Genomic DNA, 56369 nt, shown 5'->3' with positions numbered 1-56369 from the left:
AACTGCAGGTCCAGCAGTTCCTGCAGCACCGCCTGGGCTTCCTGGCGCAGTTTTGCCGCCTGCGCGTCGGACCAGGGAGAAACCTCGGGACCGGCTGGCTCACTGGCAGGCTTGCTGGCGACCGGAGAGCCGGGGGGCGGTGTAGCGGCTGCCGGGGCCTCCGCGGCGGGGCCTGTCTCTGCGACCTGCTGCGGCAGCCAGAACACCACCAGCACCGCCAGCGCGGCCAGTGCCGCCAGCGCCGGCAGCACCCAGTTGGGCGAGGAAGCCGACGCTGCCGGCGCGGGCTCTGCCGGGGTAGCGGGCTCAAAGGGCGTGGGTTCCAGTTTCTCGTTGGGGGAAGACATCTACTGCGCGGGCCTGGTCCTGTGGGGAATATTACTGCTGGTCTGGCAGTGTATCAGGGGCGGCACTCCCGGGCGTCTCCAGGGCGCCAATTTCGGCGGCGTAGATGTCGGCCAGCAGTTCCCGCCACTGGCTGTACTGTTCCTCGACGTTACCACTCAGGGTCACCGAGCGATCCTCGAGGTCGATGACCTGGGGGGTGATTTCCGCTTCCAGCGACATGCCCAGCTCTTCCAGGGCCTGGACATGTATTTGCGCCTCATTGCGTTTTTCCAGGCCGCTCTTCAGCAGGTAACCGCCGCCGATGACCGCAACATTGCCCGCCGAGCGGCTGTAGCTGTCGCTGCTGGTCATGCCGGCAATACCGGCGGCAACCGCTACCGCGCCGGCGATGAGGCGCCGCCGGGCATCGGCCTGCAGTTCCTGCAGGGCGATGGCCTCCTCGTAGCTGAGCTTGCGCCACTCCTGGTAGGGGCCGATCATTTCCACCCCGAAGGCGTTGTAGTATTCCTGCATGGTATCCACGTACATGTTATCGCGCTCGCGAATGGTGCCAATGCGCTCCAGCATGGGGTCGTTTTCCGCCGGCAGGCGCATGACCAGGTAGACGCCGTTGGGATTTTTCGCCAGGTAACCGGCAAAGGCGTCCGGTGAGAAGCTCCGGGCAAACAGCAGGTCAGTGGTCAAGCGCACGTTTTCACGGTCTTTGGGTCGCAGCCTGCCCATCGCCTTGAGCAGGTCGTTGGCAATATTGTTGTAAACCGCCTGGAAAGGGTCGTAGGTGCTGCGGGTGGTGGCCTTGTAGGCGTAGGCGCTGGCCTGGCCCTGGTAGGTCTTGTCCAGCCACTGGTAGCCGCGCGAATCCACAGCCTCAATGCTGAGTTCCAGGGTTTCACCGTCGGAGTGCAGAATTTCGCCAGTGACAATCAGGTCTGAAATACGCTGCGGGTCCGGCACTACCCGGACCGCGCCCCAGGCGCCGCTCTCCTGCATCGCCTGGGACAGCAGGTTGGGCATATAGCGGGACTCGGCCTTGCGAACCTCGGGATAGATCTGCTCGTCACCATCGTATTCATCCAGGCCCGGATCGAAGATCGCAATGGCCACGTCCAGCAGCTGGTTCTCGGGCACGTTCGCCGCGGCCCGGTCAATGGGCGGCAACGAGTTGCTGTTCACGGTCTGGTTGACACAGCCGGCCAACAGTCCCACCAGGGCCACTGTGCCCAGGATTCTCGACAGGGACGCCGCAAGCCGCATTACTTCTCGATGCCCTTGTACTTGCGGTACTCATCCCAGAGCTTTTCCCGTACCGCCGGGTCGGGTTCGCGCATGGCCGCTTCCCGCAACTGGCGGGCGACCACGTCATCGTCATCGCCGGCGGGGATGTCGGCCGGGGGCGGGTACTTGGCGGTGTTGTTGGGCATCTCGCCGCCACCGGCGCTCGTCCCGCCAATACCGCCGCCGTAGCCGCCGCTGGTGCTGGCCACAGCGCCGCCGTACTCGCCGCCACCGCCGGCGCCAGTGGCCTCGGTTTCCGGCGCCTGCTGGGCGCTGCTGTTGCGGGCCGCCTGGCGCTGCGCCGCCTGCTCCTCGAGAATCATGCTGTCAAACTCCCCGGTACCCTGCTCCAGCCGGGCATCGAGAATGGCGACCTGTTCCGCCGGGGTCAGCGGGCCGCCGCTGCTGCCGCTGTCGCCCATGTTGCCGCTGTCCTCGCCGGGATAGCCGCCCCCGGCGCTGCCCTGCGGGCCGCTGGCGCTATCCTGTTGGCCTCCGGCCGGGTCGCCCCCGGCAGGGCTGTTGCCGCTTCGGTCGCCCATGGTGTCTTCCATGCCGGCAAGCACATCTTCAAACGAGGGTTCGTCACTCATATCCGGCAGCCCTCCTGCGCCGCCGGTCTCAAAACCGGGTTCAGCCCCCGGGCCAGACCCGTCCTCGAAACCGGGTTCGCCGGCAGCGCCGGTGCTATCCGCAGGGCCGCCGCCATCCTGGCCTGCCACCTGCTCGCCCTGGCCCTCGCCGCCCCGGTCCGCGGGGAATTCCCCCTGGGGAAACTCCCCGGGACTGCCGTCAGCGCCGGCGGGGGGGCTGGACTGCCCGCTGGCGCCTGCACTGCCGGCCTGGCCCTGGCGCGAGGCGGTACTGCTGCTCGCTCCCTGGCTGCCGCCGCTGCTGGAGGCCGTGCTGGCCGGGGAACTGCTTGACGGCGAACTGCTGCTGGAAGCGCTGCTGGACGATGAGCTGCTTGAGGACGAGGAGCTGCTCGAGGACGAACTGCTCGAAGACGACGAACTGCTGGAGGGCGAACTGCTGGGGGTCGAAGGCGGCTGCGGTGTTGTCGGGTTACTGGCGCTCGGGCAGCCGGCCAGCAGCAGACACAGGCCGGCCACCGTGCCCGGCAGGGTCAGTCGCATCAACAGCTTACTCCGCTTGCTCGATTTCATAAGCCCTGGTAACTCCCTCGGTGTCCAGCGGTTCACCCATCGCCAGCTGTGGGCGGAAGCGGGTTTTGCGCAGGGTGCGCAGGACCCGGTTGGCCCGGCCGCTGGCCAGGTCGCTGCTGTCCACCCGCTCCAGATTCAGCACCTTGCCCTGTTTGTTGACGTCAAATTGCACCTGCAGGTTAGCCTGTTCCGGCGCCACTGTCTCTGGCAGACGGCGGGCGCCAGCAATATCGGGCAAGGCGACCGGCTCGGCAAAGCGGGCGTCTATATCCTGTTGGGCCTCACCGGCGTCTACAAGTTCCGCAACGGCCTGGCGGTAGGCTTTCATCGCCGCCTCACGCTGGCCGTGCCAGAGCAGCCAGTCACCGAGCATGACCCTGGAGCTGGCCGTTTGCCGGCTAGTGCCGTTGCTGTTGGCGTGCTCGATATCATAAATGGCCTGGATGACCGCCCGCCCCTTCTGGTAACTCTGGGCGCGGTAGGCATGAAAACGGTTCAGCTGCTGCTGCAAGGAGAAGTTATCGCTGCCCAGGCTGGCGTTGATACCTTCCATGTCGTAGCCGGCGATCAGGTACTGGGCGAGCAGCATGCCCTGCAGGGGCTCCACCAGCAGGCTCGAGGTTTCCCCCTGGCGGTCGATGATGTCGTTGAGCGCCAGGCGGTACAAATCCCACATGCTCATCAGGCGGGCGAAACCCTGGCCGTCCAGCGCCAGCCGGAAAGCGTTGTGCTGCCAGCCTGCCTGCTGCATGAAGGCCCGGGCCCGGTTCATGCCCCCATCCATGCTGCGCATCTGCACCCGGTAGAGGTACAGTTGCCGCTGGTCCGCTTCCACGTATTGCCCCAGCGCCATGTGGCTGGCGATCTCGCGCTGCAGCATGGGAATCTGCTGGGCGCTGTAGAGGCCGTCGTTGATCCGCGCCAGGTGGATGCCGCGCTTGAAGGCGTCGATGGCGGCCTGGTGCTGACCGCTCTGCTGCAGGCTGAGGCCCAGGCTCAACAGGTACTCCGGCAGCTGGCCCGAATAGGCCCCCAGGGCAGATTCCAGCCGGGTGATTTCCCGGCGATAGGCGTCGCTGCCATCGTCCTTCAGCAGCGCCTCCTGAGCCGCCGGCGCTGCGGGGTCGGCTTCCGCCCCGGCCTGGGCGGCGCGGGCCCCGTGGGAGCCCAGGGAGGCAATCAGCAGCGCGCAGCCGAACTGAAGGATTTTTTGCGCTCCGCTCATTGGGTATCTCGTCCCGGTGGTACTGTCGCCACCTGTCAGTCAGTTTTATGCGTTCTGTCCACGGAGAAAGTATATACACTCTCTGGCATTCTGGTAAAAGAGGGTGAACCGGCGACCCGCGGCCCGTCGCGCCGGGGTGTGAATCGCCGCAGAAATCAGCTGAGGCCTGGATGGAAACACTAGAGGAAGAATTACAGCGCCGGTGGCGGAACATGTTTGCCGCCCTGGCCCGGGGAGAGGACCTGCCGCCGGGGCAGCGGCTGCGGGCCGAGGGCCTGGCGGAGGCCGCCGTGTTACTGGGGGCCAGCAGCGCCGCGCTCGATGAGCAAATGGACAAGTGCTATCAAGCCGCCTTTGGCCGCAGCCTGGCCGAGGATTTCGGCGCCGACTGGCGGAGCCTTGGCCCGTTCCCGGAAAACCCGGCGATGGCCCGGCGGGCGCCGGTATATCCCAGTACCGCCGATTGAATGTGCCGGCAATCAATCTCATAATGCGATGAAACCCCAGGAGCTCTCTTCCATGTTGTCACGCGTCTGCCAGATTCTTGTTGCCGCCACCCTGGTGGCTTTCACCTCCGCCTGTACCACACCGCTGGAGGCAACCACGGATTACGATGCCGGCTTCGACTTCGGCAAGGTCCGCACCGTTGCCATCCAGCCCATTGAGCGCGAGACCCTGTCGGCGATCAACATCAGCGACATGCAGGAATCGCGTATCGACGCGGCGCTGGCCGAGCAACTCCGGCTCAAGGGCTTTGAAGTGGTGAGTGATAACACCGAGGCGGATATGTTCCTGGTGTGGCACCTGGTGACCGAGGAGCGCACCGATGTGCGGGCCTACAACAGCATGAGTTACTACAACTGCTGGGGCTGCGGCCCGGCGGTCGCCGACGTCAGCGTGCGCCAGTACACCCAGGGGACGTTTATCGTCGACATGATCGATCCGCTGCGCAACCGCTCGGTGTGGCGTTCGATTATCGAGTCACGCCTGAGCCACCAGCCCGACCCGGACGCAGGTGAGGCACGGCGCCGGCAGGCGGCGGCCGCGGCGCTGGCGGAATTTCCTCCCCGCTAGGGCCAGCTCAGTCAGTGTGAACAGGCCCTAGCGTGCTTCCCGCCACATAAACCACACCCTGGGGCCGCCTCCGGTGAAGGTCTCCTCGGCAATGATTTCGAACCCATGACGCTGGTACAGGGGAATGTTCAGTGCGTTGGAGCTCTCCAGGTAGGCGGGCATGGTCTGCTCGTCGCAAATGCGGGTGCCCTGCTTGAGCATGGCGGAGCCCAGGCCCTGGCCCTGGGCCGATTTGCGGCAGCCTACGAATACCAGGTGGTAATGCGGTTCGGCGGGGGTATGGCGTGCGAACAATCGATCCTGCTGGGGAATGCGCAGCAGCGGCTTCGGCCCCCGACGCAGCAATAACTGCACTACCAGGCCAAGCAGCGACAGGCTCGGCCTGACATCAAAGCCGACTCCAGGGGGCAGCCATAGTGCCGCGGCCCGTTCGTCGCTGTCCAGGTGGGCGACCCCCCTGGGCAGGAACAGGTCGGCCGCCAGCAGGCGGAAAAAACCGGGGTACAGCTGGGGCGCGGGAATCACCCAGTTCATCACCGGGTCTTCGCGGAAGGCATCGGCGAGAATGTCCGCCAGCGTTCCCTGTTGCCCGCTGCCGGCATCAACAATTTCAGGTACCTGCATGTATCGCCTATATTTTGCCTGTGCTGGACCGGACGGCTACCATAGGCAGCCGTACATTCGCTTACATATGGTAGCAGGTCAGACAATTGCACTACGAGGAATTCAGGCGGGAGTATACCGCCGGCGGTCTGGATCGCAGCTTGCTCGATCCAGACCCGCTGAAACAGTTCGAGCACTGGCTGGAGCAGTCGGTACGGGCCGGCCTGGAAGACCCTACCGCCATGGTGCTGGCAACCATTGACCAGGCCGGCCTGCCCTGGCAGCGAATCGTCCTGCTGAAAGGGCTGTCCAGAGGGGGCTTTGTGTTCTACACCAACTACGGCAGTGACAAGGCCCGGGCAATAGCCGCCAACCCCACGGTATCCCTGCTGTTTCCCTGGAACGAACTGGACCGGCAGGTCATTATTGGCGGGCGGGTAGAAAAAATGAGCGTGGCGGAATCCGCCAGCTATTTTGTTACCCGGCCGCGGGAAAGCCAGATTGCCGCCTGGGCCTCACGCCAGAGCCGCCCGGTATCCGCACGCGCGATGCTGGAAAAACAGGTAATGGTGTTGAAGGAAAAGTTTGGCAAGGGCGACGTGCCGGTCCCGGACTTCTGGGGCGGCTACCGGGTGCTGCCCCAGCGGATCGAGTTCTGGCAGGGCGGCGAACACCGCATCCACGACCGTTTTCTCTACACCCGGACCGATGCCGGTGACTGGGAAATTTCACAACTGCAACCCTGAGCGAGAGGAGAGCCATGATTAGCAAAGCAGACCTGGTGGGTGCCTGGCAACTGGAGTCCTGGACGATTGGTTACTCGGACCGGGAGGACTTCAGCTACCCCTATGGCGAAGAGCCCCGGGGCTTGCTGGTGTACTCCGACGATGGCTGGATGAGCGCCTGTATCGCCCACCGTGAGCGCGCGCTGTTCCCGGAAGATACCAATTACCGCAAGCTGCCCGACGCCACCAAGGCCGAGGCCTTCAGTTCCTATTTTCATTACGCCGGGCGCTATCGCGTGGTGGGTGGTGACGTCATTCACTATGTCACCCAGAGCCTCAATCCCAATTTCCCCGGCACCGAGCAATTGCGCCACGCCGAACTTGACGGCCAGACCCTGGTGCTCAGCGGCAAGGACAAGGCGGGCCAGGTCACGCGCTTCCACTCCCTGGTGTGGCACCGGGCGGCAGCCACCGAGGACGAGCCGCCGCTGGAGGTATAGCCGGCCCTAGCCTGCCCGCCGCTGGTGGAAGTAGCGCGGTTCCTGGTCGATGCCCAGCAGGCTGCGGCGGATCATGTCCAGCCCGGCGGCGGCGATCATGGTCTGGAACAGGCTGCGCTCCACTGGCCAGCACAGGCAGCGGGTGCGCAGCTGGTCGCGCCCGCCCCAGGCCAGCCAGACCGTGCCCACGGGCTTGTCCTCGCTGCCGCCCCCGGGGCCGGCGATGCCGGAGACGGCGATGACGTGGTCGGCCCCGGATTTGGCCAGGGCCCCCAGGGCCATGGCCCGCACCACTTCCTCGCTGACCGCGCCGTGGGTGTCCAGGTCGGCGACAGGGACGTCCAGCACCGCGTGCTTGATGTGGTTGGCATAGGTGACAAAACCGGCGTGGAAGCCAGCGGATGAGCCGGGTATGCGGGTGAGCATCGAGGCTATCAGGCCGCCGGTACAGGATTCGGCCGTGGTCAGGGTCTCCCCGCGCTCACCTAGCAGCTGCAGCACCCGTTCGGCCAGCAGGGTGTCGCCCTCACCGATAATATGGTCGCCGAACAGCTGCTCCAGCCGGGCCCGGCAGCGATCCCTGGCGGGCAGGGCGGCGCTGCTGTCCACCGTCAGCTTGATCTCCATTTGCGGTGCCCCGGCGCGAAAACCCAGCTCTACTTCAGCGGGCCAGTCGGGGATATGGTCGGCGATCAGTTGCTGGGCGGTGGACTCTCCCAGGCCGAAGGTCTGCAGGCGCAGGATGCGTCGCTCTACCGGGCTGTCGCGTTCCGCGGCCAGGCTGGCGACGATGATATCCAGCATGCGCGCCAGTTCACCGGGGACTCCGGGAGTACAGATCACCCGGCAGCTGCCCACCGCCATCTCGAAACCGACGGCGCTGCCGATGGGGTTGTCGACCACGGCGCAACCCGCCGGCAGCATGGCCTGCTTGAGGTTGGCGGCATTCAGCGTCAGGTTGCGGCCGGCACACCACTGTTCCAGGTGCGCCACCGCCCGGGGATGCTGCTCCAGACCGACGCCGGCTACCGAGGCCAGGATCTCGGCAGTGAGGTCGTCCACGGTCGGGCCCAGGCCGCCGTTGACGATCACCAGGTCGGACTCCGCGGCCATTACCGCCAACTCGCGTTTGAGCAGCGAGGGATCGTCGCCCACGGTGACTTTCCGGTAGATGCTGATGCCCAGCTCATCCAGCCGTTTGGCGATCATTGCCGAGTTGGAGTCCACCGTGTCGCCGCTCATGATTTCGCTGCCGGTAAGCAGTAGCTGCACCTGTGGATTCTGGTCTGTCATGCTGGTATCTCTGGCGCTGTTGTCGGTACAACAGCATAGCGTCAATGCTTTTGTCAGGGCAAAGTGCTATGGTTTTTTCACCAAGGCGAGGGCCCAGCTTTGACAGAGCACAAATTTTGTCCGCAATGCGGCGCGGCGCTGGAGTGGCACGTGGTGGCCGGGGAGCCGCGCAATCACTGGCGCTGCACCGGCTGTGGCCAGCTCGATTACGATTATCCCATGGTCGTGGTAACCGCCTTCGTCGCCCACGAGGACCGGCTGCTCTGGGTGCAGCGCGGCATTGAGCCACAGCGCGGCGCCTGGGCCATTCCCGGTGGTTTTATGGAGCGCGGCGAGACCCTGGCCGAAGCGGCTGCCCGGGAACTGCATGAGGAGTCCGGCGTCCTGCTGCCCCCCGAGCAGTTGCAGCTGTACATGACCGGCACCATCACCTTTATCAACCAGGTGTACGTGGCGTTTCGCGCCCGCGTGGATACCGACTTCTACCTGCCCGGGCCGGAATCCATGGACTGCGGTTTCTTCTCCCGGGCCGAGTGCCCCTGGGACAAACTGGCGTATCCCCAGGTCAATGACTCCATCGAGCAGGCCTATGCCGACCTGGCCAGTGGCCGCTTCGATGTCTGGCAGGCGGAAATGACCGAGGGCCGTTACGACTTCTGGTCAGTGTCCCAGGGCAAGGACTGAAAAGCGGCCCTACTCAGCCTGCTCGCGGCGGCTGTAAAAACCCTCAAACCAGGTCTGCTAGTTGCCGTCGTCATCCTGCCCGCGGCGGGTGTAAAAGCCCTCAAACCAGGTCTGCCAGTTGCCGTCGTCATCCTGCTCCTGGAAAAACTGCCGCACCCGGCCGTCCGCCAGTGGCGTCCAGGTGCCGCGGAAGGGTTTCTGGCTGCCTGAGGCCAGATAGTAGATGCTGCCCTCCAGCACCATGCTGCCATCTTCCAGGCCGCCGCGAATGTCGATAATGCTGGCGCCGGCATCCAGCCACAGCTGGCGCCACTGGCCGCCACCCGGATCGTAGTAGTTAAGGCTCTGGCCGGTGCCGCCGCGCACGCTGCGCCATTGCTCTTCCAGCACGCAGCCCTGTTGCACCGCGGTAATGCGGTTGTGGCCGCCGAGCTCACCAGCGCCGTTGTGAACTGCCCACTCACCCAGCCAGAAATCGAACTGCCGGTGGGGGGCTGAATTGTTGCAGTCGAAGCCTTGCTGCTGGCCAAAGGCCGCAAGCGGCAGCAGACAAAACCAAAGTACGAATGAACGCATCAGAATCCTCCGTGTTTTTTCAGGTGATCCAGCTCCGCGGCGGTGGATTCCCGGCCGAGGATGCGGTTGCGGTGGGGGAAGCGGCCGAAGCGTTCGATCACCTCGCGGTGGGCAAGCGCATAGCGGCGGAAGTTGGCTACCTGCTTTAGCCCGGTAATTTCGAGCAGCTGGGTAAACAGTTCCACGCACTCGTTTTGCGTATCCAGGTCTTCACAGTGCTCAAGCGGCATGAACAGGAAGACCTGGTGGATGGCGGGGAGGCGCTGGTGATGGCCGTGGGCGATACAGTGCTGGGCCAGGCCCAGGGCACGATCATCGCCGGCGAAGGCCCGGGGTGTGCCGCGGTAGATATTGCGGGGGAACTGGTCCAGCAGCAGGACCAGGGCGATCAGGCCCGCGTCGCTGCCGGGCCAGTCCGCAAAATCGCCGTCCAGGGCCGCGTCCACCAGGGGCCCGAAGCACTCGCGGCAGCGCCGGTCGTTGCTGGCACTGGCCTTGAACCACAGGGCATGCCGGTCGGCCGCGCACATGCCCTGCTCATCCAGGGGGCCAAACCAGAACTGGTGTATCTCCTCAATACCGGGGTGCATGGCGGGCTCCTCCTGTTGCTATGGAGTGTGCTAAGGTTTGCGGCATTTCTCACCAGCATAGTGGATATTTCCCATGACACGACTTCCGGAAGTGGAATTGGCCACCGACGAGCAGAAGGTCAGTTACGGCTTTGGCCTGCAATTTGGCGACCAGCTGCGTCGTAATGCCTTTGATGGACTGGACCTGGATGCGGTGATCGCCGGCATGCGCCACTGGTTTGAGCACCGGCGGGCGCAGCTCAGCGACGCCGAGCTCAACCCCAGTTACCAGGTGGTCCAGGAGCGGCAGCAGGCGCTCGCCGCGGAACTGGCCAGCAAGCGCCAGGCGCTGGCCGGGCAGTTCATGCAGGCCAATGCCCAGCGCGAGGAGGTCACCGTCACCGACAGCGGGCTCCAGTACGAGGTGCTGGCGCGCGGCAGCGGCGAGTCTCCGGGGCCGGCCTCGACGGTGCTTACCCACTACCATGGCACCTTTGTCGACGGCAGGGTGTTCGACAGTTCGGTGGATCGCGGCGAACCCGCCGAATTCGGCGTCAACCAGGTTATTCCCGGCTGGACGGAAGCCCTGCAGATGATGTCCGTGGGGGACAAATGGCGCATCGCCTGCCCGCCGCAACTCGCCTATGGTGAGCAGGGCGCCGGTGACGCCATCCCGCCCAACACGGCGCTGGTGTTCGATATCCACCTCATAGCGATTAAAGACCAGGCGGGGCCGTGATGACAGCGAATATCAATTTGCCGCGTATCCTGCGGGTGGGCGGCGGCGCCAGCGACGAGTTGCCGGCGATCCTGGCGCAGCTGGGGCTGTCGCGCCCGCTGCTGGTGACCGATCCGTTCATGCAGCAGTGCGGTTATGCCGACCGGGTAATCGGGTGCCTGGCCGAGGGCGGCTATTCCTGCGGCCTGTTTGCCGACTGTGTCCCCGACCCGACCACGGACAGCGTTGCCCAGGGGCTGGCGGCGCTGGCCCGGGAGCCCTTTGATTGCCTGGTTGCCCTCGGCGGCGGCAGTTCCATCGACACCGCCAAGGCCATGGCGGTGATGGCCGGCCGTGACGGCCCCATGCGCCAGTACAAGGTGCCGCAGCAGATCGATACCGGCCTGCCGGTCATTGCCATCCCCACCACCGCCGGCACCGGCTCCGAAGCCACCCGGGCGGCGGTCATTACCGACTCGGAAACCAGCGAGAAAATGCTCTGCATGGGCCTGGGTTTCATGCCGATGGCGGCGCTGGTGGATTATGAGCTGACCCTGACCATGCCCTACCGGCTCACCGCCGATACCGGCATCGACAGCCTGTGCCACGCCCTGGAGGCCTATGTCAGCCGCCGGGCCAATGCCTTCACCGATGGCATCGCACTGGATGCCATGGCCACCATATTTCGCAATATCCGCACCGCCTGTGCCGAGCCCGAGCATCGCGGCGCCCGCGAGGCGATGATGCTGGCGGCGACCCAGGGCGGCATCGCCTTCTCCAACGCCTCGGTGACGCTGATCCATGGCATGAGCCGCCCCATTGGCGGGCTGTTTCACGTCCCCCACGGGCTCAGTAATGCGATGTTGCTGCCAGAGGTCACGGCCTGGTCGGCTTCTGCCGCGCCCGGGCGCTACGCCCATGCCGCCCGCGCGATGGGCCTGGCCGATGACCGGGATGCCGACACTGTGGCCGTCGACAAACTGCTGGCAGGGCTGCGCCAGCTCAGTGCCGACCTGGCTGTGCCCTCGCCCGGTGATTACGGCATCGATCCGGCCCAGTGGGAGGAGGCATTGCCGCTGATGGCGGAACAGGCCCTGGCCTCGGGGTCGCCGGCCAATAACCCGCGCATACCGGAGGCGGCGGATATCGTCGGCCTGTACCGGCGGGTCTTTGCCGGCTAGGCGCGGCGCCCAATCCGGGCAGAAATTTCGCCCCGGGCGCTTACATTGAAATGGGTGATTGATTACACTGGCAGTTCCCCTTCCAGTCACCATCCGGGCGGTTCCTGAAGCTATGAAACGTGTTGTATTCAACCAGAAAGGCGGGGTCGGCAAGACCAGCATTACCTGTAACCTTGCGGCCATCGGCGCCACGATGGGCTATCGAACGCTGGTCATCGACCTGGATGTACAGGGCAACACCACCCATTACCTGGTGGGTGAAATCGATGCCGAGGCCTTTCCCGCCGAGGCCCAGGGCGTGGCGGGGCTGTTCAAGCAGACCGTCGGCTCCCGGCGGATGCAGAAAAACCCGGATTCCTTCGTCTGGGAGACCCCCTACGAGAATCTCTACCTGATGCCGTCCAGCCCGGTGCTGGCTACCATGGAAAAAGAGCTGGAATCCCGCTACAAGATCTACAAGCTGCGCGATGCCCTGGCAAAGCTCGATGGCGAGTACGACCGGATCTACATCGACACGCCGCCAAACTTCAATTTTTACTCCAAATCGGCGCTGATCGCCGCCGATTCCGTGCTGGTTCCCTTCGATTGTGACAGCTTCGCCCGCCAGAGCCTGTACTCGCTGATGGACAACCTGGGGGAACTGCAGGAAGACCACAACCCCGAGCTGGAAGTCGAGGGTATTGTCATCAACCAGTTCAATTCCCAGGCGCGCCTGCCCGGGGAACTGGTGGCCGAACTGGAGGAAGAAGGCTACCCGGTGTTCGATACCTACCTGAACACCTCGGTGAAAATGAAGGAATCCCATCGCGAACACCGGCCGCTGATCGACCTCGCCCCGAGCCACAAGCTCACCCAGCAGTTCCTGGACCTGCACGCGGAGCTGGAGAAGACCCTGTCGAAAGCCGCCTGAACCGGTGGCAGTGGGGGTTCAGCGGAATATCCATTCAGGGGAATATCCATATAAGCTTCAGTTATTTGTAAACCGGGTTTTGATTCATTAAAGTTCGGTTCCGATGAACATGATGAGAACCGTGTCAGTGCTGGATCTGGATCTGGACAGTGTGAACGAGTCCCTGCGCGACGCCAGCGCGGCAGAGATCGTGCGCTGGGCCCTGTCGTTGCAGGCGCAAACCATTGCCACTACCAGCATGGGCAGGAATGCGGCGGTGATGCTGCACCTGGTGAGCCAGGTGGACAGGAACCTGCCCACTATCTGGGTGGATACCGGCTACAACCTGCGCGATACCTATGTCGTCGCCGAGCGCCTGATCCGCGACCTGGAACTCAACATCCACGTGTACTCCCCGCTGATGACCTCTGAACGGCGCAACGCGATCATGGGCGGTGTGCCCACCGTGGACGAGGAAGAACGCCACCAGGAGTTTACCCGCCAGGTGAAGCTGGAGCCCTTTGCCCGGGCGCTGGCGGACTTCAAGCCCGAGATCTGGCTGACCGGCATTCGCAAGGAAGAGACCGAGCATCGCCAGTCGCTGGATATCGTCTCCATGGACCAGCGGGGCATCATCAAGGTGGCCCCCATCTTCAACTGGTCAGAGGATGAGGTTGAGGACTACATGGAGCAGTATGAGCTGCCCACCTGCCGGCACTACTTCGACCCCACCAAGGTTCACGACGGCCGCGAATGCGGCCTGCATACCGCCGCCTGAGCTGAGCCGGGGCGGCATGCCATGGCCGGGCCCATTCCGGGTTATACTGACCCCGGAGGCAGGCCATGGCCCAGCAACTTACAGCTGCGTGTACACATGCCGCGGCCCCCGGGCGGGGCCTGTGGAGCGGCCTTTGCCTGCTGCTGTCCCTGCTGTGCGCTGGCTGCGCCAGTAACAGTCCCGCGCTTGCAACCCTCGCCACCATGCCGGCCTTTTCCTACCAGGGCGAAGAGCTCACGGCGGCCGATATAGCCCGTCGCGTGCCAACGCCGGACCTGCTGGCCCTGGACGCTGACATGCGCCGGTTTGTCGCTACCTATGCCGGAGGCATAGACTCCCGCCGCCAGCGCCTGCACTCCCTGCACCGCGCGATCAGCGGTGCGGCCACCCTGGGGGTCGAATACGATCCCTTCGCCGGGGGCACGGCCCGGGAGGTGTTTCACCGCCAGTCGGCCAACTGCCTCTCCTATGCCAACCTGTTCGTGGCCCTGGCCCGGGAGGCCGGTCTCGACGCCCATTACCAGTGGGTCGATGTCAGGCCCAGCTGGACCCGCATGGGCGAGCGGGTGGCGGTTCGCCTGCATGTCAACGCGGTGGTGCACCTGAGTCCCCGGGAGCAGTTCATGGTCGACCTGGACCCATTGCCCGCCCGGGATATCGCCGGCTCCCGGCAATTGGGCGAAGGCGACGCCCAGGCCCTGCACCACAACAATATCGCCATGAATGCGCTCGCCCGGGAGCAGCTGGACCAGGCCTGGCTGCACCAGGTTCGCGCCCTGCAGTTGAGCCCGCACATGGCCCACCTGTGGGTCAACCTGGGGGTGGTGTACCGGCGCACGGAGCAGTACGAGGCCGCGGAAACCGCCTACCTGCAGGCCCTGGACCTAGACCCCTGGGAACGTTCGGCGATGAATAACCTGATGGTCCTGTACCAGCTACTGGGACGCGAGGAGGAGCATGCCTACTGGCTGGCCCGGGTAGACAGCTACCGGGACAGCAACCCCTACTACCACGCCTGGCTGGGTGACCAGGCGGCGGAGGAGGGGGACTGGCGGACTGCCAGGGCGCACTACCAGGATGCCCTGGACCTGGAGCCCGGCGACGCCAGGCTGCTGTACTCCACGGGGCTGATTTATCGCCAGCTGGGCCAGCCGCGGGCGGCCCTGCGCTATATCGACAAGGCTATCAACAAGGCCGGCCTGTACCGGGAGCAGGCGCTCTACCGCGCCGAGTACGAGGCCATCAGCCGGACCATGGCAGCGGCGCCGTGAGCCAGGGGCTCAGCGCGGATCCACCCGGATATAGCTGCGCCGGTGCTTTTTACCTGTCAGGGTGGAAAAGAAATCGGCGATCTTCATCTTCAGGCCGTATTTGCGGTGCAGGGCCTTGAGCGCCGTGGCCTCATCATCCCCGGTCAGCAGGAAGGCATCGGCCTCGAATGCCTCGCCGGTGATCCTGCCGGTGGCGGTGCAAGGGGCGATCCTGGCCGCGCTGAAGTTGCGCAGGCGCTTTACCTTGCCCGCATTGCCGGCGGAGAACACATAGTAACTGCCGGCCAGTGGCGCGAACCAGACGGGGGTCTCAACCCACTGCCCCGACTTCTTGCGGGTGGCAAGGCTCATGTAGTCGCCGGCCTCGAACTCCTTGATTTGATGTGCCTTCATGGTTGATGCTGTGCTCCGTAATGATTGTGCCGCTACGGCCATTAAAGCGGCTTAGCCCCGGGCTCACAACAGCGGGCCACCCAAAAGGAGATCCACCATGACTGCCTTCGGTGCCGATACCACCACAGACGAGGTTATCCAGGGCATAGACCTCAGCGGCAAACGGGCGGTTGTCACTGGCGCCTCCTCCGGCCTGGGGGTGGAAACCGCGCGCACACTCGCCGCCGCCGGAGCCGCGGTAATGATGGTGGCCCGCAATCCGGCGAAGCTGGATACGGCAGTCGCCAGCGTGCGCAAAGCGGTGCCCGCGGCGCGCATAGAGACGGCCCTGCTGGACCTGGCAGACCTGGACAGCGTGCGCGCCGGCGCCCGGGAGATCGGCGAAAAATTCCCGCGGATCAATCTGCTGATTAACAACGCCGGGGTCATGGCCTGCCCGCTGATGCGCACCGCCCAGGGTTTTGAGATGCAGTTCGGCAGCAACCACCTGGGCCACTTCCTGCTCACCTGCCTGCTGGCGCCGGCGCTGGTGGCCGGCGCGCCCGCCCGGGTGATCAACCTCAGCTCCGCCGGCCACAAGTTCGCCGCGCTGGACCTGGATGACCCCAATTACCGCCAGCGCGACTACGACAAATGGTCCGCTTACGGCCAGTCCAAAACCGCCAATGCCCTGTTTACCGTGGGCCTCGACCAGCGCCTGCGGGACCGGGGGGTGCGCGCCTTCGCGGTGCATCCGGGGATGATCATGACCGAGCTCAGCCGGCACATGGAGCCCGCTGACATGGAGGCGATACTGAGGGGCAGGGACATCGCCGATATCGGTTTCAAGACCGTGGCGCAGGGATCCGCCACCAGTGTCTGGGCCGCCACCGCCGCGGCGCTGGAAGGCCAGGGCGGCCTGTACCTGGAGGACTGCCATATCGCCGAGGCCGCTACCCCGGGCAGCGACAGTGGCGTCGAGGACTATGCCCTGGATCCGGCCCAGGCCGAGCAGCTGTGGCAGCTGTCAGAGTCGCTGCTGGGCGAACAGTTCAAGTTGTAGCAGGAGAGGCGCCGTATGCTGCTGATTGCCCGCCTGCTGGGTATTGCCCTGGCCCTGCTGTCGCCGGCCGCGCCTGCGGAGACGGTGGCAGAGATTCAGGCCAAAAGCCAGCAGGCCCTTGCCCACCTGCAGCAGCAGGCCGGGGTCAGCCGGCAGCTGCTGACTGATGCCGCCGGGGTGCTGGTATTTCCGGATATCGTCAAGGTGGGCTTCGGCGCCGGCGGCCAGTACGGCGAGGGGGTGCTGCTGATCGACGGCCAACCCGACGGTTACTATGCCACCGCCGGCGCCTCTTTCGGCCTCCAGCTCGGGGTCGAGTTCAAGTCCGAGATCATCGTGTTCCTGAGCGAACGGTCGCTGCAGGCCTTCCGCCGCCAGCGCGGGTTCAAGGTCGGGGTCGACGCCAATGTGTCGATTATCACCCCCGGGTCCCTGGGGGAGCTGGCGAGCGGCGCGACGGGAGAGGAAATCGTCGCTTTCGTGCTGACCAACGAGGGCCTGATGGCCAACCTCAGCCTCGCCGGCGCGACCATCACCCGCCTGGCGCGCTAGAGCGCGGATGCACCCGGCTCAAACGCCTGCCGGGCATGACGGCAACCGGCCAATCCGGTATCCTCCGCGCCATCTACAGCGGAGAAATCACCATGTCTGAAGTCGTCAGTGTCGTTGCCGCCCTCAAGGGCCAGGTTGCAGTGGGTTCGCAGGTCACCGTGCGCGGCTGGTTGCGCAGTAAACGCGACTCCAAGGCCGGTATTTCCTTTCTCGCGGTGCACGACGGCACCGCATTCGACCCGATTCAGGCGGTGGTGCCCAGCGAGCTCGACAACTACGAGTCACAGGTGCTGAAGCTGTCCACCGGCTGTGCCGTGGAGGTCAGCGGTGAACTGGTGGAGTCCCAGGGCAAGGGCCAGAGCGTCGAAATCCAGGCCACCGCGGTGGCCGTCGTGGGCTGGGTCGACGACGCCGAGTCCTATCCCATCGCCAAGAAGCGCCACAGCTTCGAGTACCTGCGCACCCAGGCCCACCTGCGCCCGCGCACCAATACCTTCGGCGCGATCACCCGGGTGCGCACCACCCTGGCCAACGCCATTCACAACTACTTTCACGGCAAGGGCTTCAACTGGATCAATACCCCCATTATCACCGGCAGCGACTGCGAGGGCGCCGGCGAGCTGTTCAGGGTCAGTACCCTGGACATGGCCAACCTGCCGCTCACCGACCAGGGCGCGGTGGATTACGGCGAGGACTTTTTCGCCGGCGAGGCCTTCCTGACCGTATCCGGCCAGCTGGAAGTGGAGTCCTACTGCCTGGCCATGAGCAAGGTATATACCTTCGGCCCCACCTTCCGCGCCGAAAACTCCAACACCAGCCGCCACCTGGCCGAGTTCTGGATGGTGGAGCCGGAGATCGCCTTTGCCAACCTGGACGACAATGCCGACCTGGCGGAGGACCTGCTCAAGCACGTGTTCACCCGGGTGCTGGAGGAGTGCGAGGACGACATGGCCTTCTTCGCCCAGCGCATCGACAAGACCGTTATCGACCGCCTGCGCGGGGTCATCGACAACAGCTTCGAGCGCATGGACTACGCCGACGCCATCGACATCCTCAACAAGGCCGGCAGGAAGTTCGAGTTCCCGGTGGAGTGGGGCGTGGACCTGGCCTCGGAACATGAGCGTTTCCTCGCCGAGGAACACGTGGGCCGCCCGGTGGTACTGATGAACTACCCGAAAGACATCAAGGCCTTTTACATGCGCCTCAACGACGATGAAAAAACCGTGGCGGCCATGGACGTACTGGCCCCGGGCATCGGCGAAATCATCGGCGGCAGCCAGCGCGAGGAGCGGCTGGACGTGCTCGACGCGAGAATGGATGCCCACCTGCGCGAGGAGCTCTGGTGGTACCGCGACCTGCGCCGCTACGGCACCGTGCCCCACGCCGGTTTCGGCCTCGGCTTCGAGCGCCTGCTCAACTACGTCACCGGCATGGACAACGTCCGCGACGCCATACCCTTCCCGCGCACCCCGGGTAGCGCGCACTTCTGACCACAGGGGCTCCGCCGCCGGGCTTCATGCATTGAGCCCGAACTCAGGCTCCGTAGCTTGCAGGCATCGAGCAAGTCTCGGATTGATTCCGTCCAGAGGCAGGGAGTGAGGCGTGGGTGGGAGGATATACCTCGACGGGGCGTCTGCGGCCATGGAGAGCCTGCCCCGCTTCATCGGGTATGGCCGCAGCCGAGCCTGTACATGGCGTTCCGGCGTTCCGGCGTGCGCTTTTTGGCGTACCCTGAGAGGTATATCCTCCCGCCCGCGCCGGTGGCCAGGCCCCCACGTTTTCAGGCCTACCCGGAGAGACATACCCCCCGGGCGCGCCGGTCGCACGCCACTGGCATCAGCTGAGAGATACCCAATCCGGGTAATTCCGCTCAAAAGTTGAGCAGGATTGTAAAATATTGCCTAATATTTAATCAGGTCGTCACCCAAAGTGGCCCATACTGAACAAGAAAGCCCATAACAAACGCGTCGGTCACTGACAAGCAAGCCGGCGTACCGAGGTAGGAAAATGAAACGCGCACAAACCGGCCCCGAAGAGGGCGAGGTCAGCGAAATGGCAATCGTGGATACCTTCACCAAGCTGATTTTCGGTGCCGATAGCCAGTACAGTGAGTCCGAGCAACTGATTATCCAGGCGTTCCGCGCCGTCGATTACAACGTCGTGTTTGATTCCCACCGCGACATGGGGGCGTATCTGCGCGCCCTTGGCGTTGACGAAATGATCAAGCTGGTGGGCAAGGTGCAGGTGCAGCTGGCGGAAGGCGAGCCCGTGCTGGCCGGCCCTGCGGTGATCCCGGCAGAGCAGCCCAACGCCCTCAACCGCCGGGTGCATTAACCGCCCCTACCCGGCGGCGGGCTTGTTCTCTTCCCTGGGGGGCTTGAGGCCACAGCCTTCCACCAGCTCAAAACCGGCCTGGTGCCGGTTGGCTTTATCCACCCCGGTAAACCTCAGTTCCACCGCCTGTTCCAGCTGGAAGCGGCGCGTCGTGCTGGTGAGGCTGGCGGTCCATTTGTCGTAGCTGAATTTCTCCGGGTCCTTGCGCAGGTCGACAAAGCCCTCCAGCCCGTTGTCATCCAGGCGCACGTTGAAGCCGCTGCTGTTGACGTGAATCACCTTGGCGCTGAAGCTCATTCCCGCCCGCTGGCTGCTCATCCGGGCCAGGTGCTTGCCCGCCAGCCAGCGTTCCGCTTCCAGGGTGGCGGCGCGGACGGTGCTGATCCGGTCGGACAGCTGCTGCAGCAGCGTCTCGTCGACCAGGCGGGCCTCATCGCCGTGCAGCGCCGCCTTGATCTGCAGGTGAACCAGGAAGTCCACATACTTGCGCAGCGGCGAGGTGCAATTGGTGTAGTGCTCCAGCGCCATGCCCATGTGCGGGGCCGGCGCCACGGCCAGTTCGGCCCGGGTCAACAGGCGGTTGATCATGGCCCGCAGCGGCAGTTTCTGCCCGGGCGCCGACAGGGCGCTGATGATGGCCCGGTAGCCGGCCACCGTTTTCGGGTCCTGCGCCGCGGCTTCAGGGGCATGCATTTCCAGGAACTTGCGGGTCTCGTCCAGCCGGTCGCCGCGAAAGCCCGGGTGGGTCACATAGGGCCCGGTGGCGCCCTGTTCGCTGAGGAAGCGCGCGGCGCAGCGGTTGGCGGCAATCATGCACTCTTCCACCAGCTTCTGGGACAGCATTTTCTCGAAGGGCTCGATATGGTCGATCTGCTTGTTGTCGTCCATGATCCAGCGGTACTCCTGGCGCTCTTCCATCACCAGGTGATGTTCCTCGCGGTGGGCGCGCAGGGCGCGATACACCTGGTACAGGGCCTCCAGCGGCGAGGCGTGGCTCATCAGCTCATCGTCCTGGCCGCTGAGATACTTGTCTACCGCGTAGTACGACAGCTTGGCCCGGGAGCGCACCGTGGCCTCCATGAATTCGAAGTCGCCCACCTCACCGTTGTCGTGCACGGACAGTTTGCAGACCAGGGCAGGGCGGTCGACCCCCTCGGACAGGGCGCAGGTATCCTGCGACAGCTCCTCCGGCAGCATGGGCAGTACATCGCCGTGGAAGTACACCGAGGTGCCGCGGGCGGCCACGTCCCGGTGCAGCTCGGAGTCGGTGGGGATATAGGATGTCGGGTCGGCGATGCCGACGAACAGGGTCCAGCCATCGTCGGCGATCTGGGCATAGAGGGCGTCGTCGATATCCTGGGTCTTGGCGGCGTCGATGGAGATGAACTCGAGGTCGGTCAGGTCGCGGCGGCGTTCGGTTTCCAGCGGCCGGCACTGGGCCAGCTGTTGCTCCAGCTCCTTGCGGCTGGTCGCGCCCCAGTCGGCCGAGAGACGGTACTTGGCCATGGAGTAGAGGTTCTCGATGCCCGGGGTGTCCTCGTCGCCGATCACGCTGAGTATCTTGGCCTGGGGCTTACCGTCGCGTATCGGGTGGCGCAGGATTGCGCAGCGCACGTAGTCGCCTTCCTTGACCCCGTTGCGCGCGTGGGGGGGGATAAACAGCCAGCGGCTGAGCTGGGGCAGGTCCGGCTCCACGAACACCGCCTTGCCCTTGCGCACGCAGCGGCCGGTGAAGTCGCCCAGCGGACAGTCGATCAGCTTTTCGATGTCGGCAATGGTCTTGTTGTCCCTGGTCGGGCGGATACATACCCGTACCCGGTCCTCCGGGAAGGCCTTGAGCATTTCGTCCGGGGGGATAAAGATTTCCCTGCCGTCGTCCAGGACGGCAAATCCATAGCGGGCCTGGGTGCCTTTGACCACCGCCTCGGCGCGCTCTTTTTCCGCCTCCATTTGTGTTTTGAGGCCTTTGAGCTGGGCGAGAGAGTCCTGATTGAGCATGGAGGGGATTTCTTACAATTGCGAACAGACAAGCACGCTATCCTAGCGGAAATCGCCACCGCTGTCAGTGCGTTATCGCTGCCATGCGGACAAGCTTGCTCGGCATGCCGATTTACCGTTGACAGGCTCCGCGGAAGCGTTTGTAATGAGGTCAACGCTGCTGTTACGCAACCGTCGGGAAACCCCATTTGAGACATTTCCGGACGCAGGCCAGTCAGTGATTGTTGGCCCTGACGCGTCATCCAACCAGCGCCCCGGCGCTGCCCCCGAGCCCGACACGCTCAGGCGCCCTGCGCTCTCCACCACAGCAAGTCCCCATTACCCCTCCTGGAAAACCCCGCGCCGAACGCAGAAGTCGACGCTCAGCAAGGAACACCCACAACCAGCATTACCGGGCCAGGCCTGGCGCTTGTGCCGTGCCCCCGGCCCCATTCCCCAAGATCAAAATCAAACCATTAGTGAACTACCTGTGAGGAATGCGTTATGGATTCAGGCTCCGCCCTGCGCGTAGAAAAATCTGCCACCCTGAAGCCCGTCGTCAAAAAGACCTACGTCCTGGACACCAATGTCCTGCTCCACGACCCCACCGCCGTCGCCGCCTTCAAGCAGCACCGGGTGGTGATTCCGATGACGGTGCTGGAAGAACTGGACCACATCAAGGACCGCCGCGACAAGACCGTCAGCCGCGAGGCCCGCATCGCCATCCAGATGATCGACAAGGTGGTGGATGCCGCCTCGCCGCAGGAGATCCAGGAGGGGGTTGAGGTTCCCGGCTCGGGGCTTGAGGGCATGCCCCCCGGCACCCTGGCCATTTTCCCCGACCAGTCGCTGGCCGAAAACAGCGACGTTCCCTACCTGGACGGCACGCCAGCCCAGGCCAACGATAACCGAATTATCAATGTCGCCCTGCGCCTGCAGGCGGAAAATCCCGACGAGTTTGTCTGCCTGGTGACCAAGGACATCAATATGCGCATCAAGGCCAAGGGTTCCGGCCTGGTGCATGTGGAGGACTACCGGCGCGACCGGGTGTTGGACGATATCGACCTGCTGGCCCGGGGCTACGAGCATATCGAGGGGGATTTCTGGTCGCGGATCAGTGAGGTGGACACCCTGCGCGAGGGTGACTGCACCCTGCACCGGGTGCCGCGCAAGTCAGTCCCCGGCGCTTACCCCAACCAGTTCCTCTACGACGACCAGGACTTCATGGCCTTCGTCAAGCGGGTCGACAAGGAATTCGTCTACCTGCGCTGCGACAGCCGTGACAACCTGATGCACAAGCGCTTCTGGGGCCTGGCGCCGCGCAACCTGGAGCAGGCCATGGCCATGTCGCTGCTCGATGACGACGGGGTGGACATGACCGTGCTCACCGGGCCCGCCGGCTCCGGCAAGACCCTGCTGGCCCTGTCCTACGGCCTGCATGCCATTCTCGAGCAGAAGCGCTACTCCAAGCTGATCGTGGCCCGGTCTACCCCGCCCATCGCCGAGGAGATCGGCTTCCTCCCCGGCACCGAGGAAGAGAAGATGGCGCCCTGGCTGGCGGCCTTTGACGACAACCTGGAAATACTTCACGGCACGGACGAGTCCTGCCACGGCAGTATCGATTACGTGAAAGAGCGGGCCAATATCCAGTTCAAGTCACTCAACTTCATGCGCGGGCGCTCCTTCAACAACGCCTATATCATCATCGACGAGAGCCAGGGCCTGACCCAGTTCCAGCTCAAGTCGGTGATCAGCCGGGTGGGGGCGGACTCCAAGATCGTGGTGCTGGGCAATCTCGCCCAGATCGACAACAAGTACATCAGCCCGCTGACCTCGGGCCTGACCTACCTGGTCGAGAAGAGCAAGCAGTACCCCCACGCGGGCATCATGCACGTGAATGGCATCGTCCGTTCCCGGCTGGCGGCCTTCGCCGAGGAAAACCTGTAGGGACCTGTGACCCCGTCATTCTGCGGCTTTCTGTCATTCCGGCGCACGCCGGAATCCAGTGACCTCGCTACCGGCAGGGTCTGCTAGCCCTGCCTCCTCATGCCGGCGCAAGCGGTGGTCCGGCATCCCGGAATCCAGCGCCAGCGGAGCGTAGTCGCGGCCAGCCGGCTGGCTAAGGGCCTGTTCCGCCGGCCTGTCCTCGTCCGCCTTGTCGTCGCGGGAAATGCGCGAGAAATCCCGCGACAGGGCGATTTCCAGCCGGACCATGAAACTCCAGCTGAGCTCGCGGGTGTCCTGGTAGTCGCGACGGCGGTAGTTCATCGCCGGTTCTACCTCCAGGAACAGAAAATCCCGGTAGACCTGGCGGCGCCAGATGGTGCCCAGGCGGTAGTTCTTGATGAAGGAGGTGGGCCGGGTTTCCCCGCGCACCGAGACGAAGTGATTCAGGGCCAGGGGCCGCTCGCTGTCGGGGTTGAAGCGCTGGAACAGCGACAGGCGCGTGCGCCACTCCACGCCCTCCGTGGTTTCCCCCCACTTGACGCGGTTACTCCAGCGCAGGACGTCCCGGGTGTTGAAGCTCTGGTACAGGTCCGCCTGGCCGATGGTGAAGAACTTTTCCCCGTCCTCGTACTGCAGTCGCTGGATAAAGCGGTAGCGGCGGCCAAAATCCAGGTCGCCCTCGTTGCGATAGCGGACGCCGGGTTTCAGGTTGCCCGATGAAAAGCCCATGGTGGCATCGAAGCGCGAGCGGGTGCCCTCGCGGACGTTGTATTGCAGCGAGATGTTGTCGCTGTCCTCCCGTTCCTCGTTGTCGTCGATATCATCGTCTTCGTCGCTGAACAGCAGGTCGACCCGCTGGCTGATCTTGGGCAGCTGCACCTTGCCGCGCAGGCGCAGGCCGAGGTCGCTGCCCTCGTCCTGTTCCCAGTCGTTCTCCAGTTCCAGGCGCAGGTAGGACTCGGCTTTTTCCAGGTCGTAGGCGGGGTCGCCGAAAAAGTTGTCCATCCACTCAACCATCGCCTGGGCCTGGTCGGCGACCGCGGTGTGGCTGGTATCCACCCAGTTGACAGGCGGCTCCCCGGTGCTAACCCGGCCGGCGCCGGACTCTGCGGGCACCGGCACCTCGTCGAGTTGCTCCTGGGCCATTCCCAGTACAGGCGCCAGCAGCAGTGGCGCAAGCCAAATCTTCACGTCAGTTTATGATTTCGTTTCCCGTGATAGCGGATACACTACGCCTCATGGACAGAATTTTCATCTTTTTACAGTACATCGTGCCCCAGCACCTGCTCTCCCGCCTCACCGGCTGGCTGGCGGAACTGGAGCATCCCCTGTGGTTGAAAAACCGGGTCATCGGCCTGTTTGTGCGCCACTTCAATGTCGACATGAGCGAGGCGCTGGAGCCCGATTACCAGCGCTACCCCAGCTTCAACGCCTTCTTCACCCGGGCCCTGCAGGACGGCGCCAGGCCCATTGCCGAGGCCCCTGTGGTGTGCCCGGCGGACGGCGCCATCAGCCAGCTGGGCGACATCGTCGACGGTCGCATCTTCCAGGCCAAGGGCCAGGATTACAGCTGTGTCGAACTGCTGGCGGGTGACCCCGAGTGGGCGGAAAAATTTGCCGACGGCAGTTTTGCCACCATCTATCTCTCGCCGCGGGACTACCACCGGGTGCACATGCCGGTGGCGGGCAGGCTGCTGGCTACCAGCTACGTGCCCGGCGAGCTGTTTTCCGTCAACGGGGTAACCGCGGCCAACGTCGAGCGCCTGTTTGCCCGCAACGAGCGGCTGGTCTGTTACTTCGACACCGAATTCGGCCCCATGGCGATGATCCTGGTGGGGGCGATGGTGGTCGCCGGTATCGAGACCGTGTGGAGCGGCCAGGTGGCGCCGCCGCCGAAACTGCCGGTCAATGTTGACTACGGCCAGCTGCCGGAGCAGGTGAGCCTGGCCCAGGGCGAGGAAATGGGGCGCTTCAAGCTCGGCTCGACGGTGATCCTGCTGTTTCCGCAGGGGGCGGTCCGCTGGCAGGAGCAGTACGCCGCCGGCACGCCGACCCGCCTGGGCGAGCCGCTGGCCTAGGCCACTTCCAGCGAGGCGACGATATGGCGGTAGCTGTCCAGCCGTGACTGGCTGATCGCGCCGCTCTCCAGGGCGGCCAGGATGGCGCAGCCCGGTTCCTGTTCGTGGCGACAGTCGCGAAACTTGCAGTGGCCCAGGTGCGGGCGGAATTCCCGGAAGCCCTGTGCCACCTCCAGCCGTTCCATGTGCCAGAGGCCAAACTCGCGGATGCCGGGGGAGTCGATCAGGCTGCCGCCGCATGCGAGGTGAAACAGCTGGGCGGTGGTGGTGGTGTGGGTGCCCTTGCGGGTGTTGGCCGACAGCGCGCCGACCCGCAGTCCGGCCTCCGGTAGCAGGGCGTTCACCAGCGACGACTTGCCGACTCCGGACTGGCCGACAAAGACGCTGATCCGCGCGCGCAGCGCCTCCTGCAACGCTCTGAGCCCGCCCTGCCTGCTGGCGGTATACAGCACCCGGTACCCGAGCCGGGGGTAGATGGTGACCAGCGCTTCCATCTGCGCCCGTAGGGCCGGGTCCCCGTCCAGCAGGTCGCTTTTGTTCACCAGGATGACCGGCTCGATGGCCACCGCTTCCGCTGCCACCAGGTAGCGGTCCACCAGGTTGGCGTGGGGCTCGGGATGGGGGGCGATGACCACGAAAATCTGGTCGATATTCGCCGCCACCGCTTTCAGCCTGCCGTGGGGGTCGGGGCGTGAGAGCACGCTGTGGCGCGCCAGTTGGGCGACCACCACGCCGGTGGGGTCGCCCTCACACCAGACCACCCGGTCGCCGGTCACCAGGCCCTCGATGTTGGCCCGGATGTGGCAGCGCTGGCTGACACCGGGGGCCGATTCCACCGCCACCTGGGTGCCGTAGTGGGCGATGACCAGCCCCTCCTGTTCCGGGCCGAGTTCGCCACCGCTCACCGCCTGCTCCGCGGCGGCATCCCGGCGGGCGGCCCGTTTGGCCCGCTCTTCCTGGATTTTTTCCACCCGCCAGGCCTGTTGCCGGCTGAGTTTACGTTTCGACATGGGGCCATTATTGGGGCAGGCTCTGGGCCTGTCGAGGCAATTTGTTACACTGCCGGCACAGCCTCAGCAAAAAGCGAGCCCCTATGCCAAGCGCGACCAACCTGGTCTGGGTAGATTTGGAAATGACCGGACTGGATCCTGACCGGGATGTGGTCATTGAAATTGCCACTATCGTCACCGACAGCGACCTCAATACCCTCGCCGAGGGGCCGGTAATCGCCATTCACGCGGCGGACAAGCGCCTGGCCGCCATGGATGAGTGGAATACCACCCAGCACAACCAGTCCGGCCTGGTGGAGCGGGTGCGCGCCAGCGACTATGACGCGTCCCGGGCGGCGGCGGAGACCCTGGCCTTTCTCGAGCAGTATGTGCCGGCGAACGCCTCGCCCATGTGCGGCAACACCATTTGCCAGGATCGCCGCTTCATGGCCCGCCACCTGCCCGAGCTGGAGGCCTTTTTTCACTACCGCAACCTGGACGTGAGCACCCTGAAAATACTGATGCAGCGCTGGCGCCCGGAACTGGAAGACGGCTTCAGCAAAAGCGGCACCCACCTCGCGCTCGACGATATTCGCGAGTCCATCGAGGAACTGCGCTACTACCGCGACCACTTCCTGAGAATGGATCCTACCCACACCGCCCCCTGATAAAAAACCTGGGGGTGGCGCGTGGCGTTCTCAATTATAGGCCTGACCCCTTGGGGTTAAGCCTGGCCAGCGCCCAGGCCACATGCTCCCGTACCAGCGCCGAGGGGTGCGCCTGCCGCTGGCGCAGGGCGGCGATTGCGGCCGCGGTTGCCGGGCCATTGCCCAGCCCCACCGCCAGGTTGCGCAGCCAGCGCTCGTAGCCGATGCGGCGAATGGGCGAGCCCGCGGTGCGCGCCAGGAAGGTGTCCTCATCCCACAGGAACAGCGCCACCAGCTCTGCGTCCGCCAGCCCGTGGCGGGGCTGGAAATCGTCTTCGCCGCTGGCGCCGGCAAACTTGGTCCAGGGGCAGACCAGCTGACAGTCATCGCAGCCAAATACCCGGTTGCCCATGAGCGGGCGCAGCTGGGGGTCGATGCTGCCGTGGTGCTCGATGGTCAGGTAGGAAATGCAGCGGCGGGCATCCAGCTGGAAGGGCGCGACGAAGGCATCCGTGGGGCAGGCCGTCAGGCAGGCGGTGCAGGTGCCGCAGTGCTTGCTCTCCTGGGCCGCGGTCTCCGGCAGGGGCAGGTCGGTGTAAATCTCGCCGAGGAAGAACCAGGAGCCGGCCTCGGGATTGATCAGCATGGTGTTCTTGGCGATCCAGCCCAGCCCGGCCTGTTCGGCGAGCGCCCGTTCCAGCACCGGGGCGCTGTCGACAAAGGCCCGGAAACGGCCGCCGCCAGCCTCGGCCTCGATGCGCGCCGCCAGCTGCGCCAGCCGTTTGCGGACCAGCTTGTGGTAGTCGCGGCCCAGGGCATAGCGGGAGATGTAGGCTTTTTCCGAGGAGGCCAGCACAGCGTTGGCACTGTCATCGGTGAGGTAGTCCATGCGCAGCGAAATCACCCGGCAGGTCTCGGGCACCAGCTCTGCCGGGCGCGAGCGTTTGCTGCCGTGGCGGGCCATGTAATCCATGCTGCCGTGGTAGCCGGCATCCAGCCACTTCTGCAGGTAGGCCTCATGGTCGCCGAGGTCCACGCTGCTCACGCCCACCTGCTGGAAGCCGAGTTCCGCCGCCCAGCGCCGGACGTCCTGCAGCAGCTCGCTGGCCTGTGGGACACTAATTTTGGGGTCACCGGAGTCGGACATCTGCGTATAATTCAAGCGGTCATTCCCGCGAAGGTGACAAGCGCCTTTGCGAAACCCGGCGACAATGACGGAGAGTTAAGTGGATAAAGCCAGTTTTGAGCCATTGTACACCGCCCAGCAAAGCCGCGCGCTGGATCGTTGTGCCATCGACGAGCACGGCATACCGGGCATTACCCTGATGTCGCGGGCGGCCAACGCCGCCTTTGACTGCCTGGTCAGCACCTGGGCTGACCCCGAATGCGTACAGGTGTTCTGCGGCACCGGCAACAACGGCGGCGACGGCTTCCTCATCGCCGACCTGGCCCACAAGCGCGGCATTCCCACCCGGGTGCTGCAGCTGGGGGACCCGGCAAAAATCGGCGGTGACGCCCTGCTCGCCCGCAACCAGGCCCTGGCCAACGGGGTGGAGATGCTGGCCTTCGAGGCCGCTGCCGTCATGCCCCGGGGGGTGCTGGTGGACGCCATGCTGGGCACTGGCCTGGGGGGTGAAGTGCGCGGCGCTTACGTCGAGGCGATCGCGGCCATCAATGGGGCGGGCGCCGCGGTGCTGGCGGTGGATATCCCCTCCGGCCTGTGTTCGGACAGCGGCCGGGTGCTGGGCCGGGCGGTGCGCGCCGACCTCACGGTGAGTTTTATCGGCCTCAAGCGCGGCCTGTTCACCCTCGACGCCATGGATCACACCGGCGAGCTGCAGTTTGCCGACCTGGGGGTGCCCCCGCCGGTGTACCAGCAGGTCCCCTGTGATAGCTACCGGCTGGAACTGGCGTCGCTGCTGGAGATGCAGCCGCCGCGGCCCGCCACCGCCCACAAGGGCCTGTACGGCACGGTACTGGTGATCGGCGGTGATTACGGCATGGCCGGGGCGGCGGCCCTGGCCGCCGAGGCCGCCCTGCGCTGCGGCGCCGGCCTGGTCAAGGTGGCGACCCGGCCCGAGCACGTTGCCGCACTGGTGGCGCGGGCGCCGGAAGTCATGGCCCGGGGGGTGGAATCCGGCGCCGACCTGGAACCGCTGCTGGCAACGGCCGATGTCCTGGTGGTGGGGCCGGGGCTGGGCCAGTCGGCCTGGGCGCAGTACCTGTTCCAGGCGGCGATGGACAGTGCCAGGCCCCTGGTGCTGGACGCAGACGGACTGAACCTGCTGGCCGCGGGCAACCTGGGAGTGCGCCCCGGCACGGTCATCACCCCGCATCCCGGTGAGGCGGCGCGCCTGCTGTCGTGCAGCACCGCTGCCATCCAGGCGGACCGCTTTGCCGCCTGTCGCGCCCTGCAGGACGCGACCGGCGCCGTGGCCGTGCTCAAGGGCAACGGCACACTGATAGCAGATGCAGGGCAGCTGTTGCTCAGCGACTACGGCAATCCCGGCATGGCCAGTGGCGGCATGGGCGACGTGCTCAGCGGGGTCATCGGCTCCCTGCTGGCCCAGGGACTCGAGCCGCTGGCGGCGGCGGCCCTCGGCGTCTGCCTGCATGGCGCCGCCGCCGATATGGCCGCCGAGGAGGGGATGTGCGGCCTGCTGGCCTCGGACCTGATGCCCTGGCTGCGGGAGCTGTTGGGGTGAGCGACCGCCAGATTGTACTGGAAGCCATCGATGAAGCGGCCATGGTGGCCTGCGGCAAGCGGCTGGCGGCGGCCCTTGAGCCCGGCACCGTGGTCTATCTCGAGGGCGATCTCGGCATGGGCAAGACCACCCTCAGCCGCGGCATTGTCCAGGCCCTGGGCCACAGCGGCGCGGTTAAGAGCCCCACCTATACCCTGGTGGAACCCTACGAGCTGGGGGAACTACACCTGTACCACTTTGATCTCTACCGGCTGGGCGATCCGGAGGAGCTGGAATTCATGGGAATTCGTGATTATTTCACAGGTGACTCGCTTTGCCTGGTGGAGTGGCCCGCCAGGGGGCTGGGGATTTTGCCCCCGGCGGATTTAGTGATTACCATAGAGCGCAAGGGTTCGGGACGCCGGCTGCAGCTGGACGCCAGTACCGCAAGGGGACAAGCGGCAGTGCAGCGTTTACAGGCAGCCGCCTGAGGGTAGCGGCAACAACAAACGCATAACGCGCGGGAGTGACATGGGCAGGGCGTGGATCGGGGCGATCCTGGGTGTGCTGGCGGCGGCCACCGCGATGGCGGCCACCACAATGGCGGCCACCGCGATGGCGGCGGATGTGCACGACGTGCGCCTGTGGCGCGCGCCGGATCACACGCGGGTGGTGTTCGACCTCACCGGACCCTCGCAACACAATCTTTTTGTGCTGGAAAACCCGACCCGCATCGTGCTGGATGTCGACGACACCCGGCTCAGGACCAGCCTGGCCAGCCTCGAGCTGGACAATACCCCGATTCGCCAGCTGCGCTCCGCCGTGCGCGAGGGCGATGACCTGCGCATCGTCATGGACATGAACGCCAGCGTCGACCCGCGCAGCTTCTCCCTCAAGGCCAATGAGAAGGCCGGCGACCGGCTGGTGGTTGACCTGTACGACAAGACCACGGCCAGCACCCAGCCGGCGGTGAAGAAAACAGCCCAGCAGGGCAGCAAGCGCGACATCATCATCGCCATCGATGCCGGCCACGGCGGTGAGGACCCGGGCGCCCTGGGCCCGGGCAAGCGCCGGGAAAAGGATGTGGTGCTGGCCATCGCCCGGGAACTGCACCGCCTGTTTGACGCCGACCCGGGGTTTGCCCCCACCCTGATCCGCACCGGCGACTACTACATCAGCCTCAAGGGGCGCCGGGACCTGGCCCGCAAGCGCCAGGCGGACCTGTTCGTGTCCATTCACGCCGACGCCTTCCAGCGCAGGGAGGCCAACGGCGCCTCAGTCTACGCCCTGTCCACCAGCGGGGCCACCAGTACCGCCGCCCGCTACCTGGCCCAGCGCGAGAACGCGGCGGACCTGGTCGGCGGGGTGCGCCTGTCCGACAAGGACGACGTGCTGGCCGGGGTGCTGGCGGACCTGTCCATGACCTCCACCCTGGACGCCAGCCTGCAGGTGGGGGCCCAGGTGCTGCGCAACGTCGATGGCGTGGCCCGGCTGCACAAGAAAAACGTGGAGCAGGCGGGGTTCGCGGTGCTGAAGTCCCCCGATATTCCCTCTATCCTGGTGGAAACCGGGTTTATCTCCAATCCCGCCGAGGCCCAGCGCCTGGCCACCAGCAGCTACCAGAAGAAAATGGCCCGCGCCATTCACGCCGGCATCAGGAACCACATGCTGGCGCACCCGCCCTCGGGTACCCTCATCGCCTGGAACAAGGCCCGGGGCGGCACCGAGTACACCATTGCCAGTGGTGATACCCTGTCGGCGATTGCCCAGCGCTTCAACGTCTCGCTGGCCACGCTGAAAAGCACCAACGGCATCAGCGGGTCGAAGATCATGGTGGGACAGAAGCTGACCATTCCCGCGACTTGAGCGTTTCATCTATGTCCAGAATACATCGCCTCTCCACTCGCCTGGCCAACCAGATTGCCGCCGGCGAGGTGGTCGAGCGCCCCGCATCGGTCGCCAAGGAGGTGCTGGAGAACAGCCTGGATGCCGGTGCCACCCGGGTGGATATCGAGGTCGAAGCCGGCGGCGTCAAGCTGATCCGCATCCGCGATAACGGCTCGGGCATCGCCCCGGAGGACCTGCCGCTGGCGATGGCCCGCCACGCCACCAGCAAGATCAGCTCGCTGCAAGACCTGGAGGCGGTGGGCAGTCTCGGCTTTCGCGGTGAGGCCCTGGCCAGTATCGGCTCGGTCTCCCGGCTGACCCTGACCAGCAACGCCGCTGAAGCCGGCAGCGAGGGCAGTTCCGCCGCCTGCGAGGGACGGGAGATGGAGGTGGTGATCAAGCCCGCTCCCCACCCCCGGGGCACCACGGTGGAAGTGCGCGACCTGTTTTTCAACACCCCGGCCCGGCGCAAGTTCCTGCGCACCGAGAAAACCGAGTTCAACAACCTGGAGGAGGTGGTCAAGCGGCTGGCCCTGTCGCGTTTTGACGTCGCCTTCAGCCTGCGCCACAACGGTCGCGGCATCCACCAGCTCAAGGCCGGCACCGGCCAGGTGGAGCAGCAGCGGCGGGTGGCCACGGTCTGTGGCCCGGCGTTCATGGAGCAGGCCATATATGTAGAGAATGAAGGCGGCGGCCTGCCCGCGGGTCGGCTCAGGCTGTGGGGCTGGGTGGGCCTGCCCACGTTTTCCCGCAGCCAGGCCGACCTGCAGTACTTCTTCGTCAATGGCCGGGTCATACGCGACAAGCTGATTGCCCACGCCATCAAGCAGGCCTACCGGGACGTGCTTTACCACGGCCGCCATCCGGCCTTTGTCCTGTACCTGGAGGTCGACCCGGCCCAGGTGGATGTGAACGTCCACCCCACCAAGCACGAGGTGCGTTTTCGCGATGGGCGCAGCGTGCACAATTTCATTTTTTCCAGCCTGCATCGCGCCCTGGCCGATGTGCGTCCCGGTGACCAGCTGCCGGCCAACACCGTGCGCACCGGTGACGGCATGGCCGTTAATACCGAAACCGGTGAGATCAGTGCCCAGGCCGGCCTCGCCTGGGGAGCCGGGCAGGGCAGTGCGGTGGCCGAGGCGCCGGCGCCCAGCCAGGGGCAGCTGGGGGGCGGCTTCAGTCCCGGTTTCAATCGCAGCCCGGCCGCTGGCTCCCAGGGGGCGGCGCAGATGGCGGCCTACCGCCAGTTGCATCCGGCCCTGCCGGAGCAGGGCGCGGCGGAGGATGTGCCGCCGCTGGGTTACGCCCTGGCCCAGCTCAAGGGTATTTATATCCTGGCGGAGAACAGTGCCGGGCTGGTGCTGGTGGACATGCACGCCGCCCACGAGCGCATCACCTACGAGCGACTGAAAACCGCCCGCGCTGCCGAGGGCATTCGCAGCCAGCCGCTGCTGGTGCCGCAGCCGGTGGCGGTGAGCCAGCGCGAGGTGCAGGTGGCCAGCGACAACAGCGCGCTGTTCCAGGCCATCGGCATGGCGGTGGACCCGGGCGGCGAGGAGGCGCTGGTGATTCGCGAGATTCCCGTGGCCCTGCGCGATTCCAACGTCGAGCAGCTGTTGCGCGATGTGCTGGCCGACCTGATCGAGTTCGGCAGCTCCGAACGCATCGCGGCGCACATGGACGAGATCCTGTCGACCATGGCCTGCCACGGTTCGGTGCGCGCCAACCGCCGGCTGACGGTGCCGGAAATGAATGCCCTGCTGCGGGATATGGAGGCCACCGAGCGCGCCGGCCAGTGTAATCACGGCCGCCCCACCTGGACCCAGCTGGGCCTGGACGAACTGGACAAGCTGTTCCTGCGGGGGCGTTGACCCCGGGGATCATGCCGTGTCTGTTACCAAGCCGCCACTGATCTGCCTGATGGGCCCCACCGCCTCGGGCAAGACCGACCTGGCTATCGAGCTCGCCGGCCAGCTCAATGGCGAGCTGATCAGCGTCGATTCGGCCCTGGTCTACCGCGGCCTGGATATTGGCAGCGCCAAGCCCGACTACCCCCATCACCTGGTGGACATTCGCGACCCGGCCGAGCCCTATTCAGCGGCGGACTTTGCCGCCGACGCCAATCGCCTGGCGGATGACATTACCGCCCGCGGCCGGGTGCCGCTGCTGGTGGGGGGCACCATGCTCTACTTCAAGGCCTTCCTGCAGCCCATGGCCGAGATGCCCGCCGCCGACCCGGCGCTGCGGGCCGCCATCGAGGCGGAGGCGGCGCAGCGGGGCTGGCCGTATATCCATGAGCAACTGGCGGCGGTTGACCCCGCCTCGGCGGCCAGGATCCACCCCCACCATTCCCAGCGCCTGGCGCGGGCGCTGGAGGTCTACCGCAGCAGCGGCCGTACCCTGACTGCGTGGCATGAGCAGGCGGCCAGCGGATCAGGCCCGCATGAGCGTTATGACATCGCCCAGCTGGCCATCTGCCCCGCCGAGCGCAGCGTGCTGCACCAGCGCATCGCCCTGCGCTTCGAGCAGATGATGCAGCAGGGCTTCCTCGAGGAAGTGCGGGCCCTGTACCAGCACGGTGACCTGGGCGCGGACCTGCCGGCGCTGCGGGCGGTGGGCTATCGCCAGCTGTGGCAGTACCTGGAGGGCAAGTGCTCGCTGGCGCAGGCGCTGGAGCGGGGGGTGGCGGCGACCCGCCAGCTGGCCAAACGGCAGCTGACCTGGCTGCGTAAATGGCCGGATCTTGGGTGGATATACACCGATCAGGCGGGGAACGTTAAGGAATTTATGCTGTCCTACGAGGGCGATGAGGGGGCTTCATCAGCGTCACTCCCGGGCCGGCGGGAATCCGGTGACCTGGGTAGTCGGCTGATTGGCCAAAAGCCGCTTCATGCCGCCTTGAACTATTTGGGTCATGCCCCCATATAGATCGCACTGGATGCACTATACTGCGTGCAGTGGTAACGAGGGCCCGCAGCCCACACCACCTCGCCCCCAGGGGAGCGCTTGCTGGTTGGTGTCGGGAAGAAGGCCAGTTTTTAATTTTTTTCGGCTCGAGTTGAGCCTGTCAGGAGAAATAGCCATGTCAAAGGGGCACACGCTACAAGACCCTTACCTCAATATTCTGCGTAAGGAACGCGTTCCAGTATCCATTTACCTGGTCAACGGCATCAAGCTGCAGGGCCAGATCGAGTCCTTCGACCAGTTCGTCGTGCTGTTGAAGAACACCGTCAGCCAGATGGTGTACAAGCACGCCATTTCCACCGTCGTACCCAGCCGGGTTGTGCGGCTGCCGATGCAGCATCCCCCGGAAGAGGGCGGTGACAGCTAGGCGAGTGAGCGGCGGCTGCGGCCGCCCCGGAGCCCCCACCAGAGGTAGTCTTGTTTTTTGAGCGACCTGATTCCGGGGAGCGGGCGGTGCTCGTTCACCTGAATCTCGACAGCGAAGCGGAGCGGGAGGATCCCCGTGAATTTGAGGAACTCGTGCTTTCCGCAGGAGGGGACCCGGCTGCCTACGTGATGGGCCAGCGTTCCGCCCCGCACCCGCGGACCTTTGTCGGCTCGGGCAAACTCGAGGAAATTCGCGACGAGGTCCGGCTGCACGAGGCGGAAGTGGTGATGTTCAACCACGTCCTCAGCCCCAGCCAGGAGCGCAACCTGGAAAAAGAGCTGCAGTGCCGGGTGCTGGACCGCACCGGCCTGATTCTGGATATTTTTGCCCAGCGGGCGCGCACCCACGAGGGCAAGCTGCAGGTCGAACTGGCCCAGCTGCAGCACGTGAGCACCCGCCTGGTGCGCGGCTGGACCCACCTGGAGCGGCAGAAAGGCGGTATCGGCCTGCGCGGCCCGGGTGAAACCCAGCTTGAAACCGACCGCCGCCTGCTGCGGGCGCGGATCAAGTCCATCACCGCCCGGCTGGAGAAGGTCCGCAAACAGCGCGACCAGGGGCGCCGCTCCCGGCGCCGCCAGGAAATCCCCACCGTATCGCTGGTCGGCTATACCAACGCCGGCAAGTCGACCCTGTTCAATTACCTCACCGAGTCCGGTGTCTACGCCGCCGACCAGCTGTTCGCTACCCTGGACCCGACCCTGCGCCGGCTTGAGCTGGAGAATGTGGGCCCGGTGGTGCTCGCCGACACGGTGGGCTTCATCGCCCACCTGCCGCACAAGCTGGTGGAGGCCTTCAAGGCCACCCTGGAAGAGACCCTGAATGCGGACCTGCTGCTGCACGTGATCGACGCCGCCAGCGAGGAGCGCGAGGACAACATCTACCAGGTGCAGGAAGTATTGCAGGAAATCGGCGCCGAGCAGATTCCGCGGCTGGAAATTTACAACAAGCTGGATCTGCTGGAGCAGGCGCCGCGTATAGATCGTAACGCCGAGGGCCAGCCCGAGCGGGTCTGGCTCAGCGCCACCACCGGCGCGGGCGTTGAGCTGCTGTTACAGGCGGTGAGCGAGCTGGTGGGGCAGGATATGGTCAGCGAGGAGCTGGAGCTGGGCCCCGAGCAGGGCGGCTTGCGCGCCGCCCTCTACCGCCTGGGGGCGGTGGAATCAGAGAGCTATGGCGACGACGGCACCGCCCACCTGCAGGTGAAGCTGCCGCGGGCCGACTGGAACCGCCTGCTGAAAAAGGGACCGGAGCCGCTGTGGTGACCCCGATTGCAGTGCTGCCCGGATGACCGGGGCGGCAAAAAATTTGTTAGACTCTTTCGACTTTGGACACAGGAGTTAATTATGGCCTGGAATGAACCGGGTGGCGGTAACAACAAGGGGCCCAACGACCCCTGGGGCGGTGGCGACCAGGGGCCGCCGGACCTCGACGAGGCCCTGAAAAAACTGCAGGAGAAGCTTGGCGGCATTTTTGGCGGCAAGTCCGGCTCCGGCGGTGGCGGCAGCGGCGGACCCGCGTTCTCCGCGCCCCTGCTGGGGGTGCTGGCGCTGGTCGCGCTGGTGGTATGGGGCCTGATGGGCTTCTACCAGATCGACGAGCAGGAGCGGGCGGTGGTGCTGCGCTTCGGCAAGTACCATGAAACCGTGCGCCCCGGCCTGCAGTGGAACCCGCCGCTGATCGACGAGGTGATCAAGGTCAACACCACCAAGGTGCGGGCGGTCAGCTTCCGCGAGATCATGCTCACCCAGGACGAGAACATCGTCGAGGTGAACATGTCGGTGCAGTACGTGATCGACGATCCGGACAAGTTCGTGCTCAAGGTGCGGGATCCGGAGGTCTCTCTGCAGCACGCCGCGCAGAGCGCCCTGCGCCACGTGGTGGGCGACACCGGCATGGACCTGGTGTTGACCGAAGGGCGGGCGAAAATTGCTGCAGACGTACAGAGCCGCTTGCAGGACTACCTGAATCTGTACGAGACCGGCATCCGGGTGAGTAAGGTCAACGTCGACGACTCCAAGCCTCCCGCTCAGGTGCAGGCGGCCTTCGATGACGTGATCAAGGCCCGCGAGGACGAGGAACGGGTGAAGAACGAGGCCCAGGCCTACGCCAACGGTATCGTGCCCGAGGCCCGCGGTGCGGCTCAGCGCCAGATCGAGGAGGCCAACGCCTACAAGGAGCAGGTGATCGCCAACGCCCAGGGTGAGGCGGACCGCTTCAGCAAACTGCTGGCGGAGTACCGCAAGGCGCCGGAAGTGACCCGCGAGCGCCTGTACCTGGATGCCATCCAGGGCGTGTACGGCAACACCAGCAAGGTCATGGTCGACGTGGAAGGAGGCAACAACATGATGTACCTGCCCCTGGACAAGCTGGCCGAGCAGAGCCAGAGCCGCGCCATGCGCTCGCCCACTCTCGACAGCAACACGCTGCGGGAGATCACCAACATGGTAACCGAACAGCTGCGCCGTGACGCCGCCTCTTCCGGTTCCACTACTCGCCGGGGAGGTCGTTAATCATGTCCAGCCGTAGTATGACAATCCTCATCCTGGTGGCGGTAGGTGTCTTTATCGCCAGCAATTCCCTGTACGTGATCAAGGAAACCGAGCGCGGCGTGCTGTTGCGCTTTGGTGAGGTGGTGAACCCGGACATCGAGCCCGGCCTGCACTGGAAGATTCCCTTCGTCAACAACGTGCGCAAGTTCGAGGGCCGCGTGCTGACGGTGGACTCCCAGCCCGAGCGTTTCTTCACCCTGGAACAGAAGGCGCTGATTGTGGATTCCTACGCCAAGTTCCAGGTGTCGGACACCGCCAAGTTCTACACCGCCACCAACGGCGAGGAGGCCCGCGCGGCGGGACTGCTGTCCCAGCGCATCAACGACGGCCTGCGTAACCAGGTGGCCGCGCGCAGCGTGCAGGAAGTGGTATCCGGCGAGCGTGACCAGCTGATGGAGGACATCACCCGCGAACTCAACGAGGTGGCCCTGGCGGAGCTGGGGGTGCGCGTGGTGGACGTGCGGGTGAAGAAAATCGACCTGCCGCCGGACGTGTCCGAGTCGGTGTACCGGCGGATGAATGCCGAGCGGGAGAAGGAAGCGCGTGAGCTGCGCTCCCAGGGCCAGGAGCTGGCAGAGGGTATCCGCGCCGCGGCGGACCGGGAAGTCACCGTGATTATCGCCAACGCCTACAAGGAATCGGAGCAGATCCGCGGTGAGGGCGACGCCCTGGCCACCAGCATTTATGCCAACGCGTTCAACCAGGACCCGGAGTTCTACTCCTTCACCCGCAGCCTCAAGGCCTACCAGGAATCGTTCCAGGGCCAGGGTGATGTGCTGCTGCTGAAACCGGACAGCGAGTTCTTCCGCTACCTGAAGGATCCGAAAGGGGGCAGCTGAGGCCGCAGCAAAAAAACACCGATACTCCACAGCACTAATGTGGTAGCATCCCGCAACCGTGGGATTCGCCGTTTGAGCACAAACGCCGGGCCCGCGGTTTTTTGTGTCTGGCGCATTCTGGGGAGAAAGTTTGGACTTCTGGCAAGTGCTCCCGGTGGCCCTGGCACTGGTGTTTATCATTGAAGGCGCCATGCCGTTCATCAGCCCAGACCGCTGGCGCACGATGCTCGCCCTGGTGGCGGAGATGGACGACCGCGTGATTCGCAGGATTGGCCTTGGCAGCATGCTGTTCGGGGTCGGGCTGCTTTACCTGGTGAACTGAAGGTATGCAATGACATCGGTTGATCGCTGGCAATTGCCCGACGGGATAGAAGAGGTTCTGCCCGCCCAGGCCGCTACCGTGGAACAGCTGCGCCGCCGCCTGCTGGACATGTTCCGCGGCTGGGGCTATGAACTGGTCATACCGCCGCTGGTGGAATTTACCGATTCCCTGCTCAGTGGCCTCGGCCAGGACCTGGACCTGCTCACCTTCAAGCTCACCGACCAGCTGTCCGGACGCAGCATGGGCGTGCGCGCCGACATCACCCCGCAGGTGGCGCGCATCGACGCCCACAGCCTGGCCCCGGAGGGGGTTTCCCGGCTGTGCTACGCCGGCTCCACCCTGCACACCCGCCCCAAGACCCTGATGGCCTCCCGCTCGCCGATCCAGCTGGGCGCCGAACTCTATGGCGACGACAGCCTGGCCGCCGACGTGGAGGTTATCCGTCTGATGCTGGCCACCCTCGATGCGGCCAGTCTGCCGCAGCGCTATACCCTGGACCTGGGCCATGTCGGCATCTACGAGGCGGTGCTCGCCAGCGCCGGCCTGGATGATGAGCAGGAGGCAGTGATCTTCGACTGCCTGCAGCGCAAGTCCGTGCCCGACCTGATCCTGGCCCTGGACGGGGTGCCGGAAGACATCGCCACCCTGATTATCGGCCTGGTAGACCTGCACGGCGACGACGAGGTGCTGGCCGCCGCCCGCGAGCTGTTCGCCGACCGCGCGCCCGAGGCCCTGGCCGCGGTGGACGCACTGCAGGACGTGGCCACCGACATCCGCCGCCAGCGCCCCGACCTGGCGATCTATTTCGACCTCGCCGAGCTGCGCGGCTACCACTACCACACCGGCATCGTGTTTGCCGCCTATGTGCCCGGCCACGGCCAGGCCCTGGCCAACGGCGGCCGCTACAATGGCGTCGGCGAAGTCTTCGGCCGCTCCCGGCCGGCCACCGGTTTCGCCACCGACCTCAAGGCACTGATGGGCCTGTTGTCGGCGGATTCTGCCGAACAGGGAGCGATCAGCCTGCCGGATATTGATGATCCGGCCCTGCTGGAGAAGGCTGAAGAGCTGCGCCGGGCGGGTGAAATCGTGATCAATAGCCTCGGTGGTGAGCGAGACGCTCGCTGTGACCGGGAGTTGGTTGAGGAAGATGGAAGCTGGGTAGTTAGTCCCTTGCCGGGGGATTAACAAATATCGTCATTCCCGCGAAGGCGGGAATCCAGGGATGTTTCGGTCAATGTCGACAGAATCATATGCCTGGATTCCCGCCTACTCAGGGATGACAAGAGTTATGGACCCGCGTAGACGCGGCATTTAAGCAATCAGAGCAGCAAACATGAGCAAAAACGTAGTGGTACTCGGCACCCAGTGGGGTGACGAGGGCAAAGGCAAGATCGTCGACCTTCTCACCGACCAGGCCAGCGCCGTGGTGCGCTTCCAGGGCGGGCACAATGCCGGCCACACCCTGGTCATCGACGGCGAGAAAACCGTGCTCCACCTGATTCCCTCGGGCATCCTGCGGGCGCATGTGCAGTGCCTGATCGGTAACGGCGTGGTGCTGGCGCCGGACGCCCTGCTCAAGGAAATGGCCGAGCTGGAAGAGAAAGGCGTGCCGGTGCGCGAGCGACTGAAAATCTCCCCGTCCTGCCCCCTGATCCTGCCCTACCACGTAGCCCTGGACCTGGCCCGGGAGGCCAAGCGCGGCGCGGACAAGATCGGCACCACCGGCCGCGGCATCGGCCCGGCCTACGAGGACAAGGTCGCCCGGCGCGGCCTGCGCCTGGGCGACCTGCAGGACAGGGAGCGCTTCGCCCGCAAGCTGGCGGAGGTGATGGAGTACCACAATTTCGCCCTGGAGCATTACTACCACACCGAGCCGGTGAGCTACGACAAGGTGCTGGAGGACACCCTGGCCATGGGCGAGCAACTCAAGCCGATGATCGCCGACGTTACCGCCATCCTCCACGAGTTCCGCAAGACCAACGCCAGGATCATGTTCGAGGGGGCCCAGGGCTCGCTGCTGGACATCGACCACGGCACCTACCCCTTTGTCACCAGCTCCAACACCACCGCCGGCGGCACCGCCACCGGCTCCGGCTTTGGCCCGCTGTACCTGGACTACGTGCTGGGTATTACCAAGGCCTACACCACCCGCGTCGGCTCCGGACCCTTCCCCACCGAACTGTTCGACGAAACCGGCGCCCACCTGGCCAGCAAGGGCCACGAGTTCGGCGCCACCACCGGCCGGCCCCGCCGCTGCGGCTGGTTCGACGCGGTGGCGCTGCGCAACGCGGTCAATATCAACTCGGTCAGCGGCCTGTGCCTGACCAAGCTGGACGTGCTCGACGGCCTGGAATCCATCCGCATCTGCGTCGGTTACGCCTGTGCAAACGGCAAGCCGGTACCCAACCCGGTGGATTCAGACGACTACGAGGGCCTGCACCCGGTGTACGAGGAAGTGCCCGGCTGGAGTGAATCCACCCTCGGCGCCCAGCAGCTGGAGGACCTGCCCCAGGCGGCGCGGGATTACATCAGCAAGATCGAGGAAGTGGTGGGCGCGCCCATCGATATCATCTCCACCGGCCCCGACCGGGTGGAGACCATCGTCCTGCGGCACCCCTTCGAGGCCTGAGACCGCCGCGGCGGGGTCAGAGTGCCGGGCATCGGCGGACCTGGCGCCGGCCTGGCGAGGATTTTTTGCGATCACTTCGGTAGCAATAGCCGGCGTCGCTCCGCTGCGCAGGCTTGAAATGACCGCAGCGTATGCCTTGGGCAGATGGCTCGCTAAAAAAATAGAGTCTGCCAGAGCCCGGCTGTTGTGGTGTAGTTCCGGACACTGCTAACTTCACTCCGCTCGAGCACCCGGTGGCCGTGGTTCCACGCTGCAAGTTACAATCGGCCCAGCTTCATATTTCAGGGGTTTACCATGGCCACCACGATTCTGGTTACCGGCGGCGCCGGTTACATCGGCACCCATGCCTGTGTCGCACTGCTGGAGGCCGGCTACGCCGTGGTGGTGCTGGACAACCTGTGCAATGCCAGCCGCGAGGCGGTGTCACGGGTGGCGGACATCAGCGGCCAGCCGGTGCCGCTGGTGGCGGCGGATATCCGCGACCGCGAGGCCATGAACGCGGTGTTTCGTGACTACGCGATCGATGCGGTCATGCACTTTGCCGGGCTGAAGGCGGTGGGTGAGTCGGTGGAAAAACCGCTCGAGTACTACGACAACAACGTCAACGGCACCCTGGTGCTGCTGGCGGCGATGGCGCGGGCGGGGGTTCACCGCTTGATCTTCTCCTCCTCCGCCACCGTGTACGGTGACCCGGCGTCGGTACCCATCCGCGAGGACTTTCCCACCGCGGCGACCAATCCCTACGGTCGCTCCAAGTTGATGGTGGAGGAAATTCTCGCTGACTGGGCTGTGGCGCATCCCGGGTGGAGCATCGGTCGCCTGCGCTACTTCAACCCGGTGGGGGCGCACAGCAGCGGCCGTATCGGCGAGGATCCCCAGGGCTGGCCCAATAACCTGATGCCCTTCGTCGCCCAGGTGGCAGTGGGTCGCCGGGAGCGGCTCTCGGTGTTTGGCGATGATTACCCGACGCCGGACGGCACCGGGGTGCGTGACTATATTCACGTGGTGGACCTGGCCGAGGGCCACGTCGCGGCACTGGAGTATGTGCAGGAGAACCCGGGCGTCATGACCGTTAACCTGGGCACCGGCAGGGGGGTATCGGTGCTGGATATGGTCAGGGCCTTCGAGCAGGTCAGTGGCCGCCCGGTGCCCTACCAGGTGGTGGCGCGCCGTGCCGGCGATATTGCCGAGTGCTGGGCGGATCCGGCGCTGGCGGCATCCCTGCTGGGCTGGAGGGCCCGCCGCAGCCTGGAGGACATGTGCGCCGACACCTGGCGCTGGCAGGAACAGAATCCAAAAGGTTACGGGGATTAGAGCTGCCCGATGGCGCCCCACAGGCCCAGAATCACCAGCGCCATATTGGCCAGGAAGCCGATGACCATGCCGGGCCCGCGGCTGGCCGGTTCGCGCATATAGGCCTGGCGGTACAGCAGCCGCCCCAGCATGAAGACCACGCCCAGGCCCGCCGCCCACAGCGGGCTGAAGAACCAGGCGCAAATCCACAGGGCGGGAATGGTCACCGCCAGCTGCTCCAGGGTATTCATCTGCACGCGGAAGGCGCGCTCAAAGCGCTCATCGCCGCTGGTGGCGGGGGCGACGACGGTGTCTCTGCCCCGGGCAAGTCCGCACATCACGGTGTAAGCCGTGTACTGGACGAGCAGCAGCAAGGTGACAATTGCGACATAGTGCATGGATTCACTTCCCCGTGGCTTGGTATGGTGCCGGTTCCCGGCGAGTATACAGGAAGCCTGCCATCTCCTTTCCCCTGACCAAGCTGCTGTCGCTGCTGGCCTACCCGCTGAGCCTGTCGCTGCTGCTGGTGCTGCTGGCGATTCTGCTGCTGCGCTGGCAAGGCCTGGCGCGGGCGTTGTTGTTGCTCGCCTTCGGCTGGCTCTATGCCTGCTCCACCGCCCTGTTTGCCGATGTCCTGATGGCCAGCCTGGAAGATGACTACCGCCCGAAGGCCATGTCGGTAATGCCCGCGGCGGACGCCATCGTGGTGCTGGGCGGGGCCACGCGCGGCGATACCCACTGGAGCAGCATGGCGGACCTCAATACCGCCGCCGACCGCATCACCCACGGCCTCGCCCTGTATAAAGCAGGCAAGGCACCGCTGCTGCTGGTCAGCGGCGGGTCCACCACCGGTTCCCGGCCGGAGGCGGAACAGCTCGGCGATTACCTGGCCCTGATGGGGCTGCCGGCCTCCGCCCTGCTGCTGGAACGGCAGAGTCTCGATACCCGGCAGAACGCCAGCTACTCCCGGGTGGTGCTCGAGGGCCGTGGGGTGCGCAGCGTGCTGCTGGTGACCTCGGCCTACCACATGCGCCGGGCGGTGCCCCTGTTTCAGCGCGCCGGCTTCGAGGTGATTCCCGCGCCCACGGATTACCAGCGCCTGGTGGGCCGGCCCGCGGTACCGCGCTGGCTGCCCACGGTCGACGATCTTGGCCGCAGTACCGCGGCGATCAAGGAGTACGTGGGGTTCATCTATTATCGGGCGCGCGGCTGGCTGTAATCCCCTCTTTTATGTGACCGGCTTCAAGCTTTGACCGCGCGGAGGGGGCATTCCCTGCGCAGCGACTTATAATCTTTGCTGATTTCAGGGGTTATAAGCATTGCATGTCCGCGTGGAAGCCAACAGGCCGCAGTTTGATCACCGCCCTCGCGGGGGTAGCGTTCGCCTGCCTGCTGGTTGCCGCGGTCCCGGCCCAGGCGCGGACCGCACTCAATGAACTGCCTCGTGTCAGCGCCGAGGCGCTTCGCGAGGGGGTATCCCTGCGCGGCCAGTGGCGATTCCGCCCGGGGGATAATCTCGATTGGGCCGCGCCGGGACTGGAGGACAGCAACTGGAGCAGTTTTGATCTGCCCCGGCACTGGCCGCGGGGTGGATACCCGGAGCACCGGCAGCTGGCCTGGTACCGGCTAACGCTGAAACTGGAACCGCCGCTTGCCGCCACCGGCGAAGCCCCCATCCTGGCCATGCGCCTGGGGCAGGTGATGAGCGCCTACGAGTTATATGCCGGCGGCGAACTCGTCGGCGGCGCTGGCAGCCTGCCGCCACTGGGCGAAGTGGACTATGACCGGCATCGGGTCCTCACCATTCCGCACTCTGCGCTTGCCGCCGACGGCACCCTGGTGCTGGCATTGCGGGTGTGGGGTGGCCCAACGGCGTCGGTGAATACCTGGGGGGCGGGCGCCGTGTCCGGGGTGTTCATGCTCGGCGATTACCGCGAACTGATGCTGCAGGGCATGGTCAGTGAGGTGCCGGGCCTGTTGTTCTGTGCCCTGATTTTCGCCTTCGGGATTTATCACCTCTACCTCTTCGCCCGCAACCGCAACCTGGACACCTACCTCTGGTTTGGACTGATGGCGATCAACATCGCTGTTTATGGCGTCATGCTCACCCAGTGGAAGTACCTGGCGCCATTGTCTTTCCTGGCAATGAAAAAAATCGAGTTCGGCGCAATTTATGTGCTCCCGGCCCTGGGGGTGCAATTGATCTGGTCGCTGCTGCAGCTTCCCGTCGGCCGCTGGCTGCGGGCCTACCAGTGCAGTTTCCTGCTGGCGGGCCTGCTGGTGGTACTGATTCCGGGGCATACGATTCACTTCCACACCCTGATCTGGTGGGAGCTGTGGACGCTGCCGGTTTTCGCCCTGACGCCCTGGGTGATTTTCCGCGAGTCGCGGGCCGGTAATTCGGAAGCCAAAACCATATTGTTGGGCACGATCATCTTCCTGGCCACCGGGGTCAATGACCTGCTGATCGACCTGGCGCACATCGAGACCAGCAGGCTGGCTCCGCTGGGCTTTCTGGCGATCCTCATCTCCATGGCGGTTTCCCTGGCCAATCGCTTCACCAGCATGTACACGGCGCTGGAGTCGGAGGTGGCGGAGCGCACCGCCGAACTCAGCGAGGCCAATCGCCAGCTGGCGGAGGCGGCCCGGGTGGATCATCTCACCGGGCTGCTCAATCGGCGCGGGTTTACCGAGGAGGCGGAGGCCGAGATCCGGCGTATGTTCCGTTCCGGCAAGGGGTTCGCCCTGGTGCTGGCGGATGTGGACCACTTCAAGCAGTTCAATGATCAGTACGGCCATGTCTGCGGCGACCGGGTGCTCAAGCGGATGGCGGTAATCCTCGAAGAGCGTACCCGCGATGTTGACCGCGTGGCCCGCTGGGGCGGCGAGGAGTTCATCATGCTGCTGCCGGAAACCGATGCCGAGGGGGCGGCGGTTCTCGCCGAGAAGCTGCGCGATGCGGTGGCCAGCAACCTGTTCGCCTTTGAGGAACTGCGCCTGAGCATCACCATGACCTTCGGGGTTGCCGCCTTCCGCAAGGGAGAGTCGCTGGACAGCTGTATTGCCAGGGCCGATACCGCCCTCTACCACGGCAAGGAAGGCGGCCGCAACAAGGTGATGATCGGCAACTACAAGGGCCTGAGCCTGGTGAATTGAGGGCGCCGTTGCTGCCCGTCAATTACAGTAGCGTTCCTTGTACTCGCTGTAGTTCAGCCCCGTCCAGCGCCGGAAGGCGCGGTAGAAGCTGTTCACTTCCAGGTAGCCGAGCTGGTCCGCCAGGCACTTGCCGGGCAGCCAGACGTCGCGCAGCTGCTGCTCGCAGCGGTACTGGCGCGCCCGGTCCAGCAGGAACTGGTAGTGGGTGTGGTCCGCGCGCAGGCGTCGCCGCAGCGTGGTGGGGCTGATGCCCATGCTGTGGGCCACGGATTCTGCCCGCAGCCTGGCCAGGTCGCCATTGAGCAGTATTTGCAGCACGCGGTCGGTGGTGCGGTAGCGCTGTTGCAGGCCCGGGTGTTGCGGGCGCGGGCGGCAGGGTGCGTTCCCCGTGCCCAGGGGTAGTGCGTGTTCCATAGCCATAACATCCTTGTTGTGGTTTACAGAAGCTGGATATTTGAGCCGCGATCCGGCGGCGTATCAAGCAGGTTAGCACAGGGGCCGGCAGCGGCCAGTGGCTGGTTGAAATTGGTGAACTTGCTACAGCAGTTCCGGTGAGGGGCAGTCCATCACCGCGGCCATGGCGGCGATGATTTCCCGCTCCTCCGGCGTCAGCTGGCCGTCCTCGCCCGCCGCCAGTGCCAGCGCCTTGAGCACCCGGGGCTTGAGCAGCGGGTAGCAGTCCGCCAGTTCGTGGACTGCCTTGCTGAAGGCGGCCACGCTGCATTGTTCGGGTGGCAGCAATGTCAGGCTGTCCAGGCCGAGCTCCCCGGCACCCAGTGCAAACACGGTCTCGCTGTCGCCGCCGCCCTCGTGGGCCAGCACCGACAGGGCGAGCTGCAGCTGCTGCGCCACCCTGGCCAGCCGCCGATACCGCGCCCTGCTGGGTTTGACCTGGATGAATTCCGGGTCGAGGTAGTGACGCAGCAGCTGGTACAGGCACCATTCGTGCAGCTCGGTGCGGGCATCCGCCTGGATCAGTTTCAGCAGGGTAGTCTTCAGCCGGCGGTACTGCTGTAGGGAGATCGATTTCAGTGCCGGCAGGCACAGTTCCAGCAGCGGCAGGCGCCTGGGCGCCCCCAGTTCCGCCACCGCCGGGTACAGGGTGTGGGCCAGGGCCTGCAGGCCCCGGGTTTCGCACTCCTCCAGCACCGCCATTTGCCGCTGGTAAATTTCCGGCCGGGGGTTGATCAGCAGGGCGCAGGTAATGGCGTGGGCGCCCAGGGGCTCATGGCTGTGGCGAACCAGGGCCACGGGAATGTCCTCCTGGCGGGCGGTGTCTTCCTCAAAGTCCGGCGCCTCATCGCTGAAGCTGGCGTCGGCCCGGGGCTGCTCCATGGCCGCCGCCGTTGCCACCGAGGCCATGGCGGCGGCGACAATGGAGGCCCGCTCCATGCCCTCGAGGCCGTCTGCATCCACCGGCGGATTGGGATAATGCCGGGGCTTGCGCTGGATGTAGTTGCCGTCCCAGTTTTTATCCAGGCGCCTGATCCGCGCCTGCAGGGGCGGGTGGGTGGCGAAGACCTGCCACAGGTGGTGCTCGATCTGGCCGAAAAAAATATGCGACATTTCAGCTGCCCGCGCCGCATGCACCAGGGTGCCGGGTATGTAGCCGCCAATCACCTTGAGGGCGTCGGCGATACTGCCGGCGTCGCGGGTAAACTGCACCGCACTGGCATCGGCCAGGTACTCCTTCTGCCGGCTGATGGCGGCCTTGATAAAGCCCGCCGCCAGTCCGCCCACCCAGCCCAGCATCCACAGGGCCAGGCCCAGTACCGGCAGGGCGGCCCCTTCCTTGTCACTGCGCCCGCTGCGCACCCGGTTGGTGCTGCGCAGCAGTATATGGCCCACATCGCCGATAAAGGTGATGCCCTTGAGCATGGCCGCCAGGCGGATATTGAGGCGCATGTCGCCGTTGAGGATATGGCTGAACTCGTGGGCGATCACCCCCTGCAGCTCGTGGCGCTTGAGATGGTCGATGCAGCCGCGGGTGACCGCGACCACCGCGTCCGCGGGCACGATGCCGGCGGCGAAGGCGTTGATGCCCCGCTCATGGTTCATGACGTAAACCGGGGGTACCGGCATGTTGGCCGCCAGCGCCATTTCCTCCACCACATTGAGGCAGCGACGCTCGGCGCGGTCGGTGGTTTGCGGCAGGATGCGCTCGCCGCCCATGCTCTCGGCCACCGTCTTGCCGCCGGTGGACAGCTGTATCCACTTGACCAGTACCACCAGCGCCACCGTGGCGGTAATGCCGATGCCGATCAGGCCAAACCGCTCCCAGCTGAAGTAGGCGCCGAAGTTGCCGCTGCCGCCGTTGTAGACGTTGTAGTCATCGCTGAAGAACAGGAAACCGGCGACCGCCGCGTTGGTGAGCAGGATCAGGGCGAATACCGACAGGGAAAACAGCAACACCAGTACGCGGGCGTTGCGGCGGGCGATGTCCTGTTGCTGGAAGAAGTTCACGTTTTATGTTGCGTCATTTCCGCATTTCCGTCATCCCCGCATTTCCGCATTTCCGCATTTCCGCATTTCCGCATTTCCGCATTTCCGCATTTCCGCATTTCCGCATTTCCGCATTTCCGTCATCCCCGCGAAAGCGGGGATCCAGCGCCGTGGGACCTTAGGTCCCGAATTCTCAGGGCACCAGGTCCCCGCAATGGCGGACCACCGCTGTCGCCGGGATGACGGCTTGGGTGAGCATCGGCGAGGCTGCCGCTAAAATTCCACCTTCGGTGCCGCCTGGATCTGCGCCGAATCGTCGAACTCGAGCAGGGTGGCGTCGTCCGGGTGGCCGAACCTGGCGGCGAAGAACACCGGCGGGAAGCTCTGGCGGTAGGTGTTGTAGTCCATCACCGCGTCGTTGTAGCCCTGGCGGGCGAAGGCCACGCGGTTTTCGGTGGTGGTCAATTCCTCGCTCAGCTGCTGCATGTTGTCGCTGGCCTTGAGGTCGGGGTAGGCTTCCATGGTCACGTTGAGCTTGCCCAGTGCCCCCTGCAGGGCATTCTCGGCGCTGGCCAGTTTGCCGATATCAGCGCCGCCCAGGTCGCTGCCCTGCAGCGCCTTGAGCACCGCCGCGGCGTCGTTACGGGCGGTGACCACCGCGTCCAGGGTCTCGCGCTCGTGCTGCATATAGCCCTTGGCGGTTTCCACAAGGTTGGGGATCAGGTCATAGCGGCGCTTGAGCTGCACCTCGATCTGGGCGAAGGCGTTCTTGAAGCGGTTCTTGAGGGTCACCAGCCGGTTGTAGATGCTGATGATGTAGATAACCAGCGCTAACAGGACCAACCAGAAAACGATGCCGGACATGAGTCTCTCCCCACAGCTGTAGTATTGTTGTTAGCCTGATGGTACCACGCAACTGTTGCCCGCAATAAGCGGGTCTGTCGGGCCGTCGGCGCACATCAACTGCCGCGGCGCGCCGCCAATTTGGCGGCCGGGGGTTTACCATGCCATGCCGCGCGATGTCGGCCGGCGTGGTTCCCCGCTGGTGTTTCGGTTATTTTTAACTGACGGCTAACAGAGGGCAAACGCCATGCTGCACAACCAGAAGATTCTCGTCACCGGCGCCACCGGCCAGGTGGCCCGGCCCATCGCCGAGGCCCTGGTGGGCAACAATGAGGTCTGGGCTGCCGCCCGCTTCAGTGACCCGCAGGCAAAAGTGGAACTGGAAGCCCGGGGAATAAAAACCGCCGCGTTTGCCATGGGTGATGCCGACCTGGCCCACCTGCCGGCGGTGGACTACGTGATTCACTGTGGCTGCAATACCGACCCCAAAACCGCCGACGCGGGCATGCGCAACGCCGAGGGCACGGGTTTTCTGATGCAGCGCTACCGGGAGGTAAAGGCCTTTTTCCACATGTCGTCATCGTCTATCTACCGGGACAACCCCGACCCCCAGGCGGTGATTGCCGAGGACGCGGTGCTCGGCGGTTTTTCCCACTACTCCCGGCATTACGCCATGAGCAAGCTGGCCACCGAGGCGGTGGTGCGCTTCCAGGCCCTGTCCCTGAACCTGCCGACGATCATTGCCCGCCTGGACGTGGCCTATGGCGAGCACGGCCACGGCGGGGTGCCCATGGTGCTGGTGGACTTCATGAAGAATGGCTGGCCCTACCAGCGCAAGGCCGGTAGCGAGAGTTACTGCTCACCCATTTACCAGGACGACATCATCGACCAGGTCCAGGGCCTGCTGGCACACGCGGCGGTACCGGCGCCGGTGGTCAACCTCGGCGGCGATGAGCCGGTGTCGGTGGAACAGATGGCGGCCTATATCGAGGATATTACCGGGCTGTCGCTGACCGTCACCGAGGGCGATCACGCCCTGTGGCAGATGAAAATCCTCGACAATGAAAAACGCAGGGCCCTGGCCGGGCCCTGCCGCTACGGCTGGAAAGCGGGTATCCGGGCAGCCCTGGCAAAGCGCTTCCCGGATATTCAGCTCAGGGCCTGAACGCCTGCGGCTAGTCCAGCACCGCGCCCTCGCAGGCGGGCCGCACGTGCTTGCGGTAGCGCTGCATGAAGCCGGCGGGAACGGGCTTCTCCAGCGGCTGCCACTGTTCCCGCCGCCGGGCCAGTTCCTCATCGCTTACCTGCAGGTGAAGGCGGCAGTTGGGAATGTCGATCTCGATGATATCGCCGTCCTCCACCAGCGCGATCACGCCGCCGTCGGAGGCCTCCGGGCAGATGTGACCGACGCAGGGGCCGGAGGTGGCGCCGGAGAAGCGCCCGTCGGTGACCAGGGCGGCCTGGTTCAGGCCCTTGGTTTTCAGGGCCATGGTGGCGCCCAGCATCTCCGGCATGCCCGGCGAGCCCTTGGGCCCCTGGTAGCGCAGCACCACCACCTCGCCCTGCTTGACCTCGTCGTTGTTGATGGCAATCAGCGCATCCTCCTCGGAATCGAAGCAGCGCGCGGGGCCGCTGCACTGCTGCATGGACTCGTGCACCCCCGCCGCCTTGATCACGCTGCCGTCCGCAGCCAGGTTGCCCTTGAGCACGGCGATGCCGGCGCTCGAGCGAAAGGCCTTGTCCAGCGGCGGGATGATCGTTGCATTGCGCACCGTGGCCTCGTCCAGTGTGGCCTGCAGGCTTTCGCCGGTCACGGTCATGGTGGAGGTATCCAGCAGGGGCGCCAGCTGCTTGAGCACCGCCGGCATGCCGCCGGCGCTCCACACGTCCTGGATGCCCCAGGGCCCGTTGGGGCTGACCGCCAGCAGGGTCGGCACGTCTTTGGCGGCCGCGAAATCGTCAAGGTTGAGCTGCAGGCCCGCGGCGTGGGCAATCGCCGGCAGGTGCAGGGTGGCGTTGGTGGAGCCGCCGATGGCCATGTTGGTGATCACCGCATTGCGCATTGACGTCTCGGTGAACATCTGTCCGGCGTTGAGCCCCTCGCTGACCAGGCCGACGATGCGTTCGCCGGTGAGGCGCGCCGCCTCCAGTTTGTCGGTATGCCAGCCGGGAATGTTGGCGCTGCCCGGGATGCAGATGCCCAGGACCTCGGCCAGGCACTGGAAGGTGTTGGCGGTGCCCATGATCTCGCAGGCGCCACAGGTGGAGCAAGTGAAGGTTTTGGTGGTCAGCTCCGGGTCGTTGGCATAATCGCTGTGATTGATCGACGCCTGCGGCTCGCTGTGATTGCGGATGTTCATCTGCCCGGGGCCGCCGGACAGGTAAATGGCCGGCAGGTCCAGTCTCGCCATCGCCATCATCATGCCGGGATTGATCTTGTCGCAGCTGGCGATCATCACCACCCCGTCGAAGGGCTGGGAGCGTACGTGAGTCTCGACGATATCGGCAATCAGGTCGCGCTGGGCGAGCACGTAGCGCATGCCGTCGTGGGCCATGGCCACCCCGTCGCAGGGCGCCGGCACGTTGAATTCCGCCGCCTCGCCGCCGGCGGCGATAATGCCTTCCCTGACCCGGGTCGCCAGCAGCGCCAGGTGCGAGTGGCCGGTGGTGAGGTCGTTATGGGAGTTGGCGATGGCAATCAGCGGCCGTTTGGCCAGGCGCTGGGTGCTGTAGCCGGCACCGTGCAGGAGCCCGCTGCGGAACATGTTCATGATCGGGCTGGGGCTGTGGGAAATAATGTCGCTGCGTTTTTGCTTGCTCATAGCGGAATCCTGCGCTGGTCTGGGAGATGCGAATCTGGTTTGTGGTGGTATGATGCGGGCCTTGGGGTGGTAAATCTGTAAACCATTTGACAATTGGCCAGGAGGTTAGCCGTTGCGAGTCATTCCCCACATGCATGCATTCGTCAGCGAGCTGTCCCCGGAGGCGCGGGGTGCCTTTGAGGCGCTCAGCAGCCTGCGCCGGCTGGGCAAGGGCGAAGCCGTGTACCGCCAGGGCGACGAACCCAACGAGCTGTACCAGCTGGTGGAGGGCCGGGTCAGACTGTGCAACTATTCGCTGGAGGGAAAAGAGGTGGTGAGCGGGGAGTTCCAGCCCGGGGACTGCTTCGGCGAAATGGGTATGATCGACGGCCTGACCCGGGTCAGTCACGCCATTGCCTCCTGCGACTGTGTCGTCCGCGTGCTGAGCCGGGCCGGATTCGATACGCTCACCGCAAAATTTCCGGAGGTGGATCGCAAGATCGCGGTGATGCTGTGCCACCGGGTGCGCTACCTGTATTCGCTCAACGAGGAAGCGAGCGAGCTCACCCTGCACCAGCGGGTGGCCCGCTGCGTGTTGCGCATGGCTTACAGCCGCGAATCGAACAATCCCGAGCGCGAGCTGTATATCGCCATCTCCCAGGAGGAACTGGGGCAAATGCTGGGGGCATCACGGCAGAGCATCAACAAGGAACTCAAGGCCCTCGTGTGTGAGGGCAGCATCGAGTTGCGTTACGGGCGTATTTACATACAGGACCTGGAGCAGCTGAAGGAGCAGTACGAGTACCTGCTGGGGATGGAACCGATTACCCCGGGCTACCAGTAGCCGCCGCTGGCGCGGTCCCGGGGTGCGGCATTATCCCTGCTGTTCGCGAGCTGCTTTCTGCTGCAGTATCAGGTCGACCACCGGCTGCAGGTCCTGGGCGATATTGGCCTCGATCAGCCGCGGCCCCCGCTGCTCCACCGCCCGCTGGAATTCCCGGTGGAATTCCTCCCCGGTATTCACTGACACCGCGGGCACGCCCATGCCCTTGGCGATGCTCACCCAGTCGATGGTCGGTCGGTCCAGCTCCAGCATCGACTGCATCTTCGCCGTCGGCTCGCCCTCGCGGACCCGCGCCAGTTCCACATTGAGTATCGCGTAGGCATCGTTCTTGATGATCACGATGGTGATGTCGCACTCTTCCCGGGCAATGCTCCACAGGGCCTGGTTGGTGTACATGCCGCTGCCATCGGCCTGCAGTGCTACCACCTTGCGTTCGGGAGCGGCAATAGCGGCCCCCAGCGCCACCGGCAGGCCACTGCCGATGGCCGCGCCCGGCACCGCATACAGGTACTCGTGGCGGCGGGCGCCCACGGTCTGCTGGAACAGGTCCAGGCCGGCGGTGGCGCTCTCGTCCACCAGCACCGCGTCCTCGGGCATCAGCAGGTTGACGCTCTGGCCCACGCCGGCGGCAGTGAGTATGCCCTCGGGCTGCTCCGCCGCCAGCCGCTGGCAGCGGGCGGAGGTCTCAGCGGTGGCGTTGACCGCGCTGGCAAGGTCCGCCAGGGCAGCCATGACATCGAAGTCGGGGGTGGCAACGCTGGTAAGCTCACAGCCCGGCGGCGCCTTGTGGCCGGGCGAGCCCTCGTAGGCGAAGGTGGACACCGGCGGCAGGGCGCCCAGCAGCAGGATCTGCTCGTACTCGGCGAAGAAAAACTGGGCCATCTCCAGGAAGTAGGGCACCAGCTGTACCTCGACCCGTCCTTCGCCACGGGCCAGGCGCGCGGGGAAGGTCTCGGCCAGCAGTTGCGCCCCGGTGGTGGCGGCGATGCGGCCGGCGATTTCCAGCCCCTCCTCGCGCAGAGCATGGGTGCCCAGCAGAATGCCGGTTTTGCGGCCATTGCCCAGCAGCTGCGCCGCCTGGTCGATGGTCGCGGCGGACACCCGCGGGCTGGGCGCGGGCGCGGCAGGCTGCGGCGCGTCCGGCGCCGGGTCCCAGTGGCAGTCGGTGGGCGCGATCAGGGTGCTGATGCGGCCACAGCCGGTCATGGCCTGGCTGACGGCCTCGGCGCCGAGCAGGCCCATTTCAGCGGCCGACCGGGCCTCGCGGGTCCAGTGGGACACGGCGCGGGCGACCTCGGTAATCTTGCCGCCGATGAATTCATGCTCGGGGAAGTTGGGCTGGTGGTAGGTGGCGTTGGCGCCGACGATGTTGACTATCGGCACGTTGCCGCGCCCGGCATTGTGCAGGTTGGCAATGCCGTTGGCGAAACCCGAGCCCACATGCAGCAGGGTGAAGGCGGGCTTGCCCGCCATCCGGGCGTAGCCGTCGGCGGCCCCGGTGACCACGTTTTCCTGCAGGCAGAGCACCGGCCGCACCGCATCGGACTTGCCCATCTCGTACACCAGCTGCATCTCCGATGTACCCGGATTGGCAAAGCAGGTATCGAGCCCCGCAGCCGTTAACGCGTTGAAAAGTGCCTGTGCTCCGTTCATGGTGGTAAATCCTCTGTCAATAACCCGATTCGGCTCAGGATAGCAGAACCTGCTCCTGCGCAGTTGTTTTGAGACGACGTGCCCGGCCAGTTCCCCGGCACGATGACCGGGGCAGCCTCGCTCATTGCTATGCAATGGCCACCATAGCAGACAACAAGCGGGAAAATGTGTCACTTATACGACAGTCGCCACGCGGCCATGCCGGCCAGGGTGGCGAGAGCCGGGGGGTGGACTAAGCTGTTACGGGGAGTCCAGCCGAGCGAGCACCGTCGGCGAGAGATCAAACTGCCGGACCGGCGTGTCACTCCGGTGGGGGCGGATAACAATTGGATGAATTTGAGGTATTGACCATGCACAGGCCTGTTACAGCCATAACCCTGAGCCTTCTTCTCGCAGCCTGTAACGATCAGGCTGCCAAACTGGTGAGTGATGACGGGGGGGCTGGGGAGGCGGTCGCGCCGGCAGCTTTGCATGCGTCCCCTGCGCCGCAAATTGACGTCAAGCCACTGCGTGAGGTGTATTTTGGCAATCTCCATGTGCACACCAGCTGGTCTTTCGACGCCTTCGCCAACGGCGCCGCGACGGGGCCGGACGAGGCCTACCGCTGGGCCCGGGGCGAACAGATAGCCGGCGGCGGCGATGGTACGCCACTCAAAATCAAGGCCCCCCTGGACTGGTACGCGGTGTCGGATCACGCCGAGTACCTCGGTGCCCTGCCGCTGATGGCAGATTCGGACAGCCCGCTGAGCAAGCATCCGCTGGCCGCTGCGATCACCGGTGATGACGCCGAAGCCTCGTTCAATGCCTATACCGAGGTTCAGAATGGTATTTACTATGACGATCCGGACCCGGTACTGGGCGACCCGGCGATAGCGCGCTCGGTATGGCGTGACATGGTGGACATTGCCGACGCCCACAATTCTCCCGGTGAGTTCACCACCTTCGCTGCCTTTGAATGGACCTCGGCGCCGGACTACCGCAACCTGCACCGGGTGGTGCTGTTTGCCGACACAGACAGGGTTCCCGACAAGCCGCTGTCCGCCATCGACACCGACAAGCCCGAGGAGCTGTGGCAGTGGATGGACGCGCAACGGGCCGCCGGCTCCAGGTTGTTGGCGGTACCCCACAATGGCAATGCCAGCAACGGGGTGATGTTTCCTGTCGAAGAGTCCTTTGGCGGCAGCGAGCTGAACCGTAGCTACGCCCAGGCGCGGATGCGTAACGAGCCGCTCTATGAGCTGACCCAGATCAAGGGCACCTCGGAAACCCACCCCATGCTGACACCCAATGATGAGTTTGCCGCATTTGAACTCTGGGACTACACCCTGGCGTCCACGGCCACGCCACCGGAAAAGAAGTTGGGGGGATACATGAGAGAGGCACTGATCCGGGGCCTGAAACTGGACGCCGCCGGCAAGGGTAATCCGTTCAAGTACGGCTTCATCGGCGATAGCGATACCCACAATTCGGCCTCAGCGGTTGAAGAAGACAATTACACGGGTAAATTCGGCTTCGAAAACAATCCCGAGCACCGGCTGCAGGGACCGCCCGGGGTGAGTGAGGCCGGTGCCAGACAGGTCAGGCAATTCAGTTCCGGCGGCCTGGCCGGCGTGTGGGCTGAGGCCAATACCCGTGACGCCCTGTTTGCTGCACTGCAGCGCAAGGAAACCTTCGCCACCTCCGGACCCCGTCTCAAAGTGCGCTTTTTTGGCGGTTTTGGTCTGTCGGCTATTGATCTGGCTGCCCCCGATGGCGTGAACAGGGCCTATGCTGCCGGGGTCCCCATGGGTGGTGATCTGAAGGGAGCCCCGGAGAACGCGGCGCCAACCTTCCTGGTCCAGGCGATCAGGGAAACCGAAGGCGCCAATCTGGATCGGATACAGGTGATCAAGGGCTGGATAGACGATGCCGGAGAGCAGCAACACGCAATCTACGACATCGCCCTGTCAGATGACCGTGAACCAGGCCCCGATGGCAGGGTGCCGCCGGTGGGCAATACCGTGAATCCCGAGGACGCCAGCTATAGCAACTCAATCGGCGAGGTACAGTTACAGGCCAAATGGACCGACCCTGATTTCGACCCCTCCGCGTCTGCTGTCTACTACGCGCGGGTGTTGCAGATACCGACTCCGCGCTGGTCGACTTACGATGCGGTGCGTACCGGTATGAAGCTGCCTGATGGTTTGCCGGTCAGTATCCAGG

The 56369-nt window shown here is 65.1% G+C and carries 54 protein-coding genes (2 of these 54 running past the window's edge); 35 read left to right on the top strand and 19 right to left on the bottom strand.

The window, feature by feature from the left end:
• The 4 genes in view from DWB85_RS19650 to DWB85_RS08595 are tightly spaced (at most 31 nt apart) and all read right to left on the bottom strand, a layout consistent with a single transcriptional unit that may run on beyond the window.
• On the bottom strand, nt 1-347 hold the 5' portion of the coding sequence (locus tag DWB85_RS19650) for a tetratricopeptide repeat protein (RefSeq protein WP_205422693.1). The gene continues 1174 nt to the left of window position 1, outside the view; only the first 347 of its 1521 coding nucleotides appear in the window; the start codon lies at nt 345-347; its stop codon lies beyond the left edge, outside the window.
• Nucleotides 348-378: 31 nt separating this feature from the next.
• Nucleotides 379-1602: a hypothetical protein gene (locus DWB85_RS08605; protein ID WP_117953803.1), complete on the bottom strand. Its 1224-nt coding sequence runs from the start codon at nt 1600-1602 to the stop codon at nt 379-381.
• Nucleotides 1602-2789 carry a hypothetical protein gene (locus tag DWB85_RS08600; protein ID WP_133300591.1) on the bottom strand — a complete coding sequence of 396 codons (1188 nt, stop codon included), beginning with the start codon at nt 2787-2789 and terminating at the stop codon, nt 1602-1604. The genes DWB85_RS08605 and DWB85_RS08600 overlap by 1 nt, the downstream gene beginning before the upstream one ends.
• On the bottom strand, nt 2767-4014 hold the full coding sequence (locus tag DWB85_RS08595; protein WP_117953801.1) for an energy transducer TonB: 1248 nt from the start codon (nt 4012-4014) through the stop codon (nt 2767-2769). The genes DWB85_RS08600 and DWB85_RS08595 overlap by 23 nt, the downstream gene beginning before the upstream one ends.
• A gap of 170 nt (nt 4015-4184) precedes the next feature.
• Here DWB85_RS08595 and DWB85_RS08590 point away from each other — a divergent pair, with 170 nt between their 5' ends.
• Together DWB85_RS08590 and DWB85_RS08585 are read left to right on the top strand one after the other, a co-directional pair.
• Nucleotides 4185-4481, top strand: coding sequence for a hypothetical protein (locus tag DWB85_RS08590; protein ID WP_133300590.1), 297 nt, complete (start codon nt 4185-4187; stop codon nt 4479-4481).
• Nucleotides 4482-4533: 52 nt separating this feature from the next.
• Nucleotides 4534-5088 (top strand): DUF4136 domain-containing protein, encoded by a 555-nt coding sequence (locus DWB85_RS08585; protein WP_117953799.1) that lies wholly within the window; start codon nt 4534-4536, stop codon nt 5086-5088.
• Nucleotides 5089-5115: 27 nt separating this feature from the next.
• On the opposite strand, the gene DWB85_RS08580 is transcribed toward DWB85_RS08585, so the two are convergent.
• Nucleotides 5116-5712, bottom strand: a complete 597-nt coding sequence (locus DWB85_RS08580) for a GNAT family N-acetyltransferase (protein ID WP_117953798.1) — start codon at nt 5710-5712, stop codon at nt 5116-5118.
• Nucleotides 5713-5798: 86 nt separating this feature from the next.
• On the opposite strand from DWB85_RS08580, the gene pdxH reads away from it, so the two are divergent.
• The gene (gene pdxH / locus DWB85_RS08575; protein WP_117953797.1) at nt 5799-6437 is read left to right on the top strand and encodes a pyridoxamine 5'-phosphate oxidase; all 639 of its coding nucleotides are present in this window, start codon (nt 5799-5801) and stop codon (nt 6435-6437) included.
• A gap of 14 nt (nt 6438-6451) precedes the next feature.
• Entirely contained in the window at nt 6452-6916 is a 465-nt protein-coding gene (locus DWB85_RS08570) for a lipocalin-like domain-containing protein (protein WP_117953796.1), read from the top strand.
• Between the two features lie 6 nt (nt 6917-6922).
• On the opposite strand, the gene DWB85_RS08565 is transcribed toward DWB85_RS08570, so the two are convergent.
• Complete coding sequence (locus DWB85_RS08565; protein ID WP_117953795.1) at nt 6923-8209, bottom strand: CinA family nicotinamide mononucleotide deamidase-related protein; 1287 nt, start codon at nt 8207-8209, stop codon at nt 6923-6925.
• 99 nt (nt 8210-8308) lie between these two features.
• Here DWB85_RS08565 and DWB85_RS08560 point away from each other — a divergent pair, with 99 nt between their 5' ends.
• On the top strand, nt 8309-8893 hold the full coding sequence (locus DWB85_RS08560; protein ID WP_162846064.1) for an NUDIX hydrolase: 585 nt from the start codon (nt 8309-8311) through the stop codon (nt 8891-8893).
• A 57-nt stretch (nt 8894-8950) separates the two neighbouring features.
• Here DWB85_RS08560 and DWB85_RS08555 read toward each other — a convergent pair whose 3' ends face one another.
• Together DWB85_RS08555 and DWB85_RS08550 are read right to left on the bottom strand one after the other, a co-directional pair.
• On the bottom strand, nt 8951-9469 hold the full coding sequence (locus DWB85_RS08555; RefSeq protein WP_117953793.1) for a hypothetical protein: 519 nt from the start codon (nt 9467-9469) through the stop codon (nt 8951-8953).
• On the bottom strand, nt 9469-10059 hold the full coding sequence (locus DWB85_RS08550) for a DUF924 family protein (RefSeq protein WP_117953792.1): 591 nt from the start codon (nt 10057-10059) through the stop codon (nt 9469-9471). Before DWB85_RS08550 ends, DWB85_RS08555 begins: the two co-directional genes overlap by 1 nt.
• Before the next feature lie 73 nt (nt 10060-10132).
• Between DWB85_RS08550 and DWB85_RS08545 the strand changes: the two genes are divergently transcribed.
• The 5 genes from DWB85_RS08545 (at nt 10133) to DWB85_RS08525 (ending at nt 14875) form a co-directional block, all read left to right on the top strand.
• Complete coding sequence (locus tag DWB85_RS08545) at nt 10133-10777, top strand: BamJ family beta-barrel-assembly machinery protein (RefSeq protein WP_117953791.1); 645 nt, start codon at nt 10133-10135, stop codon at nt 10775-10777.
• On the top strand, nt 10777-11937 hold the full coding sequence (locus DWB85_RS08540) for an iron-containing alcohol dehydrogenase (protein WP_117953790.1): 1161 nt from the start codon (nt 10777-10779) through the stop codon (nt 11935-11937). Before DWB85_RS08545 ends, DWB85_RS08540 begins: the two co-directional genes overlap by 1 nt.
• Nucleotides 11938-12049: 112 nt before the next feature.
• A complete protein-coding gene (locus tag DWB85_RS08535) occupies nt 12050-12847 on the top strand; it encodes a ParA family protein (protein WP_117953789.1) in 798 nt (265 codons plus the stop codon).
• 103 nt (nt 12848-12950) lie between these two features.
• The gene (locus DWB85_RS08530; RefSeq protein ID WP_239017266.1) at nt 12951-13604 is read left to right on the top strand and encodes a phosphoadenosine phosphosulfate reductase domain-containing protein; all 654 of its coding nucleotides are present in this window, start codon (nt 12951-12953) and stop codon (nt 13602-13604) included.
• Nucleotides 13605-13669: 65 nt separating this feature from the next.
• Nucleotides 13670-14875 (top strand): tetratricopeptide repeat protein, encoded by a 1206-nt coding sequence (locus tag DWB85_RS08525; RefSeq protein ID WP_117953788.1) that lies wholly within the window; start codon nt 13670-13672, stop codon nt 14873-14875.
• A gap of 9 nt (nt 14876-14884) precedes the next feature.
• On the opposite strand, the gene DWB85_RS08520 is transcribed toward DWB85_RS08525, so the two are convergent.
• Entirely contained in the window at nt 14885-15268 is a 384-nt protein-coding gene (locus tag DWB85_RS08520; protein ID WP_162846063.1) for a PPOX class F420-dependent oxidoreductase, read from the bottom strand.
• A 97-nt stretch (nt 15269-15365) separates the two neighbouring features.
• On the opposite strand from DWB85_RS08520, the gene DWB85_RS08515 reads away from it, so the two are divergent.
• From DWB85_RS08515 to DWB85_RS08500, 4 genes are all read left to right on the top strand, one after another.
• Complete coding sequence (locus DWB85_RS08515; RefSeq protein ID WP_117953786.1) at nt 15366-16310, top strand: SDR family NAD(P)-dependent oxidoreductase; 945 nt, start codon at nt 15366-15368, stop codon at nt 16308-16310.
• A gap of 15 nt (nt 16311-16325) precedes the next feature.
• Complete coding sequence (locus DWB85_RS08510; protein WP_117953785.1) at nt 16326-16862, top strand: lipid-binding SYLF domain-containing protein; 537 nt, start codon at nt 16326-16328, stop codon at nt 16860-16862.
• Between the two features lie 92 nt (nt 16863-16954).
• Entirely contained in the window at nt 16955-18352 is a 1398-nt protein-coding gene (gene asnS / locus DWB85_RS08505; RefSeq protein WP_117953837.1) for an asparagine--tRNA ligase, read from the top strand.
• Between the two features lie 517 nt (nt 18353-18869).
• Nucleotides 18870-19196 carry a hypothetical protein gene (locus tag DWB85_RS08500; protein WP_117953784.1) on the top strand — a complete coding sequence of 109 codons (327 nt, stop codon included), beginning with the start codon at nt 18870-18872 and terminating at the stop codon, nt 19194-19196.
• 6 nt (nt 19197-19202) lie between these two features.
• Here the strand turns inward: DWB85_RS08500 and DWB85_RS08495 are convergent, their stop codons facing one another.
• On the bottom strand, nt 19203-21194 hold the full coding sequence (locus DWB85_RS08495) for a ribonuclease R family protein (RefSeq protein ID WP_117953783.1): 1992 nt from the start codon (nt 21192-21194) through the stop codon (nt 19203-19205).
• Between the two features lie 483 nt (nt 21195-21677).
• On the opposite strand from DWB85_RS08495, the gene DWB85_RS08490 reads away from it, so the two are divergent.
• Nucleotides 21678-23120 carry a PhoH family protein gene (locus DWB85_RS08490; RefSeq protein WP_117953782.1) on the top strand — a complete coding sequence of 481 codons (1443 nt, stop codon included), beginning with the start codon at nt 21678-21680 and terminating at the stop codon, nt 23118-23120.
• A 33-nt stretch (nt 23121-23153) separates the two neighbouring features.
• On the opposite strand, the gene DWB85_RS08485 is transcribed toward DWB85_RS08490, so the two are convergent.
• Nucleotides 23154-24311 carry a hypothetical protein gene (locus DWB85_RS08485; protein WP_133300589.1) on the bottom strand — a complete coding sequence of 386 codons (1158 nt, stop codon included), beginning with the start codon at nt 24309-24311 and terminating at the stop codon, nt 23154-23156.
• Between the two features lie 47 nt (nt 24312-24358).
• Between DWB85_RS08485 and asd the strand changes: the two genes are divergently transcribed.
• The gene (gene asd, locus DWB85_RS08480; RefSeq protein WP_117953836.1) at nt 24359-25198 is read left to right on the top strand and encodes an archaetidylserine decarboxylase; all 840 of its coding nucleotides are present in this window, start codon (nt 24359-24361) and stop codon (nt 25196-25198) included.
• Here the strand turns inward: asd and rsgA are convergent.
• Nucleotides 25195-26208, bottom strand: a complete 1014-nt coding sequence (rsgA, locus tag DWB85_RS08475) for a small ribosomal subunit biogenesis GTPase RsgA (protein ID WP_117953780.1) — start codon at nt 26206-26208, stop codon at nt 25195-25197. The two genes, asd and rsgA, sit on opposite strands and share 4 nt — an antisense overlap.
• A gap of 83 nt (nt 26209-26291) precedes the next feature.
• On the opposite strand from rsgA, the gene orn reads away from it, so the two are divergent.
• On the top strand, nt 26292-26855 hold the full coding sequence (gene orn, locus DWB85_RS08470; RefSeq protein WP_117953779.1) for an oligoribonuclease: 564 nt from the start codon (nt 26292-26294) through the stop codon (nt 26853-26855).
• A gap of 34 nt (nt 26856-26889) precedes the next feature.
• Here the strand turns inward: orn and queG are convergent, their stop codons facing one another.
• Nucleotides 26890-27981, bottom strand: a complete 1092-nt coding sequence (queG, locus tag DWB85_RS08465) for a tRNA epoxyqueuosine(34) reductase QueG (RefSeq protein ID WP_117953835.1) — start codon at nt 27979-27981, stop codon at nt 26890-26892.
• A gap of 79 nt (nt 27982-28060) precedes the next feature.
• On the opposite strand from queG, the gene DWB85_RS08460 reads away from it, so the two are divergent.
• From DWB85_RS08460 to galE, 13 genes are all read left to right on the top strand, one after another.
• Entirely contained in the window at nt 28061-29539 is a 1479-nt protein-coding gene (locus DWB85_RS08460; RefSeq protein WP_117953778.1) for an NAD(P)H-hydrate dehydratase, read from the top strand.
• On the top strand, nt 29536-30009 hold the full coding sequence (tsaE, locus tag DWB85_RS08455) for a tRNA (adenosine(37)-N6)-threonylcarbamoyltransferase complex ATPase subunit type 1 TsaE (RefSeq protein WP_275400015.1): 474 nt from the start codon (nt 29536-29538) through the stop codon (nt 30007-30009). Before DWB85_RS08460 ends, tsaE begins: the two co-directional genes overlap by 4 nt.
• A gap of 40 nt (nt 30010-30049) precedes the next feature.
• Nucleotides 30050-31384, top strand: a complete 1335-nt coding sequence (locus DWB85_RS08450; protein WP_117953777.1) for an N-acetylmuramoyl-L-alanine amidase — start codon at nt 30050-30052, stop codon at nt 31382-31384.
• Nucleotides 31385-31395: 11 nt separating this feature from the next.
• Nucleotides 31396-33276 (top strand): DNA mismatch repair endonuclease MutL, encoded by a 1881-nt coding sequence (gene mutL, locus DWB85_RS08445; protein ID WP_117953776.1) that lies wholly within the window; start codon nt 31396-31398, stop codon nt 33274-33276.
• A gap of 49 nt (nt 33277-33325) precedes the next feature.
• Complete coding sequence (gene miaA / locus DWB85_RS08440; protein WP_239017268.1) at nt 33326-34333, top strand: tRNA (adenosine(37)-N6)-dimethylallyltransferase MiaA; 1008 nt, start codon at nt 33326-33328, stop codon at nt 34331-34333.
• A gap of 154 nt (nt 34334-34487) precedes the next feature.
• Nucleotides 34488-34736, top strand: a complete 249-nt coding sequence (gene hfq, locus DWB85_RS08435) for an RNA chaperone Hfq (protein WP_066052834.1) — start codon at nt 34488-34490, stop codon at nt 34734-34736.
• 50 nt (nt 34737-34786) lie between these two features.
• A complete protein-coding gene (gene hflX, locus DWB85_RS08430; protein WP_117953774.1) occupies nt 34787-36058 on the top strand; it encodes a ribosome rescue GTPase HflX in 1272 nt (423 codons plus the stop codon).
• Between the two features lie 81 nt (nt 36059-36139).
• Nucleotides 36140-37306 (top strand): FtsH protease activity modulator HflK, encoded by a 1167-nt coding sequence (hflK, locus tag DWB85_RS08425; protein ID WP_117953773.1) that lies wholly within the window; start codon nt 36140-36142, stop codon nt 37304-37306.
• A gap of 2 nt (nt 37307-37308) precedes the next feature.
• Complete coding sequence (gene hflC / locus DWB85_RS08420) at nt 37309-38184, top strand: protease modulator HflC (RefSeq protein ID WP_117953772.1); 876 nt, start codon at nt 37309-37311, stop codon at nt 38182-38184.
• Nucleotides 38185-38314: 130 nt separating this feature from the next.
• Complete coding sequence (locus DWB85_RS08415; protein WP_117953771.1) at nt 38315-38506, top strand: DUF2065 domain-containing protein; 192 nt, start codon at nt 38315-38317, stop codon at nt 38504-38506.
• A gap of 9 nt (nt 38507-38515) precedes the next feature.
• Nucleotides 38516-39691: an ATP phosphoribosyltransferase regulatory subunit gene (locus tag DWB85_RS08410; RefSeq protein ID WP_117953770.1), complete on the top strand. Its 1176-nt coding sequence runs from the start codon at nt 38516-38518 to the stop codon at nt 39689-39691.
• A 148-nt stretch (nt 39692-39839) separates the two neighbouring features.
• A complete protein-coding gene (locus DWB85_RS08405) occupies nt 39840-41135 on the top strand; it encodes an adenylosuccinate synthase (RefSeq protein WP_117953769.1) in 1296 nt (431 codons plus the stop codon).
• Nucleotides 41136-41429: 294 nt separating this feature from the next.
• Nucleotides 41430-42449 carry a UDP-glucose 4-epimerase GalE gene (gene galE, locus DWB85_RS08400; protein WP_117953768.1) on the top strand — a complete coding sequence of 340 codons (1020 nt, stop codon included), beginning with the start codon at nt 41430-41432 and terminating at the stop codon, nt 42447-42449.
• Here galE and DWB85_RS08395 read toward each other — a convergent pair.
• Nucleotides 42446-42826, bottom strand: coding sequence for an MAPEG family protein (locus DWB85_RS08395; protein WP_117953767.1), 381 nt, complete (start codon nt 42824-42826; stop codon nt 42446-42448). The two genes, galE and DWB85_RS08395, sit on opposite strands and share 4 nt — an antisense overlap.
• A gap of 14 nt (nt 42827-42840) precedes the next feature.
• Here DWB85_RS08395 and DWB85_RS08390 point away from each other — a divergent pair, with 14 nt between their 5' ends.
• Both DWB85_RS08390 and DWB85_RS08385 read left to right on the top strand, forming a co-directional pair.
• Complete coding sequence (locus DWB85_RS08390; protein ID WP_117953766.1) at nt 42841-43647, top strand: YdcF family protein; 807 nt, start codon at nt 42841-42843, stop codon at nt 43645-43647.
• Between the two features lie 134 nt (nt 43648-43781).
• Nucleotides 43782-45584: a sensor domain-containing diguanylate cyclase gene (locus DWB85_RS08385; RefSeq protein ID WP_162846062.1), complete on the top strand. Its 1803-nt coding sequence runs from the start codon at nt 43782-43784 to the stop codon at nt 45582-45584.
• Between the two features lie 18 nt (nt 45585-45602).
• Here DWB85_RS08385 and DWB85_RS08380 read toward each other — a convergent pair whose 3' ends face one another.
• The 3 genes from DWB85_RS08380 to DWB85_RS08370 form a co-directional block, all read right to left on the bottom strand.
• Nucleotides 45603-45998, bottom strand: coding sequence for a helix-turn-helix domain-containing protein (locus DWB85_RS08380; protein ID WP_117953764.1), 396 nt, complete (start codon nt 45996-45998; stop codon nt 45603-45605).
• A gap of 123 nt (nt 45999-46121) precedes the next feature.
• Nucleotides 46122-48047 (bottom strand): M48 family metallopeptidase, encoded by a 1926-nt coding sequence (locus DWB85_RS08375; protein WP_117953763.1) that lies wholly within the window; start codon nt 48045-48047, stop codon nt 46122-46124.
• A 252-nt stretch (nt 48048-48299) separates the two neighbouring features.
• Entirely contained in the window at nt 48300-48890 is a 591-nt protein-coding gene (locus DWB85_RS08370) for a LemA family protein (RefSeq protein ID WP_117953762.1), read from the bottom strand.
• 226 nt (nt 48891-49116) lie between these two features.
• Here DWB85_RS08370 and DWB85_RS08365 point away from each other — a divergent pair, with 226 nt between their 5' ends.
• The gene (locus tag DWB85_RS08365) at nt 49117-50034 is read left to right on the top strand and encodes an NAD-dependent epimerase/dehydratase family protein (RefSeq protein WP_117953761.1); all 918 of its coding nucleotides are present in this window, start codon (nt 49117-49119) and stop codon (nt 50032-50034) included.
• A 10-nt stretch (nt 50035-50044) separates the two neighbouring features.
• Here DWB85_RS08365 and ilvD read toward each other — a convergent pair whose 3' ends face one another.
• A complete protein-coding gene (ilvD, locus tag DWB85_RS08360) occupies nt 50045-51691 on the bottom strand; it encodes a dihydroxy-acid dehydratase (RefSeq protein WP_117953760.1) in 1647 nt (548 codons plus the stop codon).
• A gap of 112 nt (nt 51692-51803) precedes the next feature.
• Here ilvD and DWB85_RS08355 point away from each other — a divergent pair, with 112 nt between their 5' ends.
• A complete protein-coding gene (locus DWB85_RS08355; RefSeq protein ID WP_133300588.1) occupies nt 51804-52514 on the top strand; it encodes a Crp/Fnr family transcriptional regulator in 711 nt (236 codons plus the stop codon).
• Nucleotides 52515-52544: 30 nt separating this feature from the next.
• Here the strand turns inward: DWB85_RS08355 and DWB85_RS08350 are convergent, their stop codons facing one another.
• Nucleotides 52545-54167, bottom strand: a complete 1623-nt coding sequence (locus DWB85_RS08350) for an acetolactate synthase large subunit (protein WP_117953758.1) — start codon at nt 54165-54167, stop codon at nt 52545-52547.
• Between the two features lie 422 nt (nt 54168-54589).
• On the opposite strand from DWB85_RS08350, the gene DWB85_RS08345 reads away from it, so the two are divergent.
• Nucleotides 54590-56369, top strand: the 5' portion of a protein-coding gene (locus DWB85_RS08345) for a DUF3604 domain-containing protein (RefSeq protein ID WP_162846061.1). 38 nt of this gene lie beyond the right edge of the window; 1780 of the gene's 1818 nt are visible here — the first part of the coding sequence; its start codon is at nt 54590-54592; its stop codon lies beyond the right edge, outside the window.

Source organism: Seongchinamella sediminis (genome assembly GCF_003457605.1).
Taxonomy (GTDB): Bacteria; Pseudomonadota; Gammaproteobacteria; order Pseudomonadales; family Halieaceae; genus Halioglobus; species Halioglobus sediminis.
The sequence above is the reverse complement of the archived record's forward strand: the minus strand, read 5'-3'. Positions and strand labels throughout refer to the sequence as shown.

Bases quoted from the DNA above. Each gene is read 5' to 3' on its own strand.
- DWB85_RS08350 (WP_117953758.1), bottom strand. From the start codon at position 54,167: ATGAACGGAGCACAGGCACTTTTCAACGCGTTAACGGCTGCGGGGCTC.
- DWB85_RS08495 (WP_117953783.1), bottom strand. From the start codon at position 21,194: ATGCTCAATCAGGACTCTCTCGCCCAGCTCAAAGGCCTCAAAACACAA.
- DWB85_RS08545 (WP_117953791.1), top strand. From the start codon at position 10,133: ATGACACGACTTCCGGAAGTGGAATTGGCCACCGACGAGCAGAAGGTC.
- DWB85_RS08520 (WP_162846063.1), bottom strand. From the start codon at position 15,268: ATGAAGGCACATCAAATCAAGGAGTTCGAGGCCGGCGACTACATGAGC.
- DWB85_RS08590 (WP_133300590.1), top strand. From the start codon at position 4,185: ATGGAAACACTAGAGGAAGAATTACAGCGCCGGTGGCGGAACATGTTT.
- DWB85_RS08405 (WP_117953769.1), top strand. From the start codon at position 39,840: ATGAGCAAAAACGTAGTGGTACTCGGCACCCAGTGGGGTGACGAGGGC.
- DWB85_RS08600 (WP_133300591.1), bottom strand. From the start codon at position 2,789: ATGAAATCGAGCAAGCGGAGTAAGCTGTTGATGCGACTGACCCTGCCG.
- DWB85_RS08510 (WP_117953785.1), top strand. From the start codon at position 16,326: ATGCTGCTGATTGCCCGCCTGCTGGGTATTGCCCTGGCCCTGCTGTCG.
- DWB85_RS08540 (WP_117953790.1), top strand. From the start codon at position 10,777: ATGACAGCGAATATCAATTTGCCGCGTATCCTGCGGGTGGGCGGCGGC.
- DWB85_RS08490 (WP_117953782.1), top strand. From the start codon at position 21,678: ATGGATTCAGGCTCCGCCCTGCGCGTAGAAAAATCTGCCACCCTGAAG.
- DWB85_RS08555 (WP_117953793.1), bottom strand. From the start codon at position 9,469: ATGCGTTCATTCGTACTTTGGTTTTGTCTGCTGCCGCTTGCGGCCTTT.
- DWB85_RS08605 (WP_117953803.1), bottom strand. From the start codon at position 1,602: ATGCGGCTTGCGGCGTCCCTGTCGAGAATCCTGGGCACAGTGGCCCTG.
- DWB85_RS08515 (WP_117953786.1), top strand. From the start codon at position 15,366: ATGACTGCCTTCGGTGCCGATACCACCACAGACGAGGTTATCCAGGGC.
- hflK (WP_117953773.1), top strand. From the start codon at position 36,140: ATGGCCTGGAATGAACCGGGTGGCGGTAACAACAAGGGGCCCAACGAC.
- DWB85_RS08550 (WP_117953792.1), bottom strand. From the start codon at position 10,059: ATGCACCCCGGTATTGAGGAGATACACCAGTTCTGGTTTGGCCCCCTG.
- DWB85_RS08580 (WP_117953798.1), bottom strand. From the start codon at position 5,712: ATGCAGGTACCTGAAATTGTTGATGCCGGCAGCGGGCAACAGGGAACG.
- DWB85_RS08410 (WP_117953770.1), top strand. From the start codon at position 38,516: ATGACATCGGTTGATCGCTGGCAATTGCCCGACGGGATAGAAGAGGTT.
- DWB85_RS08570 (WP_117953796.1), top strand. From the start codon at position 6,452: ATGATTAGCAAAGCAGACCTGGTGGGTGCCTGGCAACTGGAGTCCTGG.
- DWB85_RS08380 (WP_117953764.1), bottom strand. From the start codon at position 45,998: ATGGAACACGCACTACCCCTGGGCACGGGGAACGCACCCTGCCGCCCG.
- mutL (WP_117953776.1), top strand. From the start codon at position 31,396: ATGTCCAGAATACATCGCCTCTCCACTCGCCTGGCCAACCAGATTGCC.
- ilvD (WP_117953760.1), bottom strand. From the start codon at position 51,691: ATGAGCAAGCAAAAACGCAGCGACATTATTTCCCACAGCCCCAGCCCG.
- asnS (WP_117953837.1), top strand. From the start codon at position 16,955: ATGTCTGAAGTCGTCAGTGTCGTTGCCGCCCTCAAGGGCCAGGTTGCA.
- asd (WP_117953836.1), top strand. From the start codon at position 24,359: ATGGACAGAATTTTCATCTTTTTACAGTACATCGTGCCCCAGCACCTG.
- orn (WP_117953779.1), top strand. From the start codon at position 26,292: ATGCCAAGCGCGACCAACCTGGTCTGGGTAGATTTGGAAATGACCGGA.
- DWB85_RS08565 (WP_117953795.1), bottom strand. From the start codon at position 8,209: ATGACAGACCAGAATCCACAGGTGCAGCTACTGCTTACCGGCAGCGAA.
- hflC (WP_117953772.1), top strand. From the start codon at position 37,309: ATGTCCAGCCGTAGTATGACAATCCTCATCCTGGTGGCGGTAGGTGTC.
- rsgA (WP_117953780.1), bottom strand. From the start codon at position 26,208: ATGTCGAAACGTAAACTCAGCCGGCAACAGGCCTGGCGGGTGGAAAAA.
- DWB85_RS08450 (WP_117953777.1), top strand. From the start codon at position 30,050: ATGGGCAGGGCGTGGATCGGGGCGATCCTGGGTGTGCTGGCGGCGGCC.
- DWB85_RS08525 (WP_117953788.1), top strand. From the start codon at position 13,670: ATGGCCCAGCAACTTACAGCTGCGTGTACACATGCCGCGGCCCCCGGG.
- galE (WP_117953768.1), top strand. From the start codon at position 41,430: ATGGCCACCACGATTCTGGTTACCGGCGGCGCCGGTTACATCGGCACC.
- DWB85_RS08500 (WP_117953784.1), top strand. From the start codon at position 18,870: ATGAAACGCGCACAAACCGGCCCCGAAGAGGGCGAGGTCAGCGAAATG.
- queG (WP_117953835.1), bottom strand. From the start codon at position 27,981: ATGTCCGACTCCGGTGACCCCAAAATTAGTGTCCCACAGGCCAGCGAG.
- DWB85_RS08585 (WP_117953799.1), top strand. From the start codon at position 4,534: ATGTTGTCACGCGTCTGCCAGATTCTTGTTGCCGCCACCCTGGTGGCT.
- DWB85_RS08365 (WP_117953761.1), top strand. From the start codon at position 49,117: ATGCTGCACAACCAGAAGATTCTCGTCACCGGCGCCACCGGCCAGGTG.
- DWB85_RS08535 (WP_117953789.1), top strand. From the start codon at position 12,050: ATGAAACGTGTTGTATTCAACCAGAAAGGCGGGGTCGGCAAGACCAGC.
- DWB85_RS08595 (WP_117953801.1), bottom strand. From the start codon at position 4,014: ATGAGCGGAGCGCAAAAAATCCTTCAGTTCGGCTGCGCGCTGCTGATT.
- DWB85_RS08370 (WP_117953762.1), bottom strand. From the start codon at position 48,890: ATGTCCGGCATCGTTTTCTGGTTGGTCCTGTTAGCGCTGGTTATCTAC.
- miaA (WP_239017268.1), top strand. From the start codon at position 33,326: ATGGGCCCCACCGCCTCGGGCAAGACCGACCTGGCTATCGAGCTCGCC.
- DWB85_RS08395 (WP_117953767.1), bottom strand. From the start codon at position 42,826: ATGCACTATGTCGCAATTGTCACCTTGCTGCTGCTCGTCCAGTACACG.
- DWB85_RS08530 (WP_239017266.1), top strand. From the start codon at position 12,951: ATGAACATGATGAGAACCGTGTCAGTGCTGGATCTGGATCTGGACAGT.
- hfq (WP_066052834.1), top strand. From the start codon at position 34,488: ATGTCAAAGGGGCACACGCTACAAGACCCTTACCTCAATATTCTGCGT.